Below are 57,152 nucleotides of genomic sequence, written 5' to 3' on the forward strand. Positions count from 1 at the left end.
CAAAGGTCTTAGACATGGATTGCTCTTGAATGGACTTTAAAAGCCTTTTGGTCATACTACGCTTTTCATCTACAGATATTAGGCGTTCCCAGAAGGTAGATCCGCATTCACGACACTTGTATCGTCTACGGTTCAATTGTAAGCCCACTCGCTTTAAACGAATGGGCAAATCCATAATTAGTTGATTTCTTGAACTGTGTTTGTACAACTTGTCAAAACCACATTCAGGACAACGTTCAGGTGGTCCGACTGCTTCAACTTTAAACATCATATCGGTTTCATTTTCTTGTGGCGGTTCTATTGTTTTAATGTCTGGTAGGGATAATAAGTCTGACATATTATTCATCCTTTATTACTCTGCGGTGTTAAAGGTATCAATTATAGATTTGATGTCGAAATCATCAGTGTTAAATTGTATTTTTTGTGACCACAAATGCACTTAGAAAATCCCTTAAAGCATTAGCTGGTTCACTTGAATAGGGAGTTGTAAAAAAGTTCCCTTAGCCTGCACAACAAGATAATTTCGAAATATCTTTATCGAACGTAAGTGCAGCTAATTTTAGCCCTTCAGCCATTGTTAGATGGTGCTAGGGTTTCGTTAATCTTCTATCGTTAAGCCAAATTTAACAGCTAATGATGCTGCATAGATGACATCTCCTGCATTCTCAGATACAATATGAACCCCTAATACTTTTAGTGTTTCTGCATCTGCTACTAGTTTAAATACACCGGTTGTTTCACGGTTTACAATTGCTCTTGGAACAGCATCTAAAGGTAATACAGATGTCTTCACATCATACCCTTTCTCTTTGCTTGTTCTTCTGTTAAACCAACCGTTGTACCGTTGCATTCGTAAACGTAACAGCAGGAACTACCGATAAATCTATTTTTTTGTTTAATCCACCAATAGCATTATCAGTAATAATTCCACCTTCATAGGCTGCTACATATACAAATTGTGGTCCTAAAGTCACATCTCCTGCTGCATAAATCTTTTCATTACTTGTTTGACCAAAATCATTGATCAGGATTTCATTATTTTTTCCAGTTTCAACACCTGCTGCACTTAAATTTAAAGAATCCGTATTTGGTTTTCTTCCAGTGGCAACAAGTAACTGATCTGATTCAATGACTTCTCTACTGCCATTTACTGTTACGTAAACCCTTTTTATCTCTCCACTTTGTTCAACACGCTCTAAAGTTGCCCCTTTGACAAGGTTTATACCCTGTTCAATTAACGCTTTTTCAACTGACTCTGAAATCTCAGGATCATACTCCTTTAAAAGTCGCTCACTTCTTTGCATAAGCGTTATTTCTGAACCTAAATGATGAAATAGTTGTCCAAGCTCCATTCCAATGTATCCTGAACCAATTACAGTTAATCGTTTTGGTATTTTCTTTAACTAAAGTAGTGTTGTACTAGTCAAATAATCTATTTTTCTAGTCTCAAATTTGGGGCAACGAAGGCGATGCACCTGTTGCAATTAAAAAAGCGTTTTGCAGATAACTTTGCCCCATTGACCTCAACCGTACTAGCATCAACTAATTTTGCTTCACCTTTAATTAATCTAAATTATATTCATCAATTAAATCCATATATTTTTGATTCCGAAGTTCGCTGACCAATTTATCCTTTTGCGTGATTAAACTAGCTAAATCCACTTCTCCAGCGGATGTTTGTAAACCTATAAACGGATTGTCTTTTGATAAATCATTGATTTCCCCTGCCCTAAAGAAGAGTTTTTGACGGAACACAGCCAATATTCACACAGGTTCCCCCAACCGTTCCACGCTCAATCATTCCAACTTTTGCACCGTATTCTATAGCTTTAATTGCCGAAGAAAAGGCAGCAGCACCAGAACCAATAATAAGAAGGTCATAATTGTCTTCATTAATTAACGCCACGTTTTCTAGTGATGATACTTCTTCAATTTCTCCGGCTTGGTAATTTGCTTCATCAATCGCCTTTATTGCACTTTCAACCTCAATATCATCGGGCAGTTCAAATACTGCTTCACCACGACGATAACTAGACTCAATATTTTTAGCACCTATCTTTTCAAGTGCTGATTCTACGTGTTTTTCACAACCCGTACAAGTCATTCCTGAAATGTTTACCTTAAATTTATTCATAAAAAAGCTCCTTTCGTTAATTAATCTCTCATGTTAATGTTTCTATTATTGGACACGAATGTAATTGCTTTTCATCTGGACATCGTTGTTTTAAGTCGTCTAACATAGTTTCAATTCGTTTTAAATCCTCTATTTGTTTTTGCACTTCCTTTTGTTTTTTAGAAACAAATTCGAACATATCTTGACAACGAACTTCATCTTTATCTACAACACCAAGTAATTTATAAATCTCGCTTAAAGAAAAACCAAGTTCCTGTATTCGTTTAATAAACCCAACACGCTTAACGTCATCATATGAATATATCCGATAACCAGCTTCCGTTCGGTGAGGTTCTTGTAATAAATTTTTTCGCTCGTAATATCTGATCGTTCTTTATTAACTCTAATATTTATCTGCAAACTCACTAATGCGATAAATCATCTTATTTCACCCCATGAATATTATAAACCGTGTACCATAGTACACGGTCAAGTAAATTGGACTATTTTATTTTTTTCCCTAAGTATCACTCGTATGTGATTGATACTTTTATATAATACTATTGATTATCCTAACATCCCACCAGAAAATCCGATTTAAACACCAGTTGTTTTTAAACTATTAAGAAAAGTAATTCCACTATATATTCCGAAGACCCGTTTAATATCAATAGGGAAGATTAGTTATGATTGAATGGGGTATATAGTAAATAGGAGTGGTTATAATAAGACAGACTAAATTAACAGGAGGTATTTAAAATTGAAAATGAGCTATGAAGAATGTATTAAAGCTTGTCTAGAGTGTATGAAGGAATGTAATAAATGTTATCATGAATGTCTAGAAGAAGATGATGTTAAAATGTTAGCGGAGTGCATTCGTACCCTTAGAGAATGTGCCGATATTTGTGCATTTTCTGCTAAATCGATGCAGTCTGGTAGTCCATTCGTAAAGCAAATTTGTCAATTATGTGCTGAGATTTGTCAGGCATGTGGTGATGTTTGTAAAAAACATGAACATCATAAACATTGCCAAGAATGTGCAGAAACATGTTACCGATGCGCTGAAGTATGTAAAAAAATGGCTGTGTAGAAGATTTGATTTTATAAATGAAGAATCAATGATAAATAAAAGTAATTCTTCTAACGCGAAAATACTTCTAACTTTGCTTATTTAGGAGCAGAGTTTTTTGATGGACTGCTAAAAAATTTAATTAAGTCACAGTGTTTGAATGTTAAATAAACGTGATATTTAACATATACTGCATAATTAGTGACCATATAGTAAATTAAAACACCACTTTACATACCTAACTGGGGTATGGTAACATGAATGTGTGTTTAGAGGAGGTTGATAATTTACTGTGATGATGTAATAACTAATTTATCGTTTAAAGAAAAGCTTGTTTGATAATGATAAACTGCATTAAAAGTGATGAAGCCAATATAAGTTAAAATTTACAATCGAAAGTTAAAAGGAAATATAATAAAAATTATTTATACCCTTTTACATTTTATAAAAATATTTCAAAAGAGAGGGATTTTTATGGAAAATAGAATCTTAAAGGTAACTGGAATGTCATGTGGTCATTGTGTAAATACTGTTGAAAAAAGTTTAGGGAAATTAGAAGGTGTTGATCAAGTAAACGTGAATTTAAAAGATGCACAAGTTGAAGTATCGTTTAATGAATCCCAGTATTGCTTGAGAAAATTAAGGAAACAATAGAAGAACAGGGATATGAGGTAAAATAATATTTTTGAGAGTGCATAAATGCACTCTCTTGTTTTCAAAAATATATACCCTATTGGGTATGAGGAAGGTGAACAGCATCATGAGTAATACATTAAAGAAGCGAGCATTCAGATCACAGGAATGACCTGTGCAGCTTGTGCAACTCGTATAGAAAAAGGTTTAAATAAAATGGATGGTGTGGAACAAGCCACTGTTAATTTAGCGCTTGAAAAAAATCATCTATTAAGTACAATCCAGCAAAATTAAGTGAAGAAGATTTCGAAAAAAAATAGAAGCACTTGTTATGGGTTGTAAACAAAAGGCGGAACTTGATATTACAGGTATGACATGTGCAGCTTGTGCAACTCGCATTGAAAAAGGGTTAAATAAGTTAAGTGGTATCTCTTTCTGCCAATGTTAACTTAGCCCTGGAAAAAGTAATCATTAGTTTAATCCATCTGAAGTGTCAATGTAGACATCATTGCGAAGGTGGAGAAATTGGGCTATGGGGCTCATCAAAAGGCTGATGAACAGGAAACAGTGGACCATCGAAAAATACCATTAAACAGCAACAACTAAAATTTATTTTATCGGCTATTCTTTCTTTACCGCTGCTTTGGACGATGGTTGGACAATGTTTCCTTTAATTATTTTTATACACCCCAGAATTTCTATGAATCCGTGGATCCAAATGGTATTGGCTTACTCCTGTGCAATTTATTGTTGGTAAGCAATTCTATGTAGGGGCATATAAAGCTTTACGTAATGGTAGTGCTAATATGGACGTACTTGTGGTCATGGGGACATCAGCAGCTTATTTCTATAGTGTTTATCAAGCGATTGTGACGATAGGGTCGCATCATGGTCCAAATCTTTATTTTGAAACGAGTGCTGTATTAATTACATTAATATTATTAGGTAAATTATTTGAAGCCAAAGCAAAAGGACGCTCATCTGAAGCCATAAAAAAACTAATGGGACTTCAAGCTAAAACCGCTATTGTTGTACGTGACGGTGTAAAAAATAGGTTCCTTTAGAAGAAGTTATCATTGGCGATGTTATTCTAGTGAAACCAGGTGAAAAGATACCTGTAGATGGTGAAGGTAAATAGAGAAAACAGCTGTTGATGAATCAATGCTTACAGGTGAAAGTTTACCAGTTGATAAAAAGCAAGGCGATCAATTATTTGGATCGACGATTAATAAAAATGGATTTATTAAAATGACAGCGACAAAGGTTGGTCGTGACACAGCGTTAGCACAAATCATTAAAGTGGTTGAGGATGCTCAAGGATCAAAAGCACCAATTCAACGCTTAGCAGATCAAATTTCGGGGGGTTTTTGTACCAATTGTTGTTGGCATTGCAATTGTCACATTTTTAGTTTGGATCATTTGGGTTCGCCCAGGAGAATTTACACCAGCTTTAGAGGTCTTAATTGCAGTACTTGTAATCGCTTGCCCTTGTGCGCTTGGGTTAGCAACGCCAACCTCCATAATGGCAGGTTCAGGTCGTGCAGCTGAATTTGGTATTTTATTTAAAGGTGGAGAACATTTAGAACAAACACAAAGTATTGATACAGTGGTTGTAGATAAAACAGGTACAGTAACACATGGTAAGCCTGTTCTTACAGACGTTCTTTTAGATTCAGAGCAGGAGGAAGCTCGTTTTTTATCATTAATTGGGGCTGCTGAAAAACAGTCAGAGCATCCGTTAGCAGAAGCTATAGTACAGGGCATAGAAAAACGTGGCATAGCATTAGGAGAAGTTCAATTTTTTGGAGGCTATTCCAGGTTATGGTGTGCAGGCAACTGTGTCAGGTCAAGGAGTTGTCATTGGTACACGAAAATTAATGCAACAATACGGAATCAATATTGATAATATTTTACCAACAATGGAGCAGTTAGAGCGAAACGGTAAAACAGCAATGCTTGCTGCCATTAATGGTCAGTATGCAGGCTTAGTAGCTGTTGCTGATACAGTTAAAGATACGTCAAAAGAGGCAATCCACCGACTAACAGAATATGGGCATTACAGTCATTATGATGACTGGTGATAATGAACGTACAGCTCAAGCGATAGGAACAGAAGTAGGCGTGAATCAAGTTATCGCTGAAGTATTGCCTGAAGGTAAAGCAGACGAGGTGAAAAAGCTACAAGCACAAGGGGAAAAATGTAGCGATGGTGGGAGATGGTATTAATGATGCTCCGGCATTGGCCACAGCAAATATCGGTATGGCCATTGGTACAGGAACGGATGTTGCCATGGAAGCTGCTGATATTACGTTAATTCGTGGCGATTTAAATAGTATTGCAGATGCTATTTTAATGAGTCGAAAAACAATGCGGAATATTAAGCAAAACCTATTTTGGGCATTTGCCTACAATACTTTGGGTATTCCTATTGCTGCAATAGGTCTACTTGCTCCATGGGTAGCAGGTGCGGTGATGGCATTTAGTTCTGTATCTGTAGTTTTAAATGCATTACGCTTACAAAGAGTAAAATTAGATAAAAATAAATAACCCTTTAATTCAATTGTAAACTTTACTCTATTGGGTTTACTTATAAAGAAATACGCAATAGTTTAACTGACATAATTTAACTTACTATTTTCATCAGATAAACCATCCTTAGGTAGGTAAAGAGCAAAATAAATTAATTGTTTGGGAAAGTATGGAGGAAAATTGGTATGAGTAATGAAGATAAAAAAATTAAAATTGCCGTTAATGGGGGAATAGAATTTGGGGAAAACTAAATTCTAAACAACTTTTAACGATCACCAAATATATGGAAGACGACGCACAGCTTGAGTTAACAACCTTCCAACAACTCTATCTAGAAATTCCGGAAAATAAAAAGAAGAAATAATTGAAGAATTCAACCGTGTTAATTTATCTTGTTATCCAGTTGGCAACTTTGTAAAGAGTTTGAGAACATGTAATTTTTGCAAAGGAGAAGAAGAAGAGGGGATGCCAGTAGCAAAAGAAATAAATAATCGTATAGCAGGAAAAGCTGTACCATTCACTCTTAAAAGTTGCATACACAGGTTGCCCTGTTGGTTGCGGTGAACCAATGTTAAGTGATATAGGGATTATGAAAATTAAAGACCATTACAATTTATATGTTGGAGGAAAAGCAAAAAGGGAAAGATGCAGAGGTGGGATCTTTGTTGCAAGAGAATCTAACACCAGATGAATTGTACGATAAAATAGAAAAGATTATAAATGTATATTCACAGAATGGAAAAAAACGAGAGAAACGTTTTTCAAATTTTTAAAACGGATAGGAAAAGAAGAGTTAATAAATTAGTTTTACTCTAAGAAGTTCTGGGTAAGGTTATAATGGCGGCTCTGAATAAATGAGCCGCCATTTTTAATTTAAGTCCTCGAACAAAATTTATCGAGTTAATCGTTCTATAAAGATATTTAATTGATTTAATGTTACTTTGTCGTTTACGCCAAATGTGCCATCACCTTTACCTTGCGTAATCTTATTTGATGAAAGAACTGCTATAAAATTTTTGGCCCAATGAGTACTCGTTACATCTGTAAAATTCTTTGGTTCTCCTTGTTGTTCTAAATCAAATGCTTCAACTAAAACCTTTGCTAATTGACCGCGAGTAATCGGTGAATTTGGGTTACTTTACGATTACTATCTCCATTAAAAATTCCAAGTTTTTTTAGTGCTACTATAGCTCCAGCTTGTTCAGAAGATGATTTAACATCAGGGAAACTTGAGTTTGTATCACTTGTATCTAATGCTAAAGCTTTAGCAAGCTGTATGGCTACTGCTCCACGTGAGGCATAAATGGAAAGTCTATCTCTTCACCTTTAACTTCTGCTTGAGCTATTTCATTTGTAGTAAAGTTTGCAATACGTTTTGCACCTATATAACGAGAACCCCAATAGTAAGGATCGTTTAATTTATCAATTCTAACACCCGAACTTGGAGTAGCTGATATAAAATTACCATTCTCTATGTATATTCCAACGTGAGATATGCCGTTGCCTGAAGTATTAAAAAATACGAGGTCACCTGCTTTTAAACTATCTTTAGAAACAGAAGTACCTTGCTGATATTGGTCTTTAGATGTGCGCTCTAAAGAAATACCTAACTTAGAAAATATAAACTTTGTATATGCTGAACAATCTACACCTGTATTAATATCATTCCCACCATATTTATAAGGAGCTCCTATTATAATCTTTCGCTGTACTCGTCAAATCAGTAACTGATGCTGCTTCAGCATCATTCATACCTATTCCTGAAAAAATTACAAATGACGCAAAAACCGGTAGTAACCATCTCTTTTTCATGAAACTTACTCCTTTGAAAAGCAATCGCTTTTTTGATTAAAGTAAGAATAGCATGGAATAGAGATACTAAATTTTTCATTTATATTACTGATTTGTGCAGAATATTAAAATTGGTGACTTAATATACTCGGTGTAATCTCACTGCAATAATAACTAGGTGATGTTACTTGAAGATAAATAAAACTTAAATCAAGTAATAATAAAATAAATACTCTCTTTCGAGCATACCTATATAAGGTATACGGTGTGTATTTTACGACAGGCTAATTAAATTGTTAAAGGATGGATATGTGGGATTTTATCAAATGTTTGTCTTAGTATCACTAATGTTTTTATTGTTAATTGTCATAATGGTTTCAAGAATTATGAAAAAGACTATTAAGCCTATGCAAGGTATGACTATTTCAATGTTTTTTAGTATGAATGTAGGGCTAACATTAGGAATACTTTTTGGAGTTACCTTTCAAGGGAACTTGTTTTACTCAACGATTATTTCAATTATTCTCGGTGCAAGCATTGGCTTTTTAAGTGGTTGCAACTTTGGATTATTACCTATGTTAGAAGGTTTAATGGCAGGTTTAATGGCTGGTATGATGGGGGCAATGTTAGGTGAAATGGTGGATGGCGGGCAATCCATTGTATTAATAAGAATTTTTCTGTTGCTATCAATTTTCACTATTTTTTTCACTTGCGCTACTTCCAAGTAAAAGTCAAAAAACATTCCAAAGTCAAATGGGCTTTTTAACACCCTTCTTCTTTTCGGTTTTTATACTCTTCTACTTTTTTGGGGGCATTCCTTTTGCCGAAAAACAAATAAACTTTATTAAAGACTCTTCTTTAGTGGATCATAATCTACACTCGAACGCTCAAAATAAATTAGAAAAGAAAGAGATTAAGATTATTTCTATAGAAACAGAAAATATGAAGTATTCGCCCTCTGAAGTAATTTTGGAGAAGAATCAACCGGTTTCATTAGAATTAATTAATAAAGATAATATAGAACATGATATTGAAGTTACAATACCAACATCAAATACTATTAGTAGTAATAATCATGTACATCACAAAAAGGAGGAGAATATGATTCATCTCCATGTTGGGCCTAAAAATACAGAAAAAATGAGTTTTACTCCCATTAATACAGGAGAATATCAATTTGTTTGTACTATTCCAGGACATAAGGAGCTTGTATGGTTGGCAAGTTTATAATTAAGTAATTAGCTTTGATTTTGTAATTGATATACAAATGGAGTTGTCAAATTAAATACAATGATACTTATTTGAAAATGCCCAGTTATTATTAACAGGGCATAAGGTATATCTATATATTTAGATAAGCTCTATTTTTTGATAAATAAGATGACGGTGAAATAAAAAATGTTTAGTCTCAAATAAAAGTAGGGTATTAATTTTGAAGCATATGGATACAATCACAAATATTATTTTGCTTCGTTTTCATTACTTTGTATAATTTCGTTTACCATTTTTAATTCAGAAATCAAATAATCTATCTGTTGTTGCAAGTAACTTGATGGCGAAGAAAAATCGCTTGTAAATTGGCCATCTTCACTACTTACAGTCTTTAAGACATTCAATGCAATTTCCACAGTTAATGCAAATAATTCATCACCTAGTTTTTCAATAGATTCAATTAATAATTGAGAATCAGAAAATGTTTTAAAAGCTTCGTTATCAATGGTTATCTACTCCTTAAAAAATTGGTTAATCTCATTATATGAATTAATTAAAAAAAGCTCCTTACCCCTTTTGCTGTTTCAACATTTTTGACAATCCAGGTTTTAAAAATGAATAAGGAAGGTATCTTTAAAATGTATATATTAAATTTTCTTGGTGATTCTAAATAAAGAAAAAAACTCGTATGAAATATCCCTAAAGTAAATTTATGATGATTGGGAATACAAAAATTCAAGCCTGCGAGTAGGAGGACTATGATGGAGAAAAAAATTATAATGAGTCTTGTTACTATAGTTGCTGCATTAATGCTTTCTGCATGTACAGGAAATACAAATAAGAAAGAAAGTCAACAAGAAATGCAGACAAATGAAATGGCCGAGAAAGATATGGAAGGTATGGACCATTCTGAAATGAATCCTAGTTCAAATGAACTTCCTGAAGGTTTAAAAGAAGCTGAAAATCCTAAGTTTGGAGTTGGGACAAAAGCAATAATTCATGCAGATCACATGAAAGGCATGGATGGAGCTGAACAACAATTGTAGGGGCATACGATACAATAGTCTATACTATATCTTACGCTCCTATAAATGGTGGAAATCGAGTAACAAATCATAAGTGGGTCATTCAAGAAGAAATAGAAGGTGCTGGTTCAGAGCCATTTGAACCAGGAACACAGGTTATTATAAATGCTAATCATATGGAGGGTATGGAAGGGGTAACTGCAAAAATTGATTCCGCAGAAGAAACTACTGTGTATGTGGTTGACTACACTTCTACTAATGGTGAAAAAATAAAAAATCATAAATGGCTAACGGAAAGTGAATTATCTTCTCCATAAAAATTAAATACTTAAAGATGTTCGACGAGTCAATTTTGACAAATTGGACATCTTTTTTAGTTTTAGAAATTCTATAATATCCTTTAATTTTAATCCATAATTTCTCCATAATTATTCGTTATATTCATTTTTAATAATATAACAATAACTGAGGAGGCGTGGGAAATTAGAAAGAGAGGAATTATCTTCACTTTGGGAGTATTAGTAGTTTTTTTAAAGGGTTGTACAAACGAAAATATCAATTCAAATAAAATAGCAGTTTTAACAGTTGAATATTTTAGTGGAGATCCACTTAATGATCTATATGTGGAATTACTCGATGAAGAAGGGAAAGAAATAGATTCAACAATTAGTTTGGATAAAGGTGAGGCAGAATTTTATAATTTACAACCAAATGAAACTTATACAGTAAAAGTAGGGAGTCCAGACAATTTTACAACAGGGATGTATTTAACAGAAAAAAAATTTACGTATACGTCATCTACACAATCCATATTGGTTCAAACATATGCAGTAAATCATAATAAAGGATTTGGAGTACCTGTAATTCTACAAAATCCTGAACTACCAAATGGGTGTGAAATAACTACTCTTACAGCAGTACTTAATTACTATGGTGCAGAAACATCTAAATTAGAAATGGATCAAAATTATTTACCTAAACAATCTTTTGAATACAAAATGAAAAAAAAGTATGGGCCAAATCCTAATCAAGCATATGGCGGCGAGCCAAGTAATCTAGAAACGGGTACATATGTTTTTGCCGAACCAATTGTCAAAGCAGCTAATAATTTTATCACAGAGAGAAAGTTAGATTTACAAGCAAAAAATATTAGTGGAAGAACAATAAAAGAAATAACAAATTATATTAGACAGGGAATACCAGTTATTACATGGGTAACATTGGACCTCTCACCACCAAAGGTTAAAGGGGGATGGATTATTGAAGAAACAGGTGAATACCATCAAATGTATCAAAATTTACATACAATGGTACTATTATCTGTGGGAGATACTACTGTGGAAGTAATGGATCCACGTAAGGGAATTATAACATTGGATAAGGGAGCATTTTTTAATAGTTATGAAGCATTAGGCGAACAGGCAGTTGTTGTTTATTAACAATAGTTCATTATATGCAAGTAATAGGTTAAAAAAGATAGCGTTTAATCATGGAAGAAAAATTACTTCATTTACTAGAACAATCTGGATTATTTGCAATTTTGGTTAGTTTAATGATAAATACTTTGGTTAGTATTATAGGTGTACTACCAAGTGTTTTTGTTACAGCCACTAACCTTGTGTTTTTTGGAGTATTCAACGGTTTGCTGATTTCTATTATCGGTGAATCAATTGGTGCAGTTATTAGCTTTATTTTATATAGAAAAGGAATCAATAAATGGAAAAGACCGTTCGTATTGCACCCTAAACTTTTAAAATTAAAGGAGTTGGAAGGTTCTGATGCATTTTGGATAATTGTCAGTTTAAGGATTTTACCTTTTATGTCATCAGGTCTTGTGACTTTTACTAGTGCATTTTCTAAGGTGTCTTTAGGCACATTTACGCTTGCTAGTACGATTGGAAAAATACCAGCTTTAATCTTTGAAGCAGGTGCAGTATATGGTTTTATGCAAGTAAATTTAATATGGAAAATTGTAATAAGTATCTTATTAATTTCAATTATCATTTTGATTTGGAAAGTTAAGAAATAAAAAAAGTTATTCAAAGTTTTCTTAGATAGAGTGGTCAATATTTGTCTCATTTAATTTCAAATCCATAAATTCTCCATATTTATTTGTTATAGTGCCTATGTAAAGAATAAAAGGAGGAAACATAATGAAATCTAAACTTTTGATTACTTCATTATTAGTAGGCGCTATTATAATTGGAGGATGTAGTGCGGGTAATTCGGAATCTAATAATAATTCAAATATGGACCATTCTAATATGTCTGGTATGGACCATTCCAATATGAGTGATGAAGAAATGAAAAACATGGAGGGTATGGATAATAAAGATAGTAGCATGGAAAATGGTCATGCGAGTCATAACAATCCATTAGCATTAAATAATTCAAATGGGGAAAATGAGCTTGCGCTCCCACCTATTATTGAACCTAAAAATGGAATTGTTGATATTACTGCTCAACAAGGAACAACAGAAATCTTTAAGGGAACTAAAACAGAGACATATGGATATAATGGTTCCTTTTTTAGGGCCAATCATTCGTATTAATAAAGATCAAACGGTAACGTTTAGAACTAAAAATGATTTATCTGAACCAACAACATTTCACTGGCATGGATTAGAAATCCCTGGAAATGGTGATGGCGGCCCACATCAGTCCTAGAGCCAGGTGTAACAGAAGATGTAAATTTTACAGTTAATCAGGGAGCATCTACGCTGTGGTTCCATCCACATCCAGAAGGTGCTACAGCAGAGCAAGTATATAAAGGTTTAGCTGGTTTAATTTATATAGATGATGAAAACTCACAAGAAATCAATGTACCAAATGAATATGGTGTGAATGATTTTCCATTAGTATTCCAAGATAGACAATTTACTGAAGAAAAGCAATTAAATTATCAAGCAGTCCTTAATGAAGATGGTACAATTGGAGATACTTTATTAATTAATGGTACGTTGAATCCTAAACTTACAGTTGGTAAAGAAAAAGTAAGACTTCGTTTATTAAACGGTTCTAATGCTCGTAATTATACTTTTAAATTGAATACCGGAGATACATTCCAACAAATTGCTACTGATGGTGGTTTCTTAAATCAACCAACTGATATGAAAGAAATTACCTTAACACCAGGTGAGCGAGCAGAGGTAATAGTGGACTTTTCAAAAATGGATGACAAGACTGATATAGCATTAATAAATGATGAAGGTACTACCCTTTTACCATTTAAAATTGAACAAAAGACTACAAGTACAAGTAAAATTTCAGAAAAATTAAATGATTTTAGTGTTACTGAAGAAGAGAAAAATTTACCAGTTTCTAAGAAGCTTGAACTATTTGGTATGGGGACAATGGTTTCTATAAATGGAAACCAGTTTGATATGAATCGCATTGATTTCACTCAAAAGCAGGGTGAGACTGAAATTTGGGAAATTTATAATAAACCTGATATGATGGGTGGTATGACACATCCTTTCCACATACATGGCACTCAATTTAAAATCGTGTCGATTGATGGTCAAGAACCTCCTTTAAATTTAAAAGGGTGGAAGGATACTGTCTCAATTGAAGCTGGTCAAACAGTTAAATTAGCAGTGAAGTTTAATAATAAGGGCATATACATGTTCCACTGCCATGTCCTTGAACATGAAGAAAATGGTATGATGGGGCAAGTTGAAGTAAATTAAATATAAATAGATTATTAAAACCTCCAAATACCATGGAGGTTTTTTTATTGGTTTCTATTACATAACTCTTATATCTAGGGTTATTGGTCGTGGTTCATATTAAATAACCTACCCTATAGAAATACTCAATCTTTTTCTAAAATTTCAATTGAAATTTTTAACAACTTAACAACATTTTTATTTAGTTAATACAAAAGAATACCTTAATGATTTTATGTATTTTTTGTCCCTTTAATGGAAATGAATATAAATAAAATGAAAGGTAATATTTATGGAATTTTATAAAGAGATTGAAATCTACTGTTATAAGTGTCGTAAAAAGACCATTTTTACATGTAAGGATTTGCATAATAAAATCGGTGTTGACAGTCATTGTAGTGAGTGTATTGGGATTTGGTTTGAATGGCAAAATCGAGCGGTAGAAAGAGAATTGGAGAAGTGGATTGTATATAATCAAGGGCTGTTAAAAACATAATGTGAATCGAAGAAAGTATAGTATTTTTCTTACTAAAATTAGCAAACGTCCACTCTTTAAAGGACGTTTTTTATGTGTAAACGATTGTAATATAAATACTTTTATAAAATGGAATAAATTAAACTACAAGTAAGTCAAAAAGTTATAATAATTTTAGAAATTATTTTTTTGAACCATAATTATGTCGACGAGGCGGTGCTTTACATGTCTAAAAGGAAATACGGTTGGTCTGAGAAAAAAAGAAATGACTATATTAAAGAAGGACGAGGTCAAGGGGAACTATCAAATTATATACCTTGGATTAAAATACAAGATATATCGTCACAAGGAAATGCTTCTCGATTAATAGGGTGGACCGCAAAGAGACAGCATGAATTGTTGTCTAACTTGGAAAGAGACTTTTTTCTCTTATTAGATTGGGAAGATACAGTGGTAGACATAAGAGAACAGTTTCCTTTAAATGTTGAAACAACTATTCGTATAGCTGAAGAGAAAGGAATTAAGCACTCTAAAGATAATAGTTCAGGTATACCGATAGATATGACAACAGATTTCTTTATAACAGTAGTAAAAAACTCTGAAAGAAAATATATCGCTAGAACTGTAAAACCAAGTGAACAACTTGAAGATAAACGAGTAATTGAAAAGTTTGAAATTGAACGAGAGTATTGGGAGATACAAGGAATAAGTTGGGGGGTCATAACTGAAAAGGAAATTCCTAAACAACTAGCAAACAATATTCTATGGATACATAAATCTTATTATTTAGCAGAAGAAGATATAAGCTATTCTACTTTATTATTGCATTTATTGATTTTAAAAAAAGATAGCGAAGAGAGTTTATTAGTAGTTTGTAATAAATTTGATGAGGATTATAACTTAGAAACAGGCTCATCTTTAAGTTATATAAAACATTTTATAGCTCGAAAATATATTTCGATTGATATGAGTAAGAAAATTAACCCAAGCAATCTAACTTTAGATCAAATTATTATGAATGTTTCTAAGGAGGATAACATTGATTACAATATCAGTTAATGAATTAATTAAAGACTTGACGTGTAATAAAGTATATCGTCTACTTTGGATTGATGAAAGTAACATCGTTACATATGCAATTGATATAGAAGATTCCAATGCCTTACCATTCCTTTTAAAAGTTAAAGATATACATCAAGGATTTATAGAAAATTCATACTCCAAATTCGAATCTGATCACACAAACATACTAATTAACCACATTAATTTACCTGAGGGAATGAAACAAAAGAGAGACACAGCGTGGGCAATTATCAAAAACTTAGTGAATGATGAACCTTCAATTTATAAGAAAAAAGAACGTGGGCAGCTAATAAATGAACTTGTAAATAATAAAGTATGTACAAAAATGACTGCTTATAAATATTTGAGAAAGTACTGGCAGAGAGGAAAAACTATGAATAGTTTGCTTCCGGATTATAGTAACTCTGGAGGTAAGGGAAGAAATAAAAAAAGTGGTACTTTGAAAGGGGAAAACCTAGAACCACTAACAGTGTAGGATAAATGTAACCGATGAAACAAGGGAAATATTTCGTAAATCGATTAAAAGGTACTATTTTACAAGCAAGAGAAACTCATTGTCATTCGCATATAAAATGATGATAAAGGAGTTCTATGCAGATGAAGTTCGTTACGAAAACGGAACAAAATATATAGTAATACAGGATGAAAATAAAATTCCTTCATTAAGACAATTTAGATATTGGCACAACAAAGAATTTGGTATTGAACAAAAAATAGTAAGTCGAGAAGGTGAGAAAAAATTTGAACGAGATCATCGAGCAATATTAGGATCTTCAACTTATGAAGTCATGGGGCCAGGATCACGATATCAAATAGATGCGACTATTGGTAATGTGTATCTGGTATCTAGTTTTAATTCTGATTATATTGTAGGTAAACCAATTATATATTTTGTGGTGGACGTATATACACATATGATTACAGGAATGTATATCGGATTTGAAGGTCCTTCTTGGGCAGGAATGATGATGGCAATAGCAAATGCAGCATCAGATAAAAAGGAATATTGCAGTAGATATGGTATAGAAATTTCAAATGAAATGTGGCCATCTGCGCATCTTCCTGAAATTATTCTAGGGGATAGAGGTGAGTTGGAGGGATATAACGTGAATAGTTTAATTGAAGGGTTGGATTTGGTAGTGGAGAATAATCCTGCTTTTCGACCAGATTGGAAGGGAATTGTGGAAAAATTGTTCGATACTTCACAAAGTAAAATAAAGCCGTTCTTACCAGGTTACATACAGAGTGATTTTAGGGAACGTGGGGCTAGTGATTATCGTTTAGAAGCTAAGTTAACTATAGATCAATATACAAAAATTCTAATCAATTTTGTTTTATTTTATAACAAAAATCACTATATGAAGGATTATCTAAGAGATGAGCAGATGATACGGGAAAATGTAAAACCGACTCCTCTTAAACTCTGGAATTGGGGCATTAAAAATAGAGCAGGTAAGCTAAGGAAGGAACATCCTAATACTATAAAGTTTTACTTATTGCCACGAGATACAGCTACAGTAACCTCAAAGGGAATAAAGTTTAAAAATAGGTTATTTAGCTGTGAAACAGCTATAAAGGAATCTTGGTTTGTACAAGCTAGAACAAAGAAAAGTTGGACAGTTGATATTTCATACGATCCTCGAAACATGGACATTATTTATCTGCACATTAATGATAAATCACTTTTGAAAGTTGCTTCCTTTTAGATCATCAGGAGAGATACAAAAATAAAGTACTTGAAGAAATTGAACAATTATTAATGATTGAACAAAGACACATATAAAATTGAAAGTCATAGTTTGTTACAAGAAGAAATTAATTTTTATTCTAAAATTGAAGGAATAGTGGATGAGGCAATTAAGACACCAAATCAAGATGAAAATAATAAAATCACTAAAACGGAAAAAATAAAAAATATTAGAGAAAATCGGGAAGTTGAAAAAAGTTTACGAAGAGAGTATGAGGCATTTCAAATAGGTGTAACTGAGATTGATAATGATAAAAACATTATTTCTTTTGCACCTTCTGAGCAGAAAGATGAAAAAACTGAAACATCTACGATAATGGAATTATTTAAAAAGCAAAGAAGGAAGAAGAAGGAATGAAAAATGGGAAGACAATTGAATTAGAGAGTGGTATTGAAGTTCTATTGGCAGAGTATCGTGAACAAGAAATAATTGATTATAAAGGGAATCCCCTTATTGAAGCGTTACCTCCGATACTCTCTAAAGAAGAAGCGTTTGATCAACTTAGCTTTATACCTATGTTTCATAATAGTGAAAGAAATTTATCAAGTCATCATCGTTACCATGCTTTACTAAGATTATCAAGATTTTATCAGCCTATAAATCAAACCTTAAATCTAGAACAGCGTTTTTCAGGTTTCATTAGGTATGGATATGTTAATCGAAATCCATTACATAAAAAACATGTTCAAGCATTACTTGATTTACACAACAAGCTTGTTAATAAAGAGGAAATTGGATTACCGCCAGATATACGTTCTTCTGCTTCAAGTTTCACTTTAATGGGATATCCAGGAATAGGTAAAACATCTGCGATAGAAAGGGTACTATCTCTTTATCCGCAAGTAATATTGCATCAAAATCCAATCAATTTGATTCAAATTGTATGGTTAAAATTGGATTGTCCACATGATGGATCATTAAAAACTCTTTGTATGGACTTTTTCAAAAAAGTTGATTCGTTGACAGGTACTAATTATTTTGAAAAGTATGGTAAGCCATCAAATTCAGTTAGTTCAATGGTAACTCGTATGGGGCAAGTCGCTCGTTTACACTCAATAGGCGCTCTAATCATTGATGAGGTTCAGCACTCGTTATCTGCATCAGGTGCTGCATCAGAAATGATGATGAATTTTTTTGTAACGCTAGTGAATGAAATAGGAGTACCAGTAATGTTTATTGGAACCATGAAAGCCAAGGCATTATTACAAAAGGATTTCAGACAAGCACGTAGAAGCAGTGGCCAAGGCGACATGGTATGGCAGCAAATGAAACAAGATGATGATTGGGAAGTATTAATCACAAGTATGTGGGATTATCAGTGGACGAATGAATATACGGAACTGACAGAAGAATTATTAAACACGATTTACGAAGAGAGCCAAGGAATTGTGGATGTTGCTGTTAAGTTGTATTTACTCGCACAAGCGAGGGCAATCAATTCTGGCCTTGAAAAAATAACCCCTAAACTTATACAAAAGGTAGTGAAAGAAGATTTGAAACTTCTTCAACCTATGTTGGAGGCTCTTAAATCCGGAAATCAAAGCGACATTGCAAAATACGAAGATATTGTTCCAATGGATATTGAAGATTATATTCTAAATAGATTGCCAGTATTAGACCTTAAGGCCAGGGTTCAGGCGAAAAAAGAAAAGATGGCACAAGATCGTACAAATAAAGAACTTCCAATACTAGAAAAATTAATCCTATCCTTAATTAATTTAGATGTTTCAGAAAAAATTGCTGAAAACGCTGCTAAATATGCACTGAAAAATTCACCTGAGTCAACAATTCCACAACTAATGACTCTATCACTCCAATACATTGAGGGAAAGAAAGAAAAGAAAAATGAAGCGAAAGGCAATATTTCAGTAAATAAACTTCAATCAATAGTTGATATAGGAAAGAAGAATAAACGCTCTGCTTATGAGGCATTATGTGAAGAAGGATATATTAAAAATCCTTTAGATGACTTAATAATGTAAGGGTGTGTAAATAAAATAGATGTTAGCATTTTTTCCTTCAATTTATAAAGATGAACTATTATATAGTGTGTTGGCTAGATACCATAAACGTTCAGGGAATTTAAGTAATAAACATTCAACTTTAGATTTGTTTGGAAAAAAGAAAGCATATATTATTCCTGATTTACCTACTGATTTAGAGATATTATTAGAAAAAGTAAATCCTTTTTTAAATTCGAGTATTGATGAATGGATAAATTATCATACATTGTATAACTACTATACAAATTTTACTTCAAAAGAAATAAAACAGAGTGTTCGAAATAAAATGTTATATGGCTGTGGCAATACTTCCTTGCATTATTCAACAGGTCAAATGGCTGGGACAGTAAAAGAGCCTATGTATTTTCGCTATTGTCCTAACTGCTTTGAAGAAGATATTCAAGTGAATGGAGAAACATATTGGCGGACATATCACCAATTACCAAGTGTATTTATTTGTTTAAAGCATTCTGTCTTGCTTGTAGACAAGTTCAATCTTAATTAGGCAAGGAAACTCTTCGTATTTTTATTCAAACATTGAAAACAGTTTAGAGAAGGGCAATAAAAGTGATGTTTCAAAAGTAAACTTTGATTTGCTACGTCATTTTGCTGTAGAAAGTAGCAACTTAAATCAAAAGGATTATAAATTTGATCAGTTAAATTTATTAGAGATTTATCATTACCTATTGGATCGCGAAGGGTATGTAAAATCAAACGGCACAATGAACAAAGGCGATTAGAAGAAGACTTTATTAAGAAGTTTAAGGTCGATTTTTTAATATTGATGCAATCATTTCCAAGTGGTGTAGAAGGACAGTGTTGGTTAAGGGCAATAACAAGAAAACATCGAAAGTCTTTTCATCCTGTACGGCATTTACTGTTCATTTATTTTTTAGGTGAATCGGTTGATACAATTGAACAGTATGCAAATAAACGATATAGTCCATTTGGTGAAGAGCCATATCTATGTTTGAATCCTGCGGCAGAACACTTTCTACAGCCTGTAATAACTAATTTAAAGGTTACTCGTTGCTATGATACTAAAAGGCCGGTAGGAACCTTCTCCTGTGCCTGTGGCTTTGTTTATTCTCGTAAGGGGCCAGATAAAACAGAAGAGGATAAAACAAATATAGGGCGTATTAAGATGTTAGGTGATACTTGGTTGAGCAAACTCCATCAATTGGTTGAAATAGAACAGTTGAGTTATAAAGCATGCTCAAAAATATTAAAAGTCGACACCAAAACAATTATTAAGTATTCTAAGCAAAGAAATAGTAAGCCTATGAACAAGGAAAATCATATTAAAAGTGATTTGAAGCAAAAATGGATTGATTTAATTAACCAATACCCCATATTATCAAGAACAGAACTTAGAAAAAAAGACCCATCACTTTATATGCGAATTTATAGAAATGATAAGGAATGGTTAAAGGAACATTCCCCAGTTGTTAAAGTAAATAGGGTTACTAATAAAAGAGTTGATTGGGTACAGAGAGACCTTCACATCTTGGGCATGGTAAAAAAAGCAGTGGAAGATATAAGTGCTAAAGAAAAACCAGTTAGAATAACCGTAAGCAGTATAGGTAAAATGATTAATAATAAATCGTTGTTAGAAAAAAGAGTAAATAAACTGCCCAATACGATGAAGTATATTGAGAGTGTTAAAGAAAATACGACCAATTTTCAAAAGAGGCGTATTAGTTGGGCTATAGATCAATTAAAAGATGAAGAACTTGAAGTTTGGAAAATAATGCGAAAAGCAGGAATCAGTGAAAGATTTTATTCTGGGTTAGAGATAGAAATAAAAAGGCAGATAATAAGTGCGAAGCAAAAATTCTGATATAAAGAATGATACCAAAAAGCCGTGTTCATAGCTGAAAACACGGCTTTTTTTGTTGTAGTCATAATGGTGTTGTTCATCTTTGAAATCGAAAAATTAAAATCCTGTGAATCCACCAAAGAAGGGAGTAAACCAAGCAATAATTTTTGTCATCATGTCAAAATAGAGTAGCACACCCATTACTATCATTAACCATCCACCAATGCTCATAATGAGATGACTTTTTGTCTGGAAAAAGACGTTGCATGCTGTGCAAATCATATTGACTAGAAGAACTTGAACAGTGAACAAGTTTGTAATCAAAGCAATATTTATTCTTCTATTTAGCAACAGAAGCACAGTAATTGAAACTACTGTGCTTCTGTTTTTTAGTTCAATACATACTATGCAACCTCTCATATTCATGTGGGGGGAGCATCTACAGAAGATTTTATAGATAATTGACATAACTATGTAACAAAATATCCCGAGGTTTATATTGATTATTCTAATTGCTGTAATAAAATGATGTTATATCTTGTTAAGTTATAACATTCAGGAGGAAACTATGCTTTCAGAGAGACAACAACTTATACGTGACATGATTCTATATAGACACAATTTGAAAATCTCAGAATTAAGTCAAACACTTGAGGTATCAGAGATGACAATACATCGAGATATAAAACCTCTGATTGAAGAAGGGCTTATTATGAAGACATATGGTGGGATTACACTTATAAGGGATCAATCTATACATCGTGTTGAGGAAGACGAGTGTGTGTATTGTCATCGTAAGTGTGATGATCGATTGGTTTACAGGATAATTCTTTTAAATGGAGAACGTGAAAATGCTTGTTGCAGCCATTGTGGAATACTGCGGCATCGACAGTTAGGTGATGAGGTAGCACAAGCAATTTGTACCGATTTTTTAACAGGGACAACGATTAGCGCTCATCTAGCTTGGTTTGTTTTAGACACTACTGTCCATATTCGTTGTTGTTACCCACAAGTGTTGGTATTTGAGACTAAAGAATATGCAGAGAACTTTGTAAAAGGATTCGGAGGTAAAGTCCTTACATTTTCCGAAATAATGAAATCATTTCCTCAACACCTTAAATTGTCCTGTAAGAACAGTTGAAGAGGGGAATTTAAATGAATGAGGTACTTCTTCAGATACATGTGTGGTTAAGTCAGTTAGCCAATTTAGTAGCAGAACCAATTTATACATTAGCACTAAAACTAGATGTATGGGGAATGAAGGCTTTCTTATTAGGGTTGGTTGGGGCAACTGCACCATGTCAACTTACATCTAATTCTACTGCTGTTGCTTTGATTACATATGAGACTGAAAAAAATAAAAGGTGGTTGAATGTAGGGAGTTATATTACAGGCAAATCTTTAGTGTACATATTGTTAGGCATAATGTCTGTATTCATCGGTAGTACAGTTGCTGATATTCCTTTCATTGGAACAATGTTTTTCCGTAAATTATTTGGCCTTACTCTTATTCTAATTGGATTAGCTCTCCTTGGAAATATTTCAGTACATTCCTCTGCATCACAACGTATCTTCCAAAAAGTCCAAAAAGGATTGAAATTGAAAAATACATCTCTTTCTTTTGGGTTGGCTATGGGTTTTTTATTCTGTCCCTACGTTGTTTTGGTTATTTTTTGTCTTGTTATTGCCGACAGGAAATGGAGAATTTAATTTGATAGGTCCCATTTTTTTTGCAATTGGAACAGCAATGCCACTCATTTTATATGTGATACTACTGACTATTAGTGAACGGTTATTAAATCCAATGAAGAAGACTTTGTATTCATTCCATAATGTATCAAGGAATATTTCTGCAATCTTCTTTATATTGTCAGGATTATTCGAAACTTTAAATGCTTGGATAGGATAGAAGGGAATTTGTTTATGATATATATATTTAGTTTTAGTATTATTTTTTTGTTAACCGGTTACGTCATTTTTTCTACCTATCGTGCCAAATCGTTCTTATCAGAAATGACTGCTATGATGATTGCAATGGCTGTTTCTATGATGGCTAGCATAGTAGTAGGAACCATATTAGGAGTAATATTAGTAGGGAAAATGACTGTCCCAGTAATCTCCTCAGTACTTTTTGGCATGATAATTGGATATGTTATTGGGCGTCCCTTTAGTTTATTGGCTTCATTAGATGGACTATTAGCAGGTATCATGGGCGGCATGATGGGTGCAATGTTGGGGGTAATGGTTTTTTCTCAAGATCCTGTCGTTATGATGATATTTGTGGATGCAATTTTTATCATTGTCATGATTCTTATATTGAAATTAATTAGACAAGAAGTTAAGGGAACAGATACAATAACGGTAATATCAAATAAAAATAAATGGAGTAAAGTTATTTTTTGTGTAATTGCCGTATTATTAGTTGTTTCTGTTGTATTCTTTAAACCCATTTCTCATTACTTCAGAGATCTTTTGGGTGATACAACTCCGGTTTCAGACGATTCTTCTACAAAAATAAATGAAGTAAAAGCAGAGCAAAAAGACGGTTATCAGGAAGCCGTCATAATGGAAGAGCCATTTGGATATACACCTGAGAATGTAAAAGTAAAAGCTGGAATCCCAGTTCAACTTCATTTTCAAAAGAGTTTTTCAGGTGGATGCTTATCATACTTAATAATAGAGGATTTCCAAATAGAAAAAGATCTTGATAAAGGTGATAACTTGGTCGAATTCACACCAGAAAAACCGGGTATATATACGTTTCATTGTGGAATGAATATGTATTTTGGAAAGATAATAGTTGAATAATGGATAACAACGAAACAAAGCACAGCCATTAAGAGTCTGTGCTTTGTTTTAGTTTCACCTTTAAAATTTCTTTACTTATGTAGATTTAAAAAATAAGTATCGTGGGGTTTTATTCTTATACGAGAGATATTCTACTTTAAGCATATTCTCTAAGTGTTTTTCTTCTTGAAGAATAAGGTTATGAATTGAAACTATATTTAGTAAACAAATAATTAATGTAACTAAGTTAGGGAATGTCAAAAATAGACCTATAAACATTAAATTGAATCCAACAAATGCAGGATTTCGACTATATTTGTATAAACCATTGGTGATTAGCGAGGTTTTTGTTTCTTTATCTATACCAACTCTCCAAGAGGTTTTCATTGTTATCATTGATAAAATAAAAAACAGTAAACCAATGGTAATTGTCATTAATCCAAAGTAATGCATAACCTCATTGGTGAATAGTTTAGGTAAAATATTATCAATCGAATTATCAAATATTGACTCTAAAAGCCATGCAATTCCCCATACGAAAGTTGAAATTTTAACAAACATTTCGGAAGAATCGACGGATGTCCCCTTATTTCCTTTTCCTAACACATTTGCTTTTATCCCTGATTTCTTATTTAGAATAACTAGCTTTAATGAATAGGAAAATAAAAACAAAGCAAACAGAATCAATGAAAAAACATTTACCAGTTCCATTTTTATCTCTTCTTTCTATAATGAATTAAGTGCTATTTTAAGAAAGTAAAGTACTAGAAATAAAAAGATGGACTTTCATATAAAAAGCCCATCTATTGAATAAAGTGCGTTAATTCATTCTTTAACACGCATTAAACGTAAGCTGTTTAATGCTACTAACAATGTTGCTCCCATATCTGAGACAATGGCAATCCAAAGTGTTAGCCAACCTGGAATAACTAATAGTAATGCAGCTAGTTTAATTAAAATGGCAAATGCTATATTTGCCTTGATAATATTTAAGGCCTTACGACTTAGCTTTATTGTAAACGGTAATTTCCGTAGATCATCTGCCATTAAAGCAACATCTGCAGTCTCTAATGCAGTGTCTGTACCAGCACCACCCATGGCGATACCGACTGTAGAAGCTGCTAAAGCAGGAGCATCGTTGACACCATCACCGACCATCGCAACATTGCCATAGTCTTTTCGAAGTTGTTTTATATAGGAAAGTTTGTCTTCAGGCATTAATTCAGCTTGAATTTCAGAAACCCCTACATGATGACCAATTGCATTCGCAGTCCCTTTATTATCACCAGTTAACATGATTGTTTTCTAACACCCATGTTATGCAATTTCTCAATAATTTCTTGGCTAGATTCACGTACCTCATCAGCTACGGCAATGATTGCTTGAATCTCTTTTTCAGTTCCTAATATCATGGCAGTTTTGCCTTCATTTTGTAACTTAAGGATGTTTCCTTCTAAATTCTCTGGAATAGGTACATTTAACTCTTGGAACAATTTTGGGCTACCGATGTAATACAAAGTACCATCTACTTCACCTTTTATTCCTTTGCCAGTAATGGCTGCGAAAGCATCAACGTTGATATTTTTGAATGAAACATTTTCTTCTTCGGCTCTTTTAATAATCGCAGAAGCTAAAGGGTGCTGAGATCGATATTCTAAAGCCGTAATTATGGCTAGAATCTTTTTTGAATCTTTTTGGGTATTCATTACATCAAAGTTTGTAACCACTGGAACACCTTTTGTAAGCGTACCTGTTTTATCAAAAGCAATTGCCTTAAGCGAACCCATTTCCTCTAAATAAATGCCACCTTTAATTAAAACCCCTTTTTTAGCAGCATTACCTATAGCTGAAACAATTGAAATTGGTGTTGAAATAACAAGCGCACATGGACATCCAACTACAAGTACTGATAAACCTTGATAAACCCAAGTTTCCCAACTACCATCGAAGAACAGTGGGGGAACAATTACTACAAGCCCTGCAATGACCATGATAATTGGTGTATAATATTTCGCAAATTTATCAACAAATGCTTGTGAAGGAGCGCGTTCACCTTGAGCTTCTTCAACTAGATGTATAATTTTTGAAATCGTTGTATCTTCAACGTATTTTGTAATTTTAACTTCTAATAAACCCTCTTCATTTAGTGTTCCAGCGAATACCTCATCATCTACTGTTTTTGAAACTGGTACTGATTCCCCTGTAATAGCTGCTTGGTTGACTGCAGAAAGACCGCTAACCACGATGCCATCCATTGCAATTTTTTGCCCAGGTATAACAATCATAATATCGCCAATCTCTATATCATCTACGTGTACCATGATTTCTTGACCATTTCGACGAATTAAAGCTTCTTTTGGTGCAATATCCATTAATGAGCGAATTGATTGACGTGCTTTATCCATTGAATAACGCTCTAAAGCTTCACTAATAGCGAATAGGATAACAACTATGGATGCTTCTGCCCATTCTCCTATAAATGCAGCACCAATGACAGCTACCGTCATTAATGTTTTCATGTCAAAATCAAAGCGAGTTAAATTTTTGAAACCAACTTTGAATAGATTGAAACCACCGATTACAATTGAAGCTATAAATAATAGGGAGGTAATAAGATTTTCTTCACCGTTTACGTATTGAGATAGATAACCGAATACGATAAATAAGCTTGCGTATAAAAGTGTGCTATGTTTTTTGTAAAATGGTACTTTCTTTTCAACTTGCCCCTCACTATTGTCAGAAGATGGAGCTTTAGATCTGTATGAAGGTGTATCCATTGATACTTTTAAATTTTCAAAAGCTCCAGCTTTTTCAAGTTCCGCAATAGTTGTTTCGCCAGTTACGGAAATTTTAGAAGCACCGAAGTTTACTTTTGCATCTTGAACCCCTGGAAGCTCTTTTACATTACGTTCAAATTTACCTGCACAGTTTGCACACGAGAAGCCTTCAATTCTATAGGTAGTATCTGTTTGGGGTGGAGTAACACGTTTTTGTTTTTCTGGCGTTACTTTTAAGTTTTCGAAAGCTCCAGCCTTTTCTAACTCCTCCACGGTCGCATCGCCTGTAACTGATATTTTAGATGCCCCAAAGTTCACCTTTGCATCTTGAACACCAGGTATTTCTTTTACATTACGTTCAAATTTACTTGCACAGTTGGCACAAGAGAAACCGTTCACGCGGAATACCTGTTTTTCCTCAGTCATTAATTTCACCTTCTTTATGTTCTTCAAATGCAACACTGATTAAATTCTTAAAATATGGGTCATGAATAGCGTAATAAACCAATTTCCCTTCTTTACGATATTCAGCTAATCCTAAATTTCGTAGTAAACGCAAATGGTGCGACGCAGTTGCTGTTGTTGACCCAATAATATTAGCGATATCGCAAACACATAATTCATCTTCTAGTGTTAGCGCATAGGCAATTTTTACACGTGTATCATCCGAAAGTGCTTTAAAAACTTTAGCAACATCCATTGATTTTTTTTCTTTTAACTTGTCTTGAACATAGTTTACTTTATCCTCATGAATACAGGTGATTTCACATATTTCTTTCATATATTTTCCTCCAGTTATCATTCAAACGTTCAAACGATTATTTGATTGTTTTTATAATAAACTTAAACATTCAAATAGTCAAACAGTTATTTGAATGTTTTATTTATTTAATGCAATTTATTATTTTTGACCAGAAAAGTATATGCAAAAGCCTAAGCTTGAAAAAAGTTAATTTTTTTGGATATGTATGGAAAAAGAAATGTAGATCATTAAATTAGAGGTTAGCTATTGAATATAATAATTATTAGTTTGAATAATAGTTGCAAATTGCAAATAAAATTGCTATATATATTTATTAAGGATAGAATATTTTTGTGTTTTACTTAGTTTTATTAATTACAGCTATTATTTTTAATGAATTTATATTTGCAAAATGCAAATAATGAAGGGGGATAAAAAATGAAAGGGATTCTTGATACAATCGTTATTGGGGGAGGGCAGGCTGGACTTGCAGCAGGCTATCATTTACTGAAAAAAGGTCTACGATTTTTAATATTAGAAGAAAGTAATCAGATCGGGGGTTCTTGGCCAAATTATTATGACAGTCTTAAATTGTTTTCTCCAGCAGGGTTTTCCTCTATGCCCGGCATGAAGTTTCCTGGAAACCAGAATCTCTATCCGAAAAGGGATGAAGTTATTCGATACTTACAAGATTATAAAAAAAAGTTCCAATTACCTGTTTTAATTAATCAGAGAGTAGATATGATTGAGAAAAATAACATAGGTTTTATTGTTCGAACTGTCACAGGCGATAAATTTCAAGTTAGAACAATCATAAATGCTACAGGCTCATTTAATAATCCTTTTATTCCTAACATTCAAGGAAGAGAAGTCTTTCAAGGGAAAACACTTCACTCTTCAGAATATCGAAATCCACAGCCATATCACAACCAAAGGGTAATCGTAATCGGAGGAGGTAATTCGGCTGTGCAAATTGCTGTTGAATTGTCTAAGGTTAGCCAAACTACTCTTTCAGTACGACAGCCAATAAAATTTGTAAAACAACGTCTACTTGGACGGGACATACACTATTGGTTGAAGGTATTTGGTTTTGATACCTTTCCTTTCTGGCGCTTTGGAAAAACGGCACCCAGATCAAATGCTGTGAATGATATAGGAGGATATAAAGATCGAATTAGTAAGGGGAGTCCGGAACAACGTTTAATGTTTACTTCTTTTTATGAAGATGGAGTTATTTGGCCGGACGGAGAAAGGGAGCCTGTAGATACCATTATCTATGCCACAGGATACAGACCACATTTACCCTATATGAAATTACTTGGTGCATTAGATGGGGAAGGAATGCCTTTACAAAAGGCAGGTATTAGCAGTATCCCTGGATTATATTTTGTGGGACTAGAAGGACAACGATCATTTGCATCTGCAACTTTAAGAGGTGTGGGAGAAGATGCCGAGTATGTTGTGAAAAAGTTACTTCACCACATGAAAAGTAGAAACTTTTGAAGTAGGAAAAACATCTTCAAAAAAAGTTAAATATATTTTAGTTGTATTTTGCAAATAAATAATATATATGTCTTTATAGGAGATGATTAAATGGAAAATAAACGTGAACTTTTTCAAGTTTTAACTCAAAAGTTTGCTCTACTAAATAAAACATGTTGTACTGTAGGATCAATTGACATCACACCAATACAGAGCCATATTCTATATGAGATCGACAAACAAAATAATCCTTCTATGCAACAAATAGCAGAGGCAATAGGTATGGATATTACTACATTTAGTAGACAGATTCAAACTCTTATTAAGATGAATCTTGTCAAAAAAACTCCTCTAACATCAGATAAAAGAGTGTACATTTTGTCATTAACTGTGGAGGGTACATTTCTCGCTACTACAATTGATGAAATGATAAACAATTATTTAAATGAAGTTTTTTCACATTTGAATGACTTCGAAAAAGAAACTGTTTTACGTTCAATTGAACTCTTAAATAAAGCTATGGCTAAATCAAATTTGTGTTGTACACCTTCTCCATAACTCGTTACTAAAGAAAAATTAATGGAGATAAATTAATCTTTATCATTATCTTTTAAAGCGTACGTTTAGGTAACTGAACGTACGCTTTTTACAAAGTATAAAAATTTTTTTAAAATGGGTAAATATCTGTTGCAATTCAAAACATTAAATCATAATATAAGAATATAGTTATATACTGATTATGTCACCTTCTTACGAGGTGATTTTATTTAAAATAATATATAAGAAAACAGTTATATAAGGAGTGCAGATAAATGGAAAACACACTAATTGAAAAACAACTAAAAGCAGCAGCGGATTTGAATCGCATTAAATTACTTGCATGCATGAAAAACGGGGAGGTATGTGTATGTGATTTTGTGGATGTGCTAGGAATATCACAACCAGCCGTTAGTCAACATCTACGAAAATTAAAGGAGGCAGGCATTATTACGGAACGGAAAGTAGGGACTTGGAAACATTACCGTTTAGTAGAGAATCAAACGCCACTGATGAAGGGCATTTTAGAACAAATTCAGCCTTTAAAGGGGTGCAATTGTGAAACCGATTGCTGCCATGTAGGGGGAAATATAAATGAGTAATGAATCTTTAACAAAACAGCTTTCTTTTCTAGATCGTTACCTTACCCTTTGGATATTCGTTGCGATGGGAATAGGTGTTGTATTAAGTATCACCATGCCTAATGTTGGGGAAGCGTTAGAGTCCATGTCTATTGGAACAACGTCCATACCGATTGCTATAGGGTTAATTGTCATGATGTATCCACCATTAGCGAAAGTAAAGTATGAAGAAATGTGGCGAGTGTTTAAGGATTGGAAAGTGCTATTACTATCACTTTTACAAAACTGGTTACTCGGCCCGTTCCTCATGTTCTTTTTAGCGATTATCTTCTTACAAGATTACCCAGAATATATGGCTGGACTCATTATGATTGGCTTAGCTCGATGTATTGCCATGGTGATTGTGTGGAATGATTTAGCGCGTGGAGATCGTGAATATGTAGCTGGTTTAGTTGCCTTTAACTCCATTTTTCAAATTGTGACGTATTCAATTTTTGCTTACTTTTTCTTAAATGTATTACCTGGTTGGTTTGGTTTAGAGAATTTCAATGTATCCATTTCTATGTGGGAGATTACAAAGAGCGTTCTAATTTACTTAGGGATACCATTTGCAGCAGGATTCCTCACACGATGGATAGGAATTAAAGCAAAAGGAAAACAGTGGTATGAAGAAAAGTTCTTACCGAAAATTTCACCACTTACTTTAATTGCACTGCTGTTCACGATTGTGTTGATGTTTGCTTTAAAGGGTGAGCAATTAGTAGAACTGCCACTTGATGTAGTGCGAATTGCTATTCCATTATTTATTTACTTTGTGATCATGTTTGCTGTGTCATTCTTCTCTTCCCGTAAAGTAGGTGCATCTTATCCTGTCACAGCAGCTCTTTCTTTTACAGCTGCAAGCAACAACTTCGAGTTAGCAATTGCTGTTGCAGTGGGTGTGTTTGGCTTGCATAGTGGCGTGGCATTTGCCGCTGTTATTGGACCACTAGTGGAAGTACCAGTCCTCATTGGACTTGTATGGGTTGCCTTACGTTGGCAGAAAAAATACTTTAAAACCATTAAATTATAAGGAGCAATTACTATGACAAATACACTTTATTTCTTATGTACAGGAAACTCATGTCGAAGTCAGATGGCTGAAGGATGGGCAAAGAAATTACTACCTACCAATTGGACAGTTAAAAGTGCTGGTATTGAAGCACATGGCGTAAATCCGAATGCTACTAAAGCGATGGCGGAGGTAGGGGTTGATATTTCAAATCATACATCCGATTTAATTGATTTTGAGACATTAAACAATGCAACATTAGTTGTCACTTTATGTGGGGATGCAGCTGATAAATGCCCAATGACACCTCCTCACGTTCGTCGTGAGCATTGGGGATTTGAAGATCCAGCGAAAGCGACAGGTACTGATGAAGAGAAGTGGGCTGTATTCCAAAATGTTCGTGATGCAATTGGTAAACGCATTGAACAATTTGTAGCTGAGGAGCTGAAATAAATTGAAAAAAATTCATATCTATGAGCCAGCAATGTGCTGTTCTACAGGCTTATGTGGACCTTCTATAGACCCAGAATTATTGCGAATGTCATTTATTATGAATAATTTAAAGAAAACAAACATAGAAGCTGAAAGATTTAATCTTACAAACGAGCCAAATGCTTTTGTAGAAAACGAAGCAATCAATCAACTATTAGTGTCAGAAGGAATGGATGCCTTACCTGCAACGTTTGTGGATGGAGAATTACTTTGCAAAGGAATCTATCCAACAAATGAACAATTTTCACAGTGGTCAGGACTTTCAGAAGACGAATTACTACAAAAGCCAAAAGTACGCTTGTCACTAAAAGGAGATGCGTAAGATGGAACGCTTTACAAGAATTCATTTCCCTGACACCCCATTCCTGTTTTTCACGGGGAAAGGGGGCGTTGGGAAAACATCGGTTGCTTGTAGCCTATCAATAGCCATTGCAAGGGAAGGGAAAAAGGTACTTTTAATTAGTACAGACCCCGCATCCAACTTACAAGATATTTTTGGCCAAACGCTTTCTAATAGTCCAACAAAAATTGAAGGCATAGACAATTTATTTGCGATAAATTTGGACCCTGAACAGGCAGCACAACATTACAAAGAGCAAATGGTTGGTCCGTACCGTGGAAAACTACCTGAAGTGGTATTACAAAATATGGAGGAACAACTTTCTGGTGCTTGCACAGTAGAAATTGCTGCCTTTAATGAATTTGCTTCACTATTGACTGATACTTCAGTGATTGGGAATTTTGACACTGTGGTGTTTGATACAGCCCCTACAGGGCATACGTTACGATTATTACAGTTGCCTTCTGCATGGTCTACGTTTCTAGACGATAACACGACTGGCACTTCATGTTTAGGTCCTTTAAAAGGGCTAGAACCACAACGTGAAGTCTATAAAGAGGCAGTTGAACGTTTAAAGAATGCTAATCAAACAACGTTAATGTTAGTGACACGCCCAGAAGAAAATCCTTTAAAGGAAGCTGCACGTGCTTCTCACGAATTGTTTGAAATAGGCATTCAAAATCAGACTCTACTAATTAATGGATATATGAGCAATGCCAATTCTACTGATGATATCGAAGAGGCTTTCATTGCGCGTCAAGCTGATGCAATAGCAAGAATTCCTGAAGAACTAAATCAATTTGAGCATTTCTACTTACCTTTTGTACCGTACTCATTATCAAGTATTGAGCGTATGCAAGCATGGATGACTGACAAAGAAGTTATACATGCAGATGAATCAAATGAAGAAACTAAGATTCCTGAGATAGAAGAAATGATTGCAGATTATTTAGAACGTAAACCGAAACTCATTTTTACGATGGGGAAAGGTGGGGTTGGAAAAACAACTGTGGCTTCTTATATTGCATTACGATTAGCAGAAGAGGATACTCATGTACATTTAACTACAACAGATCCCGCCGCACACCTCGATTGGACATTCGGAGATGACAACGTTAATAATTTAACGATCAGTCGTATTGATCCAAAAGCAGAAGTGGCAAACTATGAAGCAGAAGTGCTTGCAAAGGCAAGTGAAACGATGAATGAGGAAGGTTTAGCATTTGTGAAAGAGGATTTGGCTTCTCCTTGTACAGAGGAAATAGCTGTATTCAAAGCATTTGCTAACGTTGTAGAAAATCATCAAGATGAAGTCATTATTATTGATACCGCACCAACAGGGCATACGTTGCTTTTACTAGACGCAACAGAAGCTTATCATCGGGAAATAAGCCGTTCACAAGGGGATATTCCTCCAGCTGTTTCTAACCTGTTACCAAGGTTGCGTGATGCCTCTTATACGAGTGTTGCCATTGTAACTCTTCCTGAAGCAACACCTGTTTATGAAGCTTCGCGCTTACAAGAAGATTTACACCGTGCTGGATTATCTGTTGATTGGTGGGTTGTTAATCAAACGTTTTCATCTATCTATACAACAAGTCCAACATTAATTCAAAAACAACAAGCTGAAACGAAATGGCTAAAAGAAGTTAGATCCATCAGCAATAATCAATTTGTGGCCATTCCATGGGTAAAAACGCCACCGGTTGGAACACAAGGCTTACATGAATTAAAAGGAGAGAAAATCAAATGAAAATGAGTCTAGAAGGTAAAAATTATTTAGAACAGGTATTAGCTGATTCAGAGGTTAAAACGCTTCGTTTCTTTGGTATTGCAGGCTGCTGTGGGGTTAATTTAGGTGTAGGCTTAGAAGCACCAGCAGAAGAAGATGCAATTCAAACAATTGAAGGTATCGAAGTCGCAATTCATCCTGATATTGCACCGCAATTAACAGATGTTACGATCCATGCAGAAGAAGAGAATGGTGAGCTAGGTTTAGTATTAGTTGGATACTCACCGACATCTTGCTAACAAGTGATCCTAAATATACTGTCTGTCGTAGCAATTATTCAATCCGTTGAATGGAGGATGCAATAATGACAGTAAACCATGCTAGCGAATTAACTAAAGATTATTTTATCGCTTATTTAAAGTTAATAATGAATAGTAGAGAATACACATTGATACAGGCTAAAGAGTTTGCTTTTGATTTCTTCTTTAAAGGAGATATGGATCGTTACGGCACTTCTACATGGTTGCAATTTGAAAAAGCTATAAAAGAAATTGATAAAATCATGTGTGAAATGGAAGTGTGTTCATAACTATCACAAAAGCTTAAATAAATTACGTCTAGCTTACTGCTAGACGTAAAAAATATATTTTATATAAGGGAATGCTTATATAAAGAAAAAAGAGGAGAAGTTTATATGAAAACACTAAAAGTAATCAATCAAAATCAATCTTGTTGTACTCCTGTTCAGGACATTGAAGTCCAAGAGACTGTTAATAATTCCAATAAGAATTTACCGATTGTCATAATTGGTGCAGGTCCTATCGGGTTAGCTACTGCTGCTCATTTAGTAGAGCAAAACCAGTCATTTATTTTACTTGAAGCTGGCAATGAAATAGCACACAATATTCGTACTTGGGGGCATGTCACATTATTTTCTCCATGGCGTTATAACATCAATAGAGCTGCTAAATCATTATTAGAGGGGTCTGATTGGGTAGAACCTAACTTAGAAACAATACCTACAGGGCATGAGTTAATTGATCTTTATTTAAAACCTTTGGCAGAGTTAACACAAATAAAACCTAGTATCCGATTGAACTCAAAAGTAGTAGGTATTTCAAGACAATTAAATGATAAAATGAAATCAAAAAATCGATTAAATCAGTTCTTTAATATATATGTTGAAAAAGAGGATGACATCGATATTATTGAGGCAAAAGCAGTTATCGATGCAACGGGTACATGGGGGAACCCAAACCCAGCAAATTCTACAGGTGTTTGGCTGAAAAATGAGAAAGTATTAGCAGATCACATTGAGTATGGTATTCCAGATATAAATACGAATCCTAAGAGATATGCAAATAAGAAGGTTGCTGTCATTGGTGGTGGTCATTCAGCGATCAATACCTTATTAGCTTTGGCTGAATTACAAAAAGATAATCCTTCAACAAAGCTTGTGTGGATTATGCGTAAAAGATCTGTAGAAGAAGCCTATGGCGGGGAGGAAAAAGATGCGTTGGCAGCACGTGGCGCACTCGGTATTCGCATCCATGAATTAGTAGATACAGGAAAGATTGAGGTAGTAACACCTTTCTATATTTCACAGGTGAAAAAAGAAGAGAATATCCATATTGTAGGTACTATTAATGGAGAACAAAAAGTACTTACAGGATTCGATGAACTTATTGTTAATGCAGGAAATCGACCTGATTTTACCATGAACAATGAACTGCGTTTATCTATTGATACAGCAACAGAAAGTGTGCAAGCATTAGCGCCACTAATTGATCCTAATGAGCATAGTTGTGGCACAGTCAGAGCGCATGGTGAAGAAATACTACGCCAACCTGAAAAGGACTTCTATATAGTCGGAGCTAAAAGTTATGGACGCGCACCAACATTTTTAATGGCAACCGGCTACGAACAGGTTCGTTCAATAACAGCTTATTTATCAGGAGATGAAGAAGCGTCGAAACGTGTTGAATTAGAATTACCAGAAACAGGCGTATGTAGTATTAATCTTGTCAATCAATCAAATACATGTTGCTAATTGGGGGGATATGTTTTGTTAAATCAGTTATTTATAGTGGGAGTATATATATTAATTATCTTAATGTTATCATATATTACACATGAATATCTGGAAAATAAGTTTAGTAAGCAATGTTATTTAATATGGTTGATTTGTGTTTTTTTAACTGGACCTATAGCATTCACCATATATATTATTTGGGATAAGAAAAACAACATACCTAATACAAATGTAAAATAGGTAAGTCTAATGTGGAGAATTCTATAAAGTTTAATTAATTGACTGTTAGTGAAAGCTAGCAGTCTTTTTAAAATACTAAGGGAAATGGGATGGACAAACTTATGGAACAGATTTGGGATGACAGACATCATTACTAATTGAAATATACTTTAGGTAGCGTTTTTACTTATGAAAAAAGCTTTACTGAAAAAACATTGTAATAAATAAGAGGAGTAAGGATATGATAGGTTATTTTCCAACGCCATATGAAGATGAACTATATTACAGTATAATAGCTCGTTATCACATTCATGTAGGTAACTTGAGTAGAAAACATACAAATAAAGAACTATTTGGAAAGAAGGTAAATATTAATTTAGAATTACCAATGGGACTCGCTCATTTAGTATCCCAAATCAATATATTCTCGAAAGAATTTACTAAAGAGTATTTTATTAACCAGCATACAGTGATACCGTTTGTAAAACCCTTTAAAAGTGAAGAATGGAATGAGAAAATTTATAAAAGTGATTTTAAAAATTTATATATTTTTTTATTTAGTTACAGTAAATACAATGTAAAAAACAAGAAATATTTATATTATTGTGCAGAATGCTTAAAGGAACAGCTTAAGTCAAATGGTGAAGGATTTTGGAACAGGATTCATCAAATTCCAGGGATTTTTGTTTGTACTAGGCATAAGACTCCGTTATTAGAGTATTCGTTAAAAATATCCGAGATGGGCTTTATAAATTATTTAATTCCAACAATTGAAGATATTAGAGAACCACTTAGGAGCTATAGTGAGGAACTAATGAAATATTTGATCGATCTAGCAGAGGACGTTGAATACATTATTAGAATGAATTACAAATCGTTTTCTGAAGAGTATTATATTAGCAAATATGTAGATTTATTAGGTAAGAAAGGGTTTGCATATCCCATTAAAAAGCGAAGAGAATACTTACAAAAGTTAATAATTGAATATTATCCAACAGATTTTCTAGAGTTATTAGATTCATTTTTCAAGATAAGTGACAAGTTTTCTTGGGTTCCTAGTTTAATAAATATTGAAGAAAATAGGTCGTTACATCCGATAAGACACTTATTATTAATGAGATTATTAAGTGGATCAGCCAAAAATTATTTTGAAAAGGAGAACTCATTTAAACCTTTTGGTGAAGGACCTTGGGTTTGTATGAACCCGTTTTGCAAGAATTATTTAAAAGAGAATATAAAAAATGTGAATGTTAGAGTAAATAATTCAGATAGGAAAATTCAAGGTATCATAAAGTGTAATTGCGGTTTTGAGTACATAATTAAGGAAGGGGAAAAATCTCCTTTTGATATAAGGGATTTCCATAGAAGAATAGTAAAGCGAGGCCGAGTATGGGAACTTAATTTTAATGAATTACTTAAACAAGATCTAACACTGAACAAAATAGCGGAATTAGCAAATATATCTAGGGATACAGTAATAAGGATTAAGAATAGGGGGCATCTTTCTTCAGTTCAATTAAAAAACAAAGAAGGATTAATGAACAAACAAAAATTAAAAACGGAGTACTACAAAGAGGAATTTCTAAAAATCCGAAAAGAAAATCCAGAATATTCACGCTCTGACTTAGGTAAAGCATATACTAAAATATACGGATGGCTTTTACAATATGATAAAGAATGGTTAATTCGCAATTCTCCTTACTTGAGGAGTACTGGTAATAGAGAAAAAATAGATTACTTAGAGAGAGATAAAGAATTACTAAGCAAAGCAAAATTAATAATAGATAGTTGGTCAGAACATGAAGGAAATTTAAAGAGATTGGTTAGGAAAAGTAGGACAGGGATAATAAATTTACTTGATGTCAAAGCAAGTTATAGTTTGTTCAGTGGAAAATACCCACTTACTACTAAGTATATCAATTCGAATATAGAGACGGTTGAGGATTTTCGGCATAGAAGAATAAAAATTGTTATGGATACCAAATATAAAGACGAGATTGTAACAAAAAATATGGTTATTGAAGCAGCTAATCTTAAAAACTATATTAGAATTAATATAGAGAAACGAGAAAAATTACTAAAATATATAGAGGATTTAGTAACTATCCATAATAACAAATTCTTATAGAATAAAGCTGTGAAGAAACATATTTAAACTATAATGTAAGTACATAATTTTCGTATTGGTATACAACTTTTTTGTAACAGTTTATTGCAAAATAAGTTAATTTGATGAAAATAAGTATACGACTTTATTGTCATTTTAAAGATAAGAAAGACACAAGAATGCGGGTTTGAACATTTGTTAGTATACAACTTTATTGAAACTCTTCAATAACGCACTTTCACGAAAATGAGTATATGTATCATGTCGGTTCATAAACCATCGCATTAATGTATGTATTTTTGAAATATCTGTATAGATGCCGATAATAGTGCCAGGTTGTAAAGAAAGCTGAAAGCTCGGATAAATAACATTGCCTGCTTCAATATAGGGTTCAACCTGAATATCAATATTTTGTTCCATGTTTATTCCTCCTGAAATTTTCTAGCTTGTAAAAAGCTTCGGATGTCATTGTGTGCCTGCAAGTAGCTCCTTTGGCAATAATTAGAGTTAGAGGCGTCCATAAAACCATGTAAACCCTGATATTGTTTGGTCTGAACATTCGGTATGCGACCAAGTGCATTCTTTAATATTTGCACATCAAAACTACTTTCATAGCTAGGTAAAACGACCAAAGTTGGACATGCTGGTAGGATATCGAAGTATTGACGTATACGTGAACCATACACACAAATGACGCGGTGTAGGGGGAGTGTGGCTAATCGCCAAGCCAAAGTTGCACCTACGCTATAACCAATTAATACCACTTCATTATAATTCTGAGATGCCTCCAGTATTTTTTGAGAAAGTAGCTCTAGAGGGGCATCGAAGCCAACTGTCTGCATGTAAAATTCATATGCTTGCTTTTCTTGCTCATATGAAAAGGATAAACCATCTGAATAGAGCGAAATACAGGAAACGGAAGTGTTTTCATCACTATATGTTTGGACTTGTTCTTTTATAAAATGATTAACTCCATATATTTCATGTAATATAAAAATTTTTCTCCTCATTATTGCCCTCTATTATCTTTTTTCCAATAGTGTATCAAAAAGTAAGTATAACGTATATTTAACGTTAAAATGAACAGTGATAACCTCCTTCAAAAAGTACAATGCTGGACATTTTTACGTTTATGGATAAAAAAACACAAATTTGTTCATCGAGTATTATATGTACTCAAAAAATTGAATTTGCTATCATCTTTTTGATAATGATTCTCATTATTTTGCTAGAAAATTAAAGGAGGACATACAATGAAGAAGCCGTGGATAATGGTGCTGTTCACTTTGTTACTATCAGTCTTGCTAGTAGCATGTAATAATGCCGAAGAGAAGGTAGCGAATCAAACCCAAAAAGAAAAAGAGGAAATAAAGGAAGAACCGTCCATTTATCCTCTAACATATACAGACGCTTTAGGGAAGGAAGTAATAATTGAGAAAGAGCCGAAACGTGTTATTTCTTTGATGCATGTATTATACCCAGATGTTCTATTAGCATTAGATACCAAGCCAATAGGTATAGCAAATGCTGATACTATGTTTAATTTATGGGAAGCCTATCAATCTTTTGTGGAAGAACAAACATTTACTGATATTGGGGATGTTAGAAGCCCAAGTCTTGAAAAAATACTAGAACTAAAACCAGATTTAATTTTGGCTGCTTCAGGTGTTCATGATCAGCTATATGACCAATTGTCAGCCATAGCACCTGTTGTGTATTTAAATCAAAGAGCGATGTCTACTGATCAAGAGTTAGCTGTAACGGAAATTTCAAAGGTATTGGGGAAAGAGCAACAAGGAAAGGCACTGCTAGAAGAAGTAAGCAAAAAAATCACAGATGGCCGAGAAGCTTTGAAGAATTTTACAGCCAAAGGAGAAACTGTAGTCTTTACATCCGTAAATACGAAAGAAGAGTTTTGGATATATGGGAAAAATATTGCGCCAACGAATCCTGAACATGGTTTAGGAATTAAAGTTCCACAAAATTACCCAGAAGATATGACAAAGGAAGTAAGTATGGAGGGGATGTCAGTCTTAAACCCAGATCATCTATTTATTTTCCTTGATAAAAGTGGAATTACCATGAGTGAAGAGGAATTTTTAAAATCCTATGAAGAAAGCGCGGTATGGAAGAACATCAATGCAGTTAAAAATAAAAATATTTATATAGTCGATCGTTCTTTATTTGCACAGGATGCACCAATTGCAACTATGTATGGAATTGATATAGTAGTAGATTTGTTAAAAGATAAATAAATATGATTAAAATGAAATAGTATGCCTAGTGCATACTATTTCTTTAAGAATATTAAAAAATGGTGACAGGATATGTATTATTATTATGTTTTGTAATAATTTTATTTGATAATGATTATCATTATCGTATAATGGAATTAAGGAGGAAGTTCAAAGTAGTTTAGACAATTAGAAATACACAGTAGGGCTGTCATGCAATGTTAGTCCAATTGTTGAGATAGGTAATGACAAATTGAAAGGTGTGTTAAGTATTGTTAGAACAAGAATTGTATGATGTAACAATCATTGGTGGTGGACCTGCAGGTCTATATTCTAGTTTTTACTGTGGTTTACGAGAAATGAAAACGAAGCTAATTGAATCACAACCACAGCTAGGCGGTAAAATTCATGTTTACCCAGAGAAAATGATTTGGGATGTTGGGGGTGTAACGCCTATTTCAGGGGGACAACTAATTAAGCAATTAGTTGAGCAAGCCTTAACGTTTAACCCTTCTATTTATACAGATGAAAAAGTGCTGTCCATTGCCAAAAATGAAGATGGCATTTTTATGATCACTGCGGAGTCAGGAAACATTCATTATTCCAAAACGGTTATTGTCGCTATTGGCGGAGGTATCCTGAATCCTCAAAAAATTGAAATTGAAGGCGCTGAACGCTTTGAAGTTTCTAATTTAAATTACACAATTAAATCCTATGAAAAATTTAAGAATAAGGCAGTTATTATTTCCGGTGGTGGTAACACTGCTGTAGACTGGGCATTAGAGTTAATGGAAGTAGCTTCCAAAGTCTATTTAACATATCGAAAAGATACATTGTCTGCACATGAGGCTCAAATTACAGAGCTTACAAATAGTTCTATTGAATGCCATTTCAATTCTGAAATTACGAAACTGATTGCAGACGATCAAGCAGGAATGATTAAAGCGATTTCTTTAACTAATCATGAAACAGGCACTGTAACAGAGATTCCTATTGACGAAGTGGTCATCAGTCATGGATATGTACGTGATAAGGAGCTATTAGATAATAGTCCGTTAGCCATTGACCGTAAAAATGATTATTTTATAGCTGGTTCGATTAATAGTGAATCGTCCATTCCGGGCCTTTATGCAGCAGGTGATATTCTTCACCATGATGGTAAAATCCATTTAATTGCAGCTGCCTTCCACGATGCACTCCATGCAGTAAATAGTGCGAAGAAATATATTCAACCTGATGCTTCTGAGGGCGGTATCGTTTCCTCACATAATGATATTTTCAAACAACGTAATCGCAAGCTACTACAGGAAAGTTTAAAATAATCGATTTTAGGAGCACTGATGCATTGTTGGTGTTCCTTTCTTTTTGTCTTAATACTATGAAGTGAAGGAGAGCATTCAAAATGGATATACAAGAAATCATAGAATTTTACACAACTGCTCCATTAACATTTTTGGATGTGATTACGGAGAAGATTTCCTCCGAAACGGTCGTTACGAATTACAAGACGATGACGAATGCAGCTGGTTTAATATTTCCTATCAATGGAGTAGCAGATGTTAAAATTGAAGGCAAAAATTACCGATTAGAAAAAGGGCAGATTATCCATGCGGGTCCAAACTTATCTATCCAACGAACAATTACAAGCGATACTAAATTCGAGTATGCTGTCATTCATTTTCAACTATCAGACGGAGAAAATTCAAAGTTTCCACTCTACAATCGTCATTTTGCCTTACAGGTAGGAGAGCAGCTAAAATTAATGAATTTGTTGCAGCAATTAATACAAAATTATGTCATGGGTAGTCATTTATCATTTCTTCAATCGAAAGCTCTTTTTTTTAATATTTTAGAAGAAATCATTTTAGTCATTAAAATGAGGGATTATCAATATAAAAAAGAAAATATAACGTTAATTACGGAGTATATGCAAGAAAACTATACAAAGAATATGACTGTTATGGATATCGCGAATCATTTTAAAATGGAAAGAAGGAAACTGTCCTATCTATTTGAGAAAAAAATGGGTGTTAGCCCGAATGTTTATCTTACTGTTTTGCGTATTCAAAAATCTAAAGTATTATTGAGAACTTCTCATTTATCTGTTAAAGATATTGCGGAAAAAGTGGGTTACACAGATTACTTTTATTTTAGCCGTGTATTTAAAAAAATAACAGGTTTATCGCCTAGCCAATTTCGTAAACATATAAACTAACAAACACCTAGTGAAAAATAACTTTCATTAGGTGTTTTTCATCTAAAAGGAACATATCTTTTCCTTTTTTGGACAACCTAAGCTAGAAAAAATAACATGAGGTGATGATCATGAAAATAGAAAGGTCGTCCGAGTGGGAAGAAGGCTTTAGCAATCGATTAAATCATCTTGAACAATGGCAGAGCTGGACATTATATAAGATGAACTATGATATTGTGAAAAGGAAATTAATCCCTGATTTTACGGGATTACAAGCAACTAAGTATTTACCGCACTTAAAACCATTAGTACACCAGTTAGAAGCGGCTGAAACAGTTATTGAGCGCATGAATGGAAAAGCGATTTTAGCCGATGAAGTAGGTCTTGGTAAAACGATTGAAGCGGGCTTAATTTTAAAGGAATACCTTATTCGAGGCCTTGTTAAAAGGGCATTAATTTTAGCACCTGCTTCTCTCATTAATCAGTGGATTGAAGAGTTAAATTTAAAATTTCATATACCGGCCATCGCCTATAAGAAAAATTGTCCAATAGAGCGCTACGATGTCCTCATTATGAGTATGGATACGGCTAAAAAAAGTCCCCATAAAGAGCGCATTTATGAGCAGGATTACGACATGATTATTATTGATGAGGCACATAAATTAAAGAATAATAAAACACAAATTTATGAGTTCGTACAAGGGTTAAAGAAAAAGTTTTGCTTATTATTAACAGCCACACCTATTCAGAACGATGTGTTCGAACTGTATTATTTAATTTCCTTATTAAAGCCAGGGCATTTAGGGAATTACGATACATTCCAGTCAGCCTTCTCTGCTAGTAAGCATCATTTAGAACATGATGATTATTTAAAAGAATTGGTCAATCAGGTAATGGTGAGAAATCGGCGAGAAGATACAGGGATTGAATGGACAAATCGCTGTGTTCAAATTGTACCGATTACATTTACGGAGGCAGAGAGGGAAGTTTACGATTTGCTTGGAGCCCTTGAAAATACAGGTTCCTTTTCATTAATTACTTTACAAAAGGAAATGTGTAGTAGCAAGGAAGCCACAGCATTAACACTAACGAATATGCTAGATGATCATGTGCAGCCACAAGAACTTGAAGCGATTTTAGCAAAGCTTATGGCCTTAGAAGTAAATTCAAAGGCGGAGAAAACGCTAGAAATCGTAAAACAAGCAGATGACAAGGTTATTATTTTTACAGAGTATCGGGCTACTCAAGTTTATTTACAATGGTATTTGCATACTAATGGCATAACGAGTGTCCTGTTTAATGGGAAGTTCAATAAAAGCAAACGAGATTATATGAAGCATCTCTTTAAAGAGAGAGCACAGGTACTCATCGCAACTGAGGCAGGAGGCGAAGGAATCAACCTTCAATTTTGTCATCATGTCATCAACTATGATCTACCATGGAATCCAATGAAGCTAGAGCAACGTATTGGTCGTGTCCATCGTTTGGGACAGGAGCATGACGTCCATATTTATAATCTTGCGATTGAAAATACCATTGAAGAAAAAATATTGGAGTTACTTCATACAAAAATTGATGTGTTCGAGAAAGTGGTTGGCGATTTAGATGCGATTTTAACAAACTTTAAAGAATCTGTATGAGGTAAGGAGGGGCAACCATGTATCCGCAACAAGTCCATCACTATTTAAAAGAATTTTTTAACGAGAATGACTGCGCTATTTTAGGTGAAGAGGATCATTATTTAACAGTTCAACTAACGGTGGATATTGATAAAAGGATTATGAATAGGCCATTTTATTGGCAGTATATTGAAGCGACTAATAGTGAGCCAAACCCAGCTCAAGTAACCTTCATAACAAATCAAACGTCAATAGCTGGTAACTTATTTGGAGAGGCCATTCATTACGGCTCACCACGTTTAAATCAGCTATTTGTAGCAACAAAAGAATTAGGAGCCTATGTTCAACTGTTTGAAAAGGTGGATAGTGCAATGGGTCAGGTCATCCTAACACCTTGGTTAGGTGTTAACTTTAAAGTTTCTTATTGCTGTGATCGCACAAAAGAAATGCTTTATTCATTTGGTATCAATTTATTGACAGGTGTGGTAAAGGAAGATTTTCATGAAACGATTTGTACCTCAGAATTCGACATGGAGCCCGCAGATAATGTATTTCATGTGCAATATATTATTAAGCCACTTCGAGCACTGGAACGACTACATGCAGCAGTTGAAGCCATCATTGAACAAGATGATCATTCATGGGCAATTGAAGCACAGAAACGTTGGCAACGAGATCAACGAGTCTTAGATTATTTTTATGAGGATGTGGAGGATAAACCTGAATGCTATGAAATTGAACGCAAAGCATTAGAGGAGCAATACGAATCTAAAATTAAAATTGAAATCATTAATGGGGGGGTATTTTATCTCTTTTAAATGTGGAGCTGTCCAGTATAAAGACAGCTCCTTTTTTGCTTTAATCCTCTTCAACCATTCTTTGAAGCTGCACCAATTTATTGTCCCAAAATAAATGGAAGTACTGAAGCCAATCTTCAATTTCCTGCAAACGCTCACTATGCAAAGTATAGATTTTTTCTCGACCCTTTTTTTCAGCAGAAATGAGCTCAGCCTGCTCTAATATTTTTAAATGCTTTACGACAGCAGTTCGACTAATAGCAAAGTGCTCAGAAATATTGGAAATAGGTCTATCACTTGCGGCAAGTATCTGTAAAATATTCCTTCTTGTGGGATCAGCAATGGCTTGAAAAACATCATATTTTACGGCTGATTGAGTCATTAGGATTCGGCAATCTCTTTTAATTTATGCTGAATAAGTATTGTCCAGCCGTCATCCATTTTTGTCCGAATAGCTTCAGCAGCAGTATTCGCTTTAGGAATAATATGAGAAGCTTCCTTCCAGCCACCATGCGTTAACGTAAATTCTGTTTGATCGCCAACCTCTTTTAGCTCAAAAGTGACGAACCATCCATCTTGATCCCAGGCAAAACGTAAATAATATGGTGCTTCGACACGTTCTACTTTACAGGGTGAAGGACCAAACGGTGATTGAATAGTGAATTCATGTCCTTCGATTGGTTGAAAATCATTTGGCATAAACCATGAAGCAATTTTTTCAGCGGTTGCGACTGTCTCCCACACTTTTTCAATAGGGGCATTCAAAGTAATCGTTTTGACAATATCCTGTAATTTTTCAGTCATGTATAGTTACTCCTTTATTGTTTGATGAAATGACACTGATGGTACGAGCCTGCTCAAACCAAAAGCGTTTGCAGAGTTGAGTGACATATAACCATAAGGTGTTATGAATATATAACACCTTATGGTTATATGTCAATGGAAAAAGATGATATTATTTTCTATCTTTCAGTAGGTCATCGCTTATGTTAAAATTATTTATAATTTTCTGACATAGAAAGGAGATGTACTATGGTTAACATATCCGTGTTCTTAATTATGTGCATTTTGCTCATTATTTTACCTGGTCCTGATACAGCGATTGCAACTAAGAATACCTTGACTGTAAGTAGAAAGGGAGGATTACAGACAATCTTAGGATCTTGTTGTGGTTTATTAATTCACACATGTGCTGCTGTAATTGGTCTTTCTGCTATTATTGTGAAATCTGCCTATGTATTTGCTGCTTTAAAGTACATTGGTGCAGTTTATTTATGTTATTTAGGTATCAAAACATTATGGACACTACGGACAATTCGCACACAATCACCTGTAGTGCAAGATGCTGCAAATATGGATCACAAATATTCGCAGCAGTCCTGCTTTAAACAAGGGTTTCTTACAAATGTGACAAATCCAAAGGTCGCTGTATTTTTCCTAACGTTTCTACCTCAATTTGTAGACGGTACGAGCGGGACATTTTTTCCATTTTTAATAATGGGTCTTATTTATACAGCATTAACAATGTTATGGTTTGTCTTCTATGTGTATCTATTAGATCGAATTAGCGCCTTTATGAAAAAGCCATCGACGAAGGCAATAATTGAAGGCGTAACGGGTGCTGTATTAATTGGATTCGGTATTAAACTGGCATTAGAAAAAGCCCATTAAATGGGTAGTGACTCCTTAAAAATAGAGTTTTAGTTATGTAGCTAATCGGCTGGCATAAGTTCGGTATTTTACCAGGCTCATGTCTGCCTATTTTTGCTTAATTCGATCGTTATTATAGTAATCGATATATTCCTCTATTTTCTTCTTTAACGCTTCATAGGAAATTAATTCTTCTCCCTATTACATTTCTTGTTTGAGTAAGCCAAAAAAGTTCTTCATGTGATAGTGATACGTTGCTTCTGGAATATCGACTTGTTTAAAGATGTCTTTTAATCGGAACCCTTCTTCTTTGGGTTCTTTATCCAGTAAAGGATTAAACGAATTGAAGGAGAATTTATTACTAAAAGGAATTCTATATATCATTTCATAATAAATATGAATAAATGAGGAAGATGTTTATGGAATTACGGGATTTAAAAGCATTTATGGCTGTGGTTGAACAGGGAAGTTTTACAAAGGCTGCAAATGTGTCCTTTGTATCTCAGCCATCACTAAGCAAAAGTATCAAGAAATTAGAAGAAACATTACAAGTTGAATTGTTGAACAGGTCTACTCGCAAAGTAGAGCTAACAGACGCAGGGAGTATTGTCTTTCAACAGGGACAAAAAATATTGCACGGTGTTCAAGAGTTGCATATTTTATTGGATGATTTATTGAATATTAAAACAGGCGCTATCAAATTAGGGATTCCACCTCTAATTGGCACATTATTTTTTCCTGACATCGCCAGGAAATTTCATCAACTATACCCAGAGGTGCATTTAGAGCTTGTCGAACGAGGCGCTAAAATGGTAGAAATGCTAGTTGAAAATGGCGATGTTGATATGGGCATTGTTGTATTACCAGCAGATGAAAGGAAATTTTCCGTTCAGCCATTTGTAGAGGATCAATTTTTTGTATTTATGAATGAATCCCATCCATTGGCAAAAGAGGATTCTATAGCTTTGAAGGATTTAAAAAACGAAACGTTTATTATCTTTGCAGAGGAGTTCACGCTCCATGACTATATTATTAAATCATGTAAAAGCGTAGGCTTTACACCGATAGTCGGCTATAAAAGTTCACAATGGGATTTGATTTTGGAATTAGTATCCTCCAATCTGGGCGTTACACTATTACCCTTCTCAATTGCCGCGAAGCAAACAAATGCCAATGTGAGAACGATCCCATTACATCAATTTCATATGCCATGGCGTTTAGGGATTATTACGAAGAAAAACACGTATCAATCTTATGCGTTAAAGCAGTTACTCAAAACGATTGGGAGAAATACTGAAAATGGATTTATTCCAATAAGGAATAAATAGTATTCAAATTAATTCCTTTACTTGTAAAATAGCAATGATGTAGAATTTTTCTTAATAAGCGAGCAATTATAGGGGGTTTCGAGATGGGGAATGGGAAAGTATGGAGTTCGTTTGAGGAAGCTGTTGCGGATATTAGAGATGGAGACACATTAGCTGTAGGAGGATTTGGGCTCTGTGGTATACCAGAAAAATCGATTGCAGCGTTAGTACAGCAGGGCACAAAGGATTTAACGGTTGTCAGTAATAACTGCGGTGTAGATGATTGGGGTTTAGGTCTACTCTTAGCGAATAAGCAGATAAAAAAAATGGTGGCTTCCTATGTAGGAGAAAATAAAATTTTTGAACAACAATTTTTAAGTGGCGAGCTAGAAGTGGAATTATCGCCTCAGGGAACACTTGCGGAGCGACTACGTGCAGGTGGCGCAGGAATTCCAGGATTTTATACTGCGACAGGTGTTGGAACGCCAATTGCGGAAGGAAAAGAAGTAAAGGTTTTTGATGGGAAGGAATTTATTCTGGAAGAAGGCATTGTGGCTGATTTTGCCCTTGTCAAAGCATGGAAAGCAGATAAGCAAGGAAATTTAGTCTACAGAAAAACATCACGTAATTTTAATCCATTGGCTGCTATGGCAGGGAAAATTACGATTGCTGAGGTTGAAGAAATTGTGGAAGTGGGCGAGCTAGATCCAGATCACATTCACACACCAGGTGTTTTTGTACAACGTGTATTGGTAGGTGAAAATTATGAGAAGCGTATCGAGCGTTTAACGGTGAAAAAGGGGGAAGCGTAATGGATACAAGACAAAAAATGGTTAACAGAGCAGTAAAGGAAATAGCAAATGGGATGAATGTTAATCTAGGTATAGGCATCCCAACACTTGTTGCCAATGTGATTCCAGCCGATTATGACGTGCTGTTACAATCTGAAAATGGCCTTCTCGGTATTGGACCTTATCCAGTAGAGGAAGCCGTTGACCCTGATTTAATTAATGCGGGGAAGGAAACGGTCACTGCAGTTCCAGGAGCATCCTTCTTTGACAGTGCAGAATCATTTGCAATGATTCGAGGCGGTCATATTGACCTTGCCATTTTAGGTGGCATGGAGGTATCTGAAACAGGAGACCTTGCAAACTGGATGATTCCAGGGAAAATGGTAAAGGGAATGGGTGGCGCTATGGACCTTGTTGTAGGAGCTAAAAGAGTGATCGTCGTAATGGAGCATGTAAATAAAAACGGTGAATCTAAAATTAAAAAGCAATGTGAGCTCCCCTTAACAGGTAAAGGAGTAGTACATCGCTTAATTACAGACTTAGCTGTTTTTGATTTTACTAAAGATGGCATGCAACTAATAGAGTTAGCAGAAGGTGTTACTTTAGAGGAAGTAAAAGAGAAGACTGCTGCTTCGTTTAGCGTTGCTTTAGCATAATAACTTCAGACCTAGGACTGTTTCCAGCATTATTGTCTCATTCTACAATAGTTTAAAAAGGGAGGCATAACGATGGAACAACAATGGACAAATGAATTAGCAGTTGCACAGGTTAGAGTAGCAAGACCAACAGATCAATTACAAGAAATAGAGCGTTTTTACTGTGAAGGAGTCGGCTTAAAGAAAATAGGCTCTTTTACGGCACACCGTGGCTATGATGGAATTATGATTGGTCTCCCGAATGTAGGCTATCACCTAGAATTTACAGCGCATGTTGATGGAAGTCCTTGTCCAGCACCAACTAGGGACAACCTTTTAGTACTTTATATTCCAAATAGTGAAACCATTCGTCATATTACCGAACGTCTCGAACTTATGGGATATCCTGAAGTGGAGCCTGAAAATCCTTATTGGGCAGAGCAAGGGATAACTATTGAAGACCCAGACGGCTGGCGTCTTGTATTAATGAATACAGCGGGCATCTAACTAAAGAATCCAAAGCACGAGCTATACATATAGTCTCGTGTTTTTTTTGTGTGCTTTGAAAACCCCCTGCTATGCAGGGGGTTCCGGAAAGCTTTTAGCTATGGACAATAAAAAAACTCCAAACGTACAATAAAGTCAGGTCTAGTCAACCGACTTCGTACGAAAGGAGCCACCATAAATGGATAATAAAAGTTTAGCACATACAACGTGGAATTGTAAGTATCATATCGTCTTTGCGCCAAAGTATAGAAGGCAGATTATTTATGGTCAAATTAAAGCAGATGTTGGAAGAATATTGCGCCAATTATGTGAAAGAAAAGATGTAGAAATCATAGAGGCAACAGCATGTCCTGACCATATTCATATGTTGGTAAGTATTCCTCCGAAATTGAGTGTATCTGCGTTCATGGGTTATTTAAAAGGGAAGAGTAGTCTAATGATTTTCGACCGACATGCAAATTTAAAGTATAAATACGGTAATCGTCAATTCTGGTGTCGAGGATACTATGTGGACACAGTCGGCCGAAATAAGAAAAAGATACAAGAGTATATAAAAAATCAATTACAAGAAGATATCCTGCAAGATCAAATGACGATGAAAGAATTCATTGACCCATTCACAGGAGAAGAGATCAAGAGAAAGAAAAAATAAGTAAGCCGCTTTAGCGGTTTGTGTGAAAACGGAGTGCGGTTGGCAGACCATTCAGAATGTCTTTAGACATGGGCCAGTACCCCAGCGTTTCACGCGCAGAGCAAACCACCAGTTATACTGGTGGTTCTGATTATGATGATAAATACCCATTGTTGTATATAATGATTTATAAAGGAGGTTATGCTATGCAACGAATAAAGACATTGGATAATTGGAGCGAGGTGTTAGAGCAATCAAAGCACATGCCATGTCTTGTATTAAAAATTAGCATGACATGTATGAGCAGTATTGCAGCTATAAAGGAATATAAAGCACTCATAACAAAATTGCCGAAGTATCTTGTGATTGTCCAAATGGATAGAGTGGTTTCTAATGCTATTGCAGGTGATCTTCAGGTGAAGCATGAATCACCACAGCTATTAATATTGCAGGATGGGAAGGGAATTTGGCAAGCAACACATGACAAGATAAAACAACCTCTTTTAGTAGAGGCTATAAAGCAGTATGTAAAAACAACAACTTAAAAAAGATACCTCACAATAGGTTGTGGGGTATCTTAATGGTTAATCCTCTAAAGCCTCATCTTCGTGAAAGTTCGTAGCGCTAGATTCTATATCCACCTGTAGATAATTTGCCCAGTCTATTTTATGATAATCCTCTTCACTAAAATAAATATTCAAGACCTCTGTCATTGTTTTATCACCATCAGGCTCAGTGAGTGGAGCATACCAAGTAATAGCAGGTGTCTTCACACTTTTTAGCTTGGATAATTCAGCAAAAATTTTAGTGGAATCCTTCAACATTTGACTTTTTGATCCCTCTGTCACATCTGTATCCTGAATGGAAATTGTGACAACACCATCTTTAGATTCCTCTACAGAGAATTCATTTTTCACAATCGCACCTACTATATCTTCAACGGTCGTGTTTTGATCGACGGCTACTTCCTTTGGATCCGCACTTTTTCCACAGGCTGCTAAAAGTAGTGAAGTGAATACAAGTAAATAAATTATTTTTTTCAATATCCTAACCTCCCTTGTTACTCCATATATGCGCAAAATGGGAGGGAATTATACAGGCTATGGAAAGGTTGTACAGACTTTTTAAATTAGGAGGGGAACTAGTCGTATTATATAAAGAAGAAACGTTCCATATTATGTAAAAGGTTATGGCGTTTTCTATAATGAAATTTGTAAAGTGGAAAGTATATTAAAAAGGTATTTGCAAAAAAAATTAACACCATTGATGAAAAAAGCACCTTGGCCATATTGGCTAAGGTGCTATATAGGTAATATAAAAAAGCCGCGTATGCCGTAGTTATTATAGAAAGTTTTAAACCACCACTCCTCAAATGAGTTGTTGAGGGTAATTTATTTATAAATAATTACAATAAATATCGTTATTCAAAGGTTTTATAAATGTTTTTATCATCCAGTATCATTGATTACAATTATTTATAAACAATTTTAACCCCAGTTTAACCCCAATATGACCCCTAGGGGTTAAGATTGTTTTTTTACTCTAAAGAAGCCATCTAGTTTATCAGCTGCAGCACGATCAGCAGATTTAAAAGCATGACCATAAGTATTCATCGTTACTGATATATCAGAGTGTCCCAAACGTTCACTAATAAGTTTAGCGTGAACACCTTGTGCAATTAGTAGTGATGCAGAAGTGTGACGTAAATCGTGAAGCCGAATGTATTTGAATTTCCGTTCATTAATAAACTTGTGCCAATGTTTCGAAGGGCTAGTTGGATATAAGTGTGTCCCATCAAACGAATGAAATAGCCATTCTCTATCTTGTTCAATCCATTTATCACCTTTTTTTAATTTCTCTTTAGCCCAATGTATACGATATGCTTTTAATTCTTCCATTACAGACTCAGGTAATGTTACATAACGTTTTGATTTTTTCGTTTTAGTAGATTTAATATGTGGACCTTGTTTAGTCAAAACGATTGATTGGTGAATGTATATTTGCTGATTATCAAAATCTACATCCTTCCATTCTAAACCTAACAGTTCACCTTTGCGCAATCCAGCAGCTAAGGCTAACGTGAACATCATTCTCCATAATTCAGATTCGCTTTGTAACATACGCATTAGCGTTTCTATTTCATCTTCTTCATAAATTTGCATTTCTTTATCCACATCATCTGTATCACTAGGACGAGGTTTTTCAACACCATCCATAGGATTTGTAGATAATACCCCCCATTTAACGGCATACTTAAATATACTCTTGAGTGTTCTATAGACATCTTGTTTACTATGATAAGTAACTGGAACATCTTTACCATCAAAACGTTTCATTTCTCTTAAAACAGTCATTAAGTGAAATTGATTAATTTGATCCATACGCATATGACCAATAACAGGATTTATATGCAATTCTAATTTACGTTGATGGTTTCCATATGTCGTCAATGCCAAAGTAGAAGCAAAATCTTTTTCCCATTGTCCTGCAAAATCTTTGAAAAGTATTCTTTCTGTTTGAACATAATTTCCTGAGAGTACTTCATCTTTAAATTTTAAATATTCACGATCCAAATATTCCTTAAGTTGTTTTGGAGACATTTTATCTTCAATAGTTATTGATTTACGTTTTTTTGGATATTTCCCTTTTGCATCTTTAGGTAAATATACAGTGAAACGATATGAATTTTCTCCGCGTTTTTCGATATTTGCCACTTTAGTTTCCTCCTTTTATTTTCACAACTCTTTAATATTACATATAACTCACCCCTTTCAATTTAAGAATGTTTGTTCTATTTTTTAGTAAAAATTTTACCATCTATGCTCTTTAAAGATAAAAGTTCCTCTGGAACTCCTTTTTCTTTAATGGCATCAAAGATGGTAAAACATGAGTCATTCTTTTCTACAAATAATTCATCAGGCAATAACAATTCAACAGCGAATGTATTAGCTTCTATTTCTAATTTATCTGTAGAAAAAAGAGTATGCTTTTTTAAAAAAGAAGTGTTTGTGTCTGGGTGTTGAATCGCATGCCCTAATTCATGTGCAACTATAAAAAACTGTGATTCTCTATCTGCATCTTGATTGATATGAATAATAGGTATTCTAAAATTTTTATTGTAATAGCCTAGTGTGTTACCCAAAGGTTCAAATACAATGAGTATTCCTATGTATTTGGCAAGTTTGAAAGGATCATTCGTACCATATTTTTTTACTAACTCGTTAACTGTTGACTTAATTGACGACACAAGCAACACTCCTATTTGCGATACTTTTTAGGGGTGAATTTCTGTTTAGCTAAGCGTTTAGCTAATCTTAATGAATTCTCCAGACTTGAAATTAATAATTCTCTGTCTTCTAATTCTTCCTCACTTAGTTCATCAAGGGTTCTTCCATCAAATGCTGCATGTCCATTTTTAGATAATCCTTCAAGCATTCTTTGTAATTCTTCTTGAATGGATTTTTCATCTTTTTCTGTTAGCTCTGGATTAAAAGGCTTTTCAACACTAATCTCTCCGCTAGCCATCCGTTCAAGTTCGTCTGTAGTAATCCCTAATCCTTTACATACTTTAAGGACATTATCCACTGAGGCATTTCCTATTCCTCTAGCTAACATTGATCTTAATGTTGTTGGTGGAATACCAATCATTTCAGCAAATGCTTTTTTACTGTATCCAGCTTCCTCTATTAAGCATTCAATAATTTTCGCCTTTTCCAATTTAAAAACTCCTTTTATTAACAGTTTATACGAAATTTCGTTCTTTTGTATATAATACTATACGCAATTTCGTATGTAAATAGAATAAAAACGATTTTGCGTTCTTTTTCTTCGGAAATCAGTTGACAATGAACGCAATTACGTTTATATTCGTAAATAACGAAGGACGCAATTGCGTTCGAAGTGAGTGAGGTGATGCAAAAATGTATAAAAATTTACGAGCAGAAATGGCTAGGGAGGGTATCACAATGGTTGATATTTCAGAGTTCTTAAATGTTCGTTATGCAACAGTAAATGACAAGGTCAATGGTAAATATCGTTTTTATTACGATGAGGCTTTAATGATTAAAAAACACTTTTTTCCTCAATGTAGTCTTGAATACCTTTTTGAAAAAGAGGATGAAGTTGAGTCCGAAGATGAAAGTGAACAACAAGTAGTTTGTTTATGAGAGGAGGAAACCATTTGGATTTAGTGGTTATAGAACTTCGGGGAAAACGAGTTTTAACAACAGTGCAACTTGCTGAAAAATACGAAGCTACAGACCGCAAAATTGTTGATAATTTCAATAACAATAAGGGGCGCTACGAAGAAGGTAAACACTTCATTTTATTGCAAGGTGAGGATTTGAGGAAGTTTAAGAGCAAAAACGAAAATTTCGGTTTCGCACAAAACCTAAATAAACTCTACCTTTGGACCGAGAAAGGTGCTTGGCTCCATGCTAAGTCATTAAATACCGACAAGGCATGGGAAGCTTATGAATTACTTGTTGATGAATATTACCGTTTGTCCTCCACACTGACAAAAGAACAGCTTATTAAACAGTTTGGATTACCAGCAAATTATAAAGAAGCATTGCAACATTTAGCTGGTTATGTGGAAGAAAATGAACAACTCAAACAGCAAATAGAAAATGACCGTGAAAAAATTGTACTAGCAAATGCAATCACTACTAGTGATGAAGGGCTTCTAATTGAAGGTGCTGCAAAGTACATGCGACAAAACGGAGTAAATATTGGTCGTGATCGATTATTCAAATGGTTACGCGGACAAGGATACCTAGTGAGTCGTCAAGGTCGGGAATATAACATGCCTACTCAAAAATCGCTGAATCAAGGTTTGATGAAAATACATGCTCAACAGTATTTTGATTCTGAGGGCGAGTTAAAGGTAAGTAGACAAGTTGTTGTCACAGGTAAGGGATTAATGTTCTTCATTAATAAATTTTTACATGAAGGACAACTAACATTGCGATTGGAGTGATTGATTTGAATAAGCTCACGATGTCAGTAGAAGAGGTCGCAAGTGAATTGGGTGTTAGTAAGACAACCATTTATACAATGGCACGCGAAAAGGAAATTCCTCACACAAAAGTGAGAGGAAGAATCTTATTTCACAGGCCTACAATTGAGCATTGGTTAATCACTAATACCGAAGGTGGTGAAACCAAATGAACACAACCAACCTTCAATGGCTAGCAATGTCGGATAAGGATAAGCAGGCTGAGTTGAATAAGCGAGTGAGAAGGAGGTCATTAAGGTGAATCAAGAACAGTTGAATGCCATTAAAGAACGTGTGGCGAAGGCTACGCAGGGACCTTGGGAAAGTGAAGAAACAGCAGAGGGTCATATCGATATTTTTAACCCAAATGAAGATTACGCCATTTGCCAAACAGGTAACGAAACCTATGATTGTCTGAATGATGGAGATACAGAGTTTATTAAACATTCCATTACAGATGTGCCAGCACTGGTTGCCGAGGTTGAGAGGTTACGTAAAGCGTTGTCTTATTATGCTGATGAAAAACATTATGAGCCTTACGGAGCGTTTAACAATGGTTCATGTGACATAACAGAAGACGAAGGGTACATTGCTCGTCATGCATTGGCAGGTGATTCAGATGTCCAACGGAAACAAGATCATCACACATAGTAATAGCAAAGTCATGATTCGATATGGTGAATTACCACGGATATTAAATGCTACAGAAATACAACAATGGCACCATATTGTTACAAAGATTGAGCGATTTCAAAATAGCGAGTTGGAGAGGAAAGTTCAATGAAAATTAAGCCTGTACCAATATCATTAATCGCTAAGGCAATGGCTAAGGCTGTTGCAACACTTAGGAAATAAAGGAGGAATTTATGAACATTCAAAAGGCAACAAGAATTGCTTTAACAACAGGGCAATTCATTACCAGGGAAACTAAGTATTTTAAACGATACAGAATTTTGCCAACGAAATCAGATAGCTGTTTTGTAGTTCACATTGCAAAGGAATATGTTGACCAAATGGATGAAAAGTATATCCCCGGCAAACGTTGGAATCCGAAGGTCGAGGATATATTGGCGAATGATTGGGTTGTAAAGCCTCTTTAATCAAGACAAGCCCATTGTTTCTTTTACAAAGGCTACACCTAAGTCAGCCAATATGGGCAATGAAACACTTGTTAATTTTGAAGATCTTGATTTAACTTTTTCCCAAATACCAGGGTCTCTGACGTTGTCTAAGAAATTGTGACCTTCCCAAGTGAGAGCGTCAACAGAAACTGCATAAACTTCATCGCCTGCATAGAGAATATCAGCTTTTATAAAGCCAGCATCTAATAGTTTTTGGATTGTATAAATCACAGTTTCTTCAGAGTAAGAAATCATTCTGGAACTACCACAGATGTTATTCAACCAAAGAGTTTCATTAAAATTATTGGATTCGACAGTAAGCAATAAATCTCTTACACATTCTCTATTCAAAATTATATCAATCACCTACCTTTCTACCAATAGTTTAGCAGAAAGGAAATATAAGGAGGAATAAAAATGAAAGCAGTAATTAATATCAAAGGTACAAAATTATCAGTGGTTGGTCTTAACATCCATGAGGACCAAATTACAAGTGTACAAGTTGTGGATGGAGAAGGCAAAGTAGCAACTCATTATGATAGCAAGCATGCATCTTATGTTCCAGAAGGGGCAAGCGTAGTGAATCTGAAAGAAGTCCTTGAATTTCCTGATGCTAATAAAG

Annotated in this window: 62 protein-coding genes and 9 pseudogenes (1 of these 71 running past the window's edge); 52 read left to right on the forward strand and 19 right to left on the reverse strand. The window is 34.3% G+C overall.

Features of this window, described 5'->3' with window-relative positions; all coding sequences use genetic code 11:
- From AC6BKE_RS08260 to merR, 3 genes and pseudogenes are all read right to left on the reverse strand, one after another.
- On the reverse strand, positions 1-337 hold a 337-nt coding region (locus AC6BKE_RS08260), incomplete at its 3' end, for a transposase family protein (RefSeq protein WP_499856463.1).
- 163 nt (positions 338-500) lie between these two features.
- A pseudogene (gene merA / locus AC6BKE_RS08265) lies at positions 501-2,134 on the reverse strand (mercury(II) reductase).
- A gap of 28 nt (positions 2,135-2,162) precedes the next feature.
- Positions 2,163-2,555, reverse strand: a pseudogene (gene merR / locus AC6BKE_RS08270) (mercury resistance transcriptional regulator MerR).
- A gap of 318 nt (positions 2,556-2,873) precedes the next feature.
- On the opposite strand from merR, the gene AC6BKE_RS08275 reads away from it, so the two are divergent.
- The 4 genes and pseudogenes from AC6BKE_RS08275 to AC6BKE_RS08290 all read left to right on the forward strand — a co-directional run bounded on the left by AC6BKE_RS08275 (position 2,874) and on the right by AC6BKE_RS08290 (position 7,150).
- The gene (locus AC6BKE_RS08275) at positions 2,874-3,203 is read left to right on the forward strand and encodes a four-helix bundle copper-binding protein (protein ID WP_009374082.1); all 330 of its coding nucleotides are present in this window, start codon (positions 2,874-2,876) and stop codon (positions 3,201-3,203) included.
- 453 nt (positions 3,204-3,656) lie between these two features.
- A complete protein-coding gene (locus AC6BKE_RS08280) occupies positions 3,657-3,836 on the forward strand; it encodes a cation transporter (protein ID WP_499856464.1) in 180 nt (59 codons plus the stop codon).
- A gap of 147 nt (positions 3,837-3,983) precedes the next feature.
- Positions 3,984-6,363, forward strand: a pseudogene (locus AC6BKE_RS08285) (heavy metal translocating P-type ATPase).
- Positions 6,364-6,530: 167 nt separating this feature from the next.
- A pseudogene (locus AC6BKE_RS08290) lies at positions 6,531-7,150 on the forward strand (nitrite reductase).
- Between the two features lie 87 nt (positions 7,151-7,237).
- Here AC6BKE_RS08290 and AC6BKE_RS08295 read toward each other — a convergent pair.
- Positions 7,238-8,157 (reverse strand): annotated as a pseudogene (locus AC6BKE_RS08295) (C40 family peptidase).
- Positions 8,158-8,447: 290 nt separating this feature from the next.
- Here AC6BKE_RS08295 and AC6BKE_RS08300 point away from each other — a divergent pair.
- The 16 genes and pseudogenes from AC6BKE_RS08300 to AC6BKE_RS08375 all read left to right on the forward strand — a co-directional run bounded on the left by AC6BKE_RS08300 (position 8,448) and on the right by AC6BKE_RS08375 (position 21,190).
- Positions 8,448-8,864, forward strand: a complete 417-nt coding sequence (locus tag AC6BKE_RS08300; protein ID WP_499856466.1) for a hypothetical protein — start codon at positions 8,448-8,450, stop codon at positions 8,862-8,864.
- Between the two features lie 25 nt (positions 8,865-8,889).
- Positions 8,890-9,366: a cupredoxin domain-containing protein gene (locus AC6BKE_RS08305; RefSeq protein WP_499856467.1), complete on the forward strand. Its 477-nt coding sequence runs from the start codon at positions 8,890-8,892 to the stop codon at positions 9,364-9,366.
- Positions 9,367-10,109: 743 nt separating this feature from the next.
- A pseudogene (locus tag AC6BKE_RS08310) lies at positions 10,110-10,690 on the forward strand (YdhK family protein).
- A 192-nt stretch (positions 10,691-10,882) separates the two neighbouring features.
- A complete protein-coding gene (locus AC6BKE_RS08315) occupies positions 10,883-11,812 on the forward strand; it encodes a C39 family peptidase (protein WP_009374070.1) in 930 nt (309 codons plus the stop codon).
- A 50-nt stretch (positions 11,813-11,862) separates the two neighbouring features.
- Entirely contained in the window at positions 11,863-12,402 is a 540-nt protein-coding gene (locus tag AC6BKE_RS08320; RefSeq protein WP_009374061.1) for a TVP38/TMEM64 family protein, read from the forward strand.
- 124 nt (positions 12,403-12,526) lie between these two features.
- Complete coding sequence (locus AC6BKE_RS08325; protein WP_499856468.1) at positions 12,527-12,925, forward strand: hypothetical protein; 399 nt, start codon at positions 12,527-12,529, stop codon at positions 12,923-12,925.
- On the forward strand, positions 12,891-13,040 hold the full coding sequence (locus AC6BKE_RS08330) for a multicopper oxidase domain-containing protein (RefSeq protein ID WP_499856469.1): 150 nt from the start codon (positions 12,891-12,893) through the stop codon (positions 13,038-13,040). The genes AC6BKE_RS08325 and AC6BKE_RS08330 overlap by 35 nt, the downstream gene beginning before the upstream one ends.
- Positions 13,041-13,042: 2 nt before the next feature.
- Positions 13,043-13,168, forward strand: a pseudogene (locus AC6BKE_RS08335) (multicopper oxidase domain-containing protein); the annotation flags it as partial.
- Positions 13,169-13,213: 45 nt separating this feature from the next.
- Positions 13,214-14,062 (forward strand): multicopper oxidase family protein, encoded by an 849-nt coding sequence (locus AC6BKE_RS08340; protein ID WP_499856470.1) that lies wholly within the window; start codon positions 13,214-13,216, stop codon positions 14,060-14,062.
- 679 nt (positions 14,063-14,741) lie between these two features.
- Positions 14,742-15,575 carry a heteromeric transposase endonuclease subunit TnsA gene (locus AC6BKE_RS08345; protein WP_009374053.1) on the forward strand — a complete coding sequence of 278 codons (834 nt, stop codon included), beginning with the start codon at positions 14,742-14,744 and terminating at the stop codon, positions 15,573-15,575.
- On the forward strand, positions 15,556-16,074 hold the full coding sequence (locus AC6BKE_RS08350; RefSeq protein WP_499856471.1) for a hypothetical protein: 519 nt from the start codon (positions 15,556-15,558) through the stop codon (positions 16,072-16,074). The genes AC6BKE_RS08345 and AC6BKE_RS08350 overlap by 20 nt, the downstream gene beginning before the upstream one ends.
- A gap of 43 nt (positions 16,075-16,117) precedes the next feature.
- On the forward strand, positions 16,118-17,305 hold the full coding sequence (locus tag AC6BKE_RS08355) for a TnsB C-terminal domain-containing protein (RefSeq protein WP_499858298.1): 1,188 nt from the start codon (positions 16,118-16,120) through the stop codon (positions 17,303-17,305).
- 93 nt (positions 17,306-17,398) lie between these two features.
- Complete coding sequence (locus tag AC6BKE_RS08360) at positions 17,399-17,704, forward strand: hypothetical protein (protein ID WP_499856472.1); 306 nt, start codon at positions 17,399-17,401, stop codon at positions 17,702-17,704.
- Positions 17,701-19,329: an ATP-binding protein gene (locus AC6BKE_RS08365; protein ID WP_036079781.1), complete on the forward strand. Its 1,629-nt coding sequence runs from the start codon at positions 17,701-17,703 to the stop codon at positions 19,327-19,329. The genes AC6BKE_RS08360 and AC6BKE_RS08365 overlap by 4 nt, the downstream gene beginning before the upstream one ends.
- A 19-nt stretch (positions 19,330-19,348) precedes the next feature.
- Entirely contained in the window at positions 19,349-19,855 is a 507-nt protein-coding gene (locus tag AC6BKE_RS08370; protein ID WP_499856473.1) for a TniQ family protein, read from the forward strand.
- A 204-nt stretch (positions 19,856-20,059) separates the two neighbouring features.
- Positions 20,060-21,190 (forward strand): TnsD family Tn7-like transposition protein, encoded by a 1,131-nt coding sequence (locus AC6BKE_RS08375; RefSeq protein ID WP_499858299.1) that lies wholly within the window; start codon positions 20,060-20,062, stop codon positions 21,188-21,190.
- 96 nt (positions 21,191-21,286) lie between these two features.
- Here AC6BKE_RS08375 and AC6BKE_RS08380 read toward each other — a convergent pair.
- Positions 21,287-21,400, reverse strand: a pseudogene (locus AC6BKE_RS08380) (cytochrome c biogenesis protein CcdA); the annotation flags it as partial.
- A 337-nt stretch (positions 21,401-21,737) separates the two neighbouring features.
- Between AC6BKE_RS08380 and AC6BKE_RS08385 the strand changes: the two are divergent.
- The 3 genes from AC6BKE_RS08385 to AC6BKE_RS08395 all read left to right on the forward strand — a co-directional run bounded on the left by AC6BKE_RS08385 (position 21,738) and on the right by AC6BKE_RS08395 (position 23,977).
- Positions 21,738-22,310, forward strand: coding sequence for a DeoR family transcriptional regulator (locus AC6BKE_RS08385; protein WP_009374044.1), 573 nt, complete (start codon positions 21,738-21,740; stop codon positions 22,308-22,310).
- A gap of 14 nt (positions 22,311-22,324) precedes the next feature.
- Positions 22,325-22,879: an urease accessory protein UreH domain-containing protein gene (locus AC6BKE_RS08390; protein ID WP_499856474.1), complete on the forward strand. Its 555-nt coding sequence runs from the start codon at positions 22,325-22,327 to the stop codon at positions 22,877-22,879.
- 213 nt (positions 22,880-23,092) lie between these two features.
- The gene (locus AC6BKE_RS08395) at positions 23,093-23,977 is read left to right on the forward strand and encodes a cupredoxin domain-containing protein (protein ID WP_499855430.1); all 885 of its coding nucleotides are present in this window, start codon (positions 23,093-23,095) and stop codon (positions 23,975-23,977) included.
- 75 nt (positions 23,978-24,052) lie between these two features.
- On the opposite strand, the gene AC6BKE_RS08400 is transcribed toward AC6BKE_RS08395, so the two are convergent.
- The 4 genes from AC6BKE_RS08400 to AC6BKE_RS08415 all read right to left on the reverse strand — a co-directional run bounded on the left by AC6BKE_RS08400 (position 24,053) and on the right by AC6BKE_RS08415 (position 27,514).
- The gene (locus tag AC6BKE_RS08400; protein ID WP_009374040.1) at positions 24,053-24,667 is read right to left on the reverse strand and encodes a methyltransferase family protein; all 615 of its coding nucleotides are present in this window, start codon (positions 24,665-24,667) and stop codon (positions 24,053-24,055) included.
- A gap of 114 nt (positions 24,668-24,781) precedes the next feature.
- Positions 24,782-25,252, reverse strand: a complete 471-nt coding sequence (locus tag AC6BKE_RS08405; protein ID WP_499856475.1) for an HAD-IC family P-type ATPase — start codon at positions 25,250-25,252, stop codon at positions 24,782-24,784.
- On the reverse strand, positions 25,246-27,159 hold the full coding sequence (locus AC6BKE_RS08410) for a heavy metal translocating P-type ATPase (protein WP_499856476.1): 1,914 nt from the start codon (positions 27,157-27,159) through the stop codon (positions 25,246-25,248). The genes AC6BKE_RS08405 and AC6BKE_RS08410 overlap by 7 nt, the downstream gene beginning before the upstream one ends.
- On the reverse strand, positions 27,152-27,514 hold the full coding sequence (locus AC6BKE_RS08415) for an ArsR/SmtB family transcription factor (protein ID WP_009374036.1): 363 nt from the start codon (positions 27,512-27,514) through the stop codon (positions 27,152-27,154). Before AC6BKE_RS08415 ends, AC6BKE_RS08410 begins: the two co-directional genes overlap by 8 nt.
- Positions 27,515-27,913: 399 nt before the next feature.
- Between AC6BKE_RS08415 and AC6BKE_RS08420 the strand changes: the two genes are divergently transcribed.
- From AC6BKE_RS08420 to AC6BKE_RS08470, 11 genes are all read left to right on the forward strand, one after another.
- The gene (locus AC6BKE_RS08420) at positions 27,914-28,978 is read left to right on the forward strand and encodes a flavin-containing monooxygenase (RefSeq protein WP_009374035.1); all 1,065 of its coding nucleotides are present in this window, start codon (positions 27,914-27,916) and stop codon (positions 28,976-28,978) included.
- Positions 28,979-29,068: 90 nt separating this feature from the next.
- Positions 29,069-29,515: a MarR family winged helix-turn-helix transcriptional regulator gene (locus tag AC6BKE_RS08425; RefSeq protein ID WP_009374034.1), complete on the forward strand. Its 447-nt coding sequence runs from the start codon at positions 29,069-29,071 to the stop codon at positions 29,513-29,515.
- A gap of 254 nt (positions 29,516-29,769) precedes the next feature.
- A complete protein-coding gene (locus AC6BKE_RS08430) occupies positions 29,770-30,096 on the forward strand; it encodes an ArsR/SmtB family transcription factor (RefSeq protein WP_036079775.1) in 327 nt (108 codons plus the stop codon).
- Positions 30,089-31,147 carry an ACR3 family arsenite efflux transporter gene (gene arsB, locus AC6BKE_RS08435; protein WP_016993623.1) on the forward strand — a complete coding sequence of 353 codons (1,059 nt, stop codon included), beginning with the start codon at positions 30,089-30,091 and terminating at the stop codon, positions 31,145-31,147. Before AC6BKE_RS08430 ends, arsB begins: the two co-directional genes overlap by 8 nt.
- A gap of 12 nt (positions 31,148-31,159) precedes the next feature.
- Positions 31,160-31,579 carry an arsenate reductase (thioredoxin) gene (arsC, locus tag AC6BKE_RS08440; protein WP_016993624.1) on the forward strand — a complete coding sequence of 140 codons (420 nt, stop codon included), beginning with the start codon at positions 31,160-31,162 and terminating at the stop codon, positions 31,577-31,579.
- Position 31,580: 1 nt separating this feature from the next.
- Positions 31,581-31,940, forward strand: a complete 360-nt coding sequence (gene arsD / locus AC6BKE_RS08445) for an arsenite efflux transporter metallochaperone ArsD (RefSeq protein ID WP_009370518.1) — start codon at positions 31,581-31,583, stop codon at positions 31,938-31,940.
- A 1-nt stretch (position 31,941) separates the two neighbouring features.
- Positions 31,942-33,711 (forward strand): arsenical pump-driving ATPase, encoded by a 1,770-nt coding sequence (gene arsA, locus AC6BKE_RS08450; protein ID WP_009370516.1) that lies wholly within the window; start codon positions 31,942-31,944, stop codon positions 33,709-33,711.
- Positions 33,708-33,989: a HesB-like domain-containing protein gene (locus AC6BKE_RS08455; RefSeq protein ID WP_009370515.1), complete on the forward strand. Its 282-nt coding sequence runs from the start codon at positions 33,708-33,710 to the stop codon at positions 33,987-33,989. Before arsA ends, AC6BKE_RS08455 begins: the two co-directional genes overlap by 4 nt.
- Before the next feature lie 65 nt (positions 33,990-34,054).
- Entirely contained in the window at positions 34,055-34,279 is a 225-nt protein-coding gene (locus tag AC6BKE_RS08460) for a hypothetical protein (protein ID WP_009370514.1), read from the forward strand.
- A gap of 105 nt (positions 34,280-34,384) precedes the next feature.
- A complete protein-coding gene (locus AC6BKE_RS08465) occupies positions 34,385-35,740 on the forward strand; it encodes an FAD-dependent oxidoreductase (protein ID WP_009370513.1) in 1,356 nt (451 codons plus the stop codon).
- Between the two features lie 442 nt (positions 35,741-36,182).
- Positions 36,183-38,069: a TnsD family Tn7-like transposition protein gene (locus tag AC6BKE_RS08470; RefSeq protein WP_009370511.1), complete on the forward strand. Its 1,887-nt coding sequence runs from the start codon at positions 36,183-36,185 to the stop codon at positions 38,067-38,069.
- Between the two features lie 177 nt (positions 38,070-38,246).
- Here the strand turns inward: AC6BKE_RS08470 and AC6BKE_RS08475 are convergent, their stop codons facing one another.
- Together AC6BKE_RS08475 and AC6BKE_RS08480 are read right to left on the reverse strand one after the other, a co-directional pair.
- The gene (locus AC6BKE_RS08475) at positions 38,247-38,468 is read right to left on the reverse strand and encodes a hypothetical protein (RefSeq protein ID WP_499856477.1); all 222 of its coding nucleotides are present in this window, start codon (positions 38,466-38,468) and stop codon (positions 38,247-38,249) included.
- Between the two features lie 2 nt (positions 38,469-38,470).
- Positions 38,471-39,058, reverse strand: coding sequence for a dienelactone hydrolase family protein (locus AC6BKE_RS08480; RefSeq protein WP_340812446.1), 588 nt, complete (start codon positions 39,056-39,058; stop codon positions 38,471-38,473).
- A 243-nt stretch (positions 39,059-39,301) separates the two neighbouring features.
- On the opposite strand from AC6BKE_RS08480, the gene AC6BKE_RS08485 reads away from it, so the two are divergent.
- The 5 genes from AC6BKE_RS08485 (at position 39,302) to AC6BKE_RS08505 (ending at position 44,913) form a co-directional block, all read left to right on the forward strand.
- Entirely contained in the window at positions 39,302-40,303 is a 1,002-nt protein-coding gene (locus AC6BKE_RS08485; protein ID WP_058843979.1) for an iron-siderophore ABC transporter substrate-binding protein, read from the forward strand.
- Between the two features lie 251 nt (positions 40,304-40,554).
- Positions 40,555-41,604 carry an NAD(P)/FAD-dependent oxidoreductase gene (locus tag AC6BKE_RS08490; RefSeq protein ID WP_036117955.1) on the forward strand — a complete coding sequence of 350 codons (1,050 nt, stop codon included), beginning with the start codon at positions 40,555-40,557 and terminating at the stop codon, positions 41,602-41,604.
- An 80-nt stretch (positions 41,605-41,684) separates the two neighbouring features.
- Positions 41,685-42,497, forward strand: a complete 813-nt coding sequence (locus AC6BKE_RS08495; protein WP_036117951.1) for an AraC family transcriptional regulator — start codon at positions 41,685-41,687, stop codon at positions 42,495-42,497.
- Positions 42,498-42,601: 104 nt separating this feature from the next.
- A complete protein-coding gene (locus tag AC6BKE_RS08500) occupies positions 42,602-44,116 on the forward strand; it encodes a DEAD/DEAH box helicase (protein WP_058843977.1) in 1,515 nt (504 codons plus the stop codon).
- 17 nt (positions 44,117-44,133) lie between these two features.
- Positions 44,134-44,913 (forward strand): YqhG family protein, encoded by a 780-nt coding sequence (locus tag AC6BKE_RS08505; RefSeq protein ID WP_036117946.1) that lies wholly within the window; start codon positions 44,134-44,136, stop codon positions 44,911-44,913.
- 40 nt (positions 44,914-44,953) lie between these two features.
- Here AC6BKE_RS08505 and AC6BKE_RS08510 read toward each other — a convergent pair whose 3' ends face one another.
- The gene (locus AC6BKE_RS08510; RefSeq protein ID WP_271912159.1) at positions 44,954-45,274 is read right to left on the reverse strand and encodes an ArsR/SmtB family transcription factor; all 321 of its coding nucleotides are present in this window, start codon (positions 45,272-45,274) and stop codon (positions 44,954-44,956) included.
- Positions 45,274-45,696, reverse strand: a complete 423-nt coding sequence (locus tag AC6BKE_RS08515) for an SRPBCC family protein (RefSeq protein WP_036117940.1) — start codon at positions 45,694-45,696, stop codon at positions 45,274-45,276. The genes AC6BKE_RS08510 and AC6BKE_RS08515 overlap by 1 nt, the downstream gene beginning before the upstream one ends.
- Positions 45,697-45,924: 228 nt before the next feature.
- On the opposite strand from AC6BKE_RS08515, the gene AC6BKE_RS08520 reads away from it, so the two are divergent.
- A complete protein-coding gene (locus tag AC6BKE_RS08520) occupies positions 45,925-46,563 on the forward strand; it encodes a LysE family translocator (RefSeq protein ID WP_089933101.1) in 639 nt (212 codons plus the stop codon).
- Positions 46,564-46,650: 87 nt separating this feature from the next.
- Here AC6BKE_RS08520 and AC6BKE_RS08525 read toward each other — a convergent pair.
- A pseudogene (locus AC6BKE_RS08525) lies at positions 46,651-46,782 on the reverse strand (IS3 family transposase); the annotation flags it as partial.
- A 179-nt stretch (positions 46,783-46,961) separates the two neighbouring features.
- On the opposite strand from AC6BKE_RS08525, the gene AC6BKE_RS08530 reads away from it, so the two are divergent.
- From AC6BKE_RS08530 to ytxJ, 6 genes are all read left to right on the forward strand, one after another.
- A complete protein-coding gene (locus AC6BKE_RS08530; RefSeq protein ID WP_101966965.1) occupies positions 46,962-47,870 on the forward strand; it encodes a LysR family transcriptional regulator in 909 nt (302 codons plus the stop codon).
- Positions 47,871-47,953: 83 nt separating this feature from the next.
- Complete coding sequence (locus AC6BKE_RS08535) at positions 47,954-48,661, forward strand: CoA transferase subunit A (protein WP_058843972.1); 708 nt, start codon at positions 47,954-47,956, stop codon at positions 48,659-48,661.
- Entirely contained in the window at positions 48,661-49,296 is a 636-nt protein-coding gene (locus tag AC6BKE_RS08540) for a 3-oxoacid CoA-transferase subunit B (RefSeq protein WP_036117929.1), read from the forward strand. The genes AC6BKE_RS08535 and AC6BKE_RS08540 overlap by 1 nt, the downstream gene beginning before the upstream one ends.
- A 72-nt stretch (positions 49,297-49,368) precedes the next feature.
- Positions 49,369-49,782 (forward strand): VOC family protein, encoded by a 414-nt coding sequence (locus AC6BKE_RS08545; protein WP_058843970.1) that lies wholly within the window; start codon positions 49,369-49,371, stop codon positions 49,780-49,782.
- Positions 49,783-49,960: 178 nt separating this feature from the next.
- Positions 49,961-50,434 (forward strand): IS200/IS605 family transposase, encoded by a 474-nt coding sequence (tnpA, locus tag AC6BKE_RS08550; RefSeq protein WP_036129052.1) that lies wholly within the window; start codon positions 49,961-49,963, stop codon positions 50,432-50,434.
- Positions 50,435-50,619: 185 nt separating this feature from the next.
- Complete coding sequence (gene ytxJ / locus AC6BKE_RS08555) at positions 50,620-50,958, forward strand: bacillithiol system redox-active protein YtxJ (RefSeq protein WP_036117923.1); 339 nt, start codon at positions 50,620-50,622, stop codon at positions 50,956-50,958.
- 39 nt (positions 50,959-50,997) lie between these two features.
- Here ytxJ and AC6BKE_RS08560 read toward each other — a convergent pair whose 3' ends face one another.
- The 4 genes from AC6BKE_RS08560 to AC6BKE_RS08575 all read right to left on the reverse strand — a co-directional run bounded on the left by AC6BKE_RS08560 (position 50,998) and on the right by AC6BKE_RS08575 (position 54,130).
- On the reverse strand, positions 50,998-51,456 hold the full coding sequence (locus tag AC6BKE_RS08560) for a hypothetical protein (protein ID WP_058843969.1): 459 nt from the start codon (positions 51,454-51,456) through the stop codon (positions 50,998-51,000).
- A gap of 480 nt (positions 51,457-51,936) precedes the next feature.
- Positions 51,937-53,127, reverse strand: a complete 1,191-nt coding sequence (locus AC6BKE_RS08565; protein ID WP_499856483.1) for a tyrosine-type recombinase/integrase — start codon at positions 53,125-53,127, stop codon at positions 51,937-51,939.
- A 77-nt stretch (positions 53,128-53,204) separates the two neighbouring features.
- Positions 53,205-53,660: an ImmA/IrrE family metallo-endopeptidase gene (locus AC6BKE_RS08570; protein WP_340812454.1), complete on the reverse strand. Its 456-nt coding sequence runs from the start codon at positions 53,658-53,660 to the stop codon at positions 53,205-53,207.
- 11 nt (positions 53,661-53,671) lie between these two features.
- A complete protein-coding gene (locus AC6BKE_RS08575; RefSeq protein ID WP_499856484.1) occupies positions 53,672-54,130 on the reverse strand; it encodes a helix-turn-helix domain-containing protein in 459 nt (152 codons plus the stop codon).
- A 203-nt stretch (positions 54,131-54,333) separates the two neighbouring features.
- On the opposite strand from AC6BKE_RS08575, the gene AC6BKE_RS08580 reads away from it, so the two are divergent.
- The 5 genes from AC6BKE_RS08580 to AC6BKE_RS08600 all read left to right on the forward strand — a co-directional run bounded on the left by AC6BKE_RS08580 (position 54,334) and on the right by AC6BKE_RS08600 (position 56,509).
- Positions 54,334-54,579 carry a helix-turn-helix transcriptional regulator gene (locus tag AC6BKE_RS08580; protein ID WP_340809717.1) on the forward strand — a complete coding sequence of 82 codons (246 nt, stop codon included), beginning with the start codon at positions 54,334-54,336 and terminating at the stop codon, positions 54,577-54,579.
- Between the two features lie 23 nt (positions 54,580-54,602).
- On the forward strand, positions 54,603-55,391 hold the full coding sequence (locus AC6BKE_RS08585) for a phage antirepressor KilAC domain-containing protein (RefSeq protein WP_340812722.1): 789 nt from the start codon (positions 54,603-54,605) through the stop codon (positions 55,389-55,391).
- A 20-nt stretch (positions 55,392-55,411) separates the two neighbouring features.
- On the forward strand, positions 55,412-55,582 hold the full coding sequence (locus tag AC6BKE_RS08590; protein WP_445668828.1) for a helix-turn-helix domain-containing protein: 171 nt from the start codon (positions 55,412-55,414) through the stop codon (positions 55,580-55,582).
- 85 nt (positions 55,583-55,667) lie between these two features.
- Positions 55,668-56,060: a hypothetical protein gene (locus tag AC6BKE_RS08595; RefSeq protein ID WP_499856486.1), complete on the forward strand. Its 393-nt coding sequence runs from the start codon at positions 55,668-55,670 to the stop codon at positions 56,058-56,060.
- Between the two features lie 215 nt (positions 56,061-56,275).
- Positions 56,276-56,509, forward strand: coding sequence for a Thoeris anti-defense Tad2 family protein (locus AC6BKE_RS08600; RefSeq protein ID WP_499856487.1), 234 nt, complete (start codon positions 56,276-56,278; stop codon positions 56,507-56,509).
- Here AC6BKE_RS08600 and AC6BKE_RS08605 read toward each other — a convergent pair whose 3' ends face one another.
- Positions 56,510-56,896 (reverse strand): DUF2513 domain-containing protein, encoded by a 387-nt coding sequence (locus AC6BKE_RS08605; RefSeq protein WP_499856490.1) that lies wholly within the window; start codon positions 56,894-56,896, stop codon positions 56,510-56,512.
- A gap of 51 nt (positions 56,897-56,947) precedes the next feature.
- Between AC6BKE_RS08605 and AC6BKE_RS08610 the strand changes: the two genes are divergently transcribed.
- Positions 56,948-57,152 carry the beginning of a hypothetical protein gene (locus AC6BKE_RS08610; protein WP_499856493.1) on the forward strand. Its footprint extends 215 nt past the window's final position, so the window shows 205 of its 420 coding nt (coding positions 1-205); it begins with the start codon at positions 56,948-56,950; its stop codon lies beyond the right edge, outside the window.

This window comes from Lysinibacillus sp. COL-1, from assembly GCF_059814265.1.

What these genes read in the sequence shown, in the direction of transcription:
- AC6BKE_RS08430 (WP_036079775.1), top strand. Translation starts at nt 29,770, where the DNA reads ATGGAAAACACACTAATTGAAAAACAACTAAAAGCAGCAGCGGATTTG.
- AC6BKE_RS08515 (WP_036117940.1), bottom strand. Translation starts at nt 45,696, where the DNA reads ATGACTGAAAAATTACAGGATATTGTCAAAACGATTACTTTGAATGCC.
- AC6BKE_RS08330 (WP_499856469.1), top strand. Translation starts at nt 12,891, where the DNA reads ATGGTTCCTTTTTTAGGGCCAATCATTCGTATTAATAAAGATCAAACG.
- AC6BKE_RS08325 (WP_499856468.1), top strand. Translation starts at nt 12,527, where the DNA reads ATGAAATCTAAACTTTTGATTACTTCATTATTAGTAGGCGCTATTATA.
- AC6BKE_RS08520 (WP_089933101.1), top strand. Translation starts at nt 45,925, where the DNA reads ATGGTTAACATATCCGTGTTCTTAATTATGTGCATTTTGCTCATTATT.
- AC6BKE_RS08540 (WP_036117929.1), top strand. Translation starts at nt 48,661, where the DNA reads ATGGATACAAGACAAAAAATGGTTAACAGAGCAGTAAAGGAAATAGCA.
- AC6BKE_RS08400 (WP_009374040.1), bottom strand. Translation starts at nt 24,667, where the DNA reads ATGGAACTGGTAAATGTTTTTTCATTGATTCTGTTTGCTTTGTTTTTA.
- AC6BKE_RS08600 (WP_499856487.1), top strand. Translation starts at nt 56,276, where the DNA reads ATGAACATTCAAAAGGCAACAAGAATTGCTTTAACAACAGGGCAATTC.
- AC6BKE_RS08390 (WP_499856474.1), top strand. Translation starts at nt 22,325, where the DNA reads ATGAATGAGGTACTTCTTCAGATACATGTGTGGTTAAGTCAGTTAGCC.
- AC6BKE_RS08500 (WP_058843977.1), top strand. Translation starts at nt 42,602, where the DNA reads ATGATCATGAAAATAGAAAGGTCGTCCGAGTGGGAAGAAGGCTTTAGC.
- AC6BKE_RS08405 (WP_499856475.1), bottom strand. Translation starts at nt 25,252, where the DNA reads ATGTTAACTGGTGATAATAAAGGGACTGCGAATGCAATTGGTCATCAT.
- arsB (WP_016993623.1), top strand. Translation starts at nt 30,089, where the DNA reads ATGAGTAATGAATCTTTAACAAAACAGCTTTCTTTTCTAGATCGTTAC.
- ytxJ (WP_036117923.1), top strand. Translation starts at nt 50,620, where the DNA reads ATGCAACGAATAAAGACATTGGATAATTGGAGCGAGGTGTTAGAGCAA.
- AC6BKE_RS08465 (WP_009370513.1), top strand. Translation starts at nt 34,385, where the DNA reads ATGAAAACACTAAAAGTAATCAATCAAAATCAATCTTGTTGTACTCCT.
- AC6BKE_RS08410 (WP_499856476.1), bottom strand. Translation starts at nt 27,159, where the DNA reads ATGACTGAGGAAAAACAGGTATTCCGCGTGAACGGTTTCTCTTGTGCC.
- AC6BKE_RS08455 (WP_009370515.1), top strand. Translation starts at nt 33,708, where the DNA reads ATGAAAATGAGTCTAGAAGGTAAAAATTATTTAGAACAGGTATTAGCT.
- AC6BKE_RS08305 (WP_499856467.1), top strand. Translation starts at nt 8,890, where the DNA reads ATGGGCTTTTTAACACCCTTCTTCTTTTCGGTTTTTATACTCTTCTAC.
- AC6BKE_RS08580 (WP_340809717.1), top strand. Translation starts at nt 54,334, where the DNA reads ATGTATAAAAATTTACGAGCAGAAATGGCTAGGGAGGGTATCACAATG.
- AC6BKE_RS08365 (WP_036079781.1), top strand. Translation starts at nt 17,701, where the DNA reads ATGAAAAATGGGAAGACAATTGAATTAGAGAGTGGTATTGAAGTTCTA.
- AC6BKE_RS08415 (WP_009374036.1), bottom strand. Translation starts at nt 27,514, where the DNA reads ATGAAAGAAATATGTGAAATCACCTGTATTCATGAGGATAAAGTAAAC.
- AC6BKE_RS08590 (WP_445668828.1), top strand. Translation starts at nt 55,412, where the DNA reads ATGTCAGTAGAAGAGGTCGCAAGTGAATTGGGTGTTAGTAAGACAACC.
- AC6BKE_RS08425 (WP_009374034.1), top strand. Translation starts at nt 29,069, where the DNA reads ATGGAAAATAAACGTGAACTTTTTCAAGTTTTAACTCAAAAGTTTGCT.
- AC6BKE_RS08345 (WP_009374053.1), top strand. Translation starts at nt 14,742, where the DNA reads ATGTCTAAAAGGAAATACGGTTGGTCTGAGAAAAAAAGAAATGACTAT.
- arsA (WP_009370516.1), top strand. Translation starts at nt 31,942, where the DNA reads ATGGAACGCTTTACAAGAATTCATTTCCCTGACACCCCATTCCTGTTT.
- AC6BKE_RS08280 (WP_499856464.1), top strand. Translation starts at nt 3,657, where the DNA reads ATGGAAAATAGAATCTTAAAGGTAACTGGAATGTCATGTGGTCATTGT.
- AC6BKE_RS08495 (WP_036117951.1), top strand. Translation starts at nt 41,685, where the DNA reads ATGGATATACAAGAAATCATAGAATTTTACACAACTGCTCCATTAACA.
- AC6BKE_RS08485 (WP_058843979.1), top strand. Translation starts at nt 39,302, where the DNA reads ATGAAGAAGCCGTGGATAATGGTGCTGTTCACTTTGTTACTATCAGTC.
- AC6BKE_RS08510 (WP_271912159.1), bottom strand. Translation starts at nt 45,274, where the DNA reads ATGACTCAATCAGCCGTAAAATATGATGTTTTTCAAGCCATTGCTGAT.
- AC6BKE_RS08545 (WP_058843970.1), top strand. Translation starts at nt 49,369, where the DNA reads ATGGAACAACAATGGACAAATGAATTAGCAGTTGCACAGGTTAGAGTA.
- AC6BKE_RS08370 (WP_499856473.1), top strand. Translation starts at nt 19,349, where the DNA reads ATGTTAGCATTTTTTCCTTCAATTTATAAAGATGAACTATTATATAGT.
- AC6BKE_RS08460 (WP_009370514.1), top strand. Translation starts at nt 34,055, where the DNA reads ATGACAGTAAACCATGCTAGCGAATTAACTAAAGATTATTTTATCGCT.
- AC6BKE_RS08385 (WP_009374044.1), top strand. Translation starts at nt 21,738, where the DNA reads ATGCTTTCAGAGAGACAACAACTTATACGTGACATGATTCTATATAGA.
- AC6BKE_RS08395 (WP_499855430.1), top strand. Translation starts at nt 23,093, where the DNA reads ATGATATATATATTTAGTTTTAGTATTATTTTTTTGTTAACCGGTTAC.
- AC6BKE_RS08470 (WP_009370511.1), top strand. Translation starts at nt 36,183, where the DNA reads ATGATAGGTTATTTTCCAACGCCATATGAAGATGAACTATATTACAGT.
- AC6BKE_RS08420 (WP_009374035.1), top strand. Translation starts at nt 27,914, where the DNA reads ATGAAAGGGATTCTTGATACAATCGTTATTGGGGGAGGGCAGGCTGGA.
- AC6BKE_RS08320 (WP_009374061.1), top strand. Translation starts at nt 11,863, where the DNA reads ATGGAAGAAAAATTACTTCATTTACTAGAACAATCTGGATTATTTGCA.
- AC6BKE_RS08530 (WP_101966965.1), top strand. Translation starts at nt 46,962, where the DNA reads ATGGAATTACGGGATTTAAAAGCATTTATGGCTGTGGTTGAACAGGGA.
- AC6BKE_RS08535 (WP_058843972.1), top strand. Translation starts at nt 47,954, where the DNA reads ATGGGGAATGGGAAAGTATGGAGTTCGTTTGAGGAAGCTGTTGCGGAT.
- arsC (WP_016993624.1), top strand. Translation starts at nt 31,160, where the DNA reads ATGACAAATACACTTTATTTCTTATGTACAGGAAACTCATGTCGAAGT.
- AC6BKE_RS08505 (WP_036117946.1), top strand. Translation starts at nt 44,134, where the DNA reads ATGTATCCGCAACAAGTCCATCACTATTTAAAAGAATTTTTTAACGAG.
- AC6BKE_RS08480 (WP_340812446.1), bottom strand. Translation starts at nt 39,058, where the DNA reads ATGAGGAGAAAAATTTTTATATTACATGAAATATATGGAGTTAATCAT.
- AC6BKE_RS08475 (WP_499856477.1), bottom strand. Translation starts at nt 38,468, where the DNA reads ATGGAACAAAATATTGATATTCAGGTTGAACCCTATATTGAAGCAGGC.
- tnpA (WP_036129052.1), top strand. Translation starts at nt 49,961, where the DNA reads ATGGATAATAAAAGTTTAGCACATACAACGTGGAATTGTAAGTATCAT.